The 41,860-nt window shown below is 65.7% G+C and carries 37 protein-coding genes; 24 read left to right on the forward strand and 13 right to left on the reverse strand.

Annotated elements, in window-relative coordinates; all coding sequences use genetic code 11:
* Nucleotides 1-291: 291 nt before the first annotated feature.
* From HPY64_14630 to HPY64_14640, 3 genes are all read left to right on the forward strand, one after another.
* A complete protein-coding gene (locus HPY64_14630; GenBank protein NPV68375.1) occupies nt 292-1,869 on the forward strand; it encodes a hypothetical protein in 1,578 nt (525 codons plus the stop codon).
* An 83-nt stretch (nt 1,870-1,952) separates the two neighbouring features.
* A complete protein-coding gene (locus tag HPY64_14635; GenBank protein ID NPV68376.1) occupies nt 1,953-2,432 on the forward strand; it encodes a hypothetical protein in 480 nt (159 codons plus the stop codon).
* 19 nt (nt 2,433-2,451) lie between these two features.
* The gene (locus HPY64_14640) at nt 2,452-3,348 is read left to right on the forward strand and encodes a hypothetical protein (GenBank protein ID NPV68377.1); all 897 of its coding nucleotides are present in this window, start codon (nt 2,452-2,454) and stop codon (nt 3,346-3,348) included.
* Between the two features lie 243 nt (nt 3,349-3,591).
* Here the strand turns inward: HPY64_14640 and HPY64_14645 are convergent, their stop codons facing one another.
* On the reverse strand, nt 3,592-4,659 hold the full coding sequence (locus tag HPY64_14645; protein NPV68378.1) for a LacI family DNA-binding transcriptional regulator: 1,068 nt from the start codon (nt 4,657-4,659) through the stop codon (nt 3,592-3,594).
* Between the two features lie 433 nt (nt 4,660-5,092).
* Here HPY64_14645 and HPY64_14650 point away from each other — a divergent pair, with 433 nt between their 5' ends.
* From HPY64_14650 to HPY64_14665, 4 genes are all read left to right on the forward strand, one after another.
* Nucleotides 5,093-6,361 carry a carbohydrate ABC transporter substrate-binding protein gene (locus HPY64_14650; GenBank protein ID NPV68379.1) on the forward strand — a complete coding sequence of 423 codons (1,269 nt, stop codon included), beginning with the start codon at nt 5,093-5,095 and terminating at the stop codon, nt 6,359-6,361.
* A 682-nt stretch (nt 6,362-7,043) separates the two neighbouring features.
* Nucleotides 7,044-7,883 carry a sugar ABC transporter permease gene (locus HPY64_14655; protein ID NPV68380.1) on the forward strand — a complete coding sequence of 280 codons (840 nt, stop codon included), beginning with the start codon at nt 7,044-7,046 and terminating at the stop codon, nt 7,881-7,883.
* 51 nt (nt 7,884-7,934) lie between these two features.
* Nucleotides 7,935-8,762 (forward strand): carbohydrate ABC transporter permease, encoded by an 828-nt coding sequence (locus HPY64_14660; GenBank protein ID NPV68381.1) that lies wholly within the window; start codon nt 7,935-7,937, stop codon nt 8,760-8,762.
* Between the two features lie 139 nt (nt 8,763-8,901).
* Nucleotides 8,902-9,408 carry a zinc ribbon domain-containing protein gene (locus HPY64_14665; protein ID NPV68382.1) on the forward strand — a complete coding sequence of 169 codons (507 nt, stop codon included), beginning with the start codon at nt 8,902-8,904 and terminating at the stop codon, nt 9,406-9,408.
* A gap of 19 nt (nt 9,409-9,427) precedes the next feature.
* On the opposite strand, the gene HPY64_14670 is transcribed toward HPY64_14665, so the two are convergent.
* The 5 genes from HPY64_14670 to HPY64_14690 form a co-directional block, all read right to left on the reverse strand.
* Nucleotides 9,428-9,781 (reverse strand): helix-turn-helix transcriptional regulator, encoded by a 354-nt coding sequence (locus HPY64_14670; GenBank protein ID NPV68383.1) that lies wholly within the window; start codon nt 9,779-9,781, stop codon nt 9,428-9,430.
* Between the two features lie 171 nt (nt 9,782-9,952).
* The gene (gene argJ, locus HPY64_14675; protein NPV68384.1) at nt 9,953-11,194 is read right to left on the reverse strand and encodes a bifunctional glutamate N-acetyltransferase/amino-acid acetyltransferase ArgJ; all 1,242 of its coding nucleotides are present in this window, start codon (nt 11,192-11,194) and stop codon (nt 9,953-9,955) included.
* Nucleotides 11,195-11,348: 154 nt separating this feature from the next.
* Nucleotides 11,349-12,527 (reverse strand): aspartate aminotransferase family protein, encoded by a 1,179-nt coding sequence (locus tag HPY64_14680; protein NPV68385.1) that lies wholly within the window; start codon nt 12,525-12,527, stop codon nt 11,349-11,351.
* A gap of 44 nt (nt 12,528-12,571) precedes the next feature.
* A complete protein-coding gene (gene argB / locus HPY64_14685; GenBank protein ID NPV68386.1) occupies nt 12,572-13,429 on the reverse strand; it encodes an acetylglutamate kinase in 858 nt (285 codons plus the stop codon).
* A 40-nt stretch (nt 13,430-13,469) separates the two neighbouring features.
* Nucleotides 13,470-14,489, reverse strand: coding sequence for an N-acetyl-gamma-glutamyl-phosphate reductase (locus HPY64_14690; protein ID NPV68387.1), 1,020 nt, complete (start codon nt 14,487-14,489; stop codon nt 13,470-13,472).
* A gap of 793 nt (nt 14,490-15,282) precedes the next feature.
* On the opposite strand from HPY64_14690, the gene HPY64_14695 reads away from it, so the two are divergent.
* The 5 genes from HPY64_14695 to HPY64_14715 all read left to right on the forward strand — a co-directional run bounded on the left by HPY64_14695 (nt 15,283) and on the right by HPY64_14715 (nt 18,537).
* A complete protein-coding gene (locus HPY64_14695; protein ID NPV68388.1) occupies nt 15,283-15,891 on the forward strand; it encodes a DUF2589 domain-containing protein in 609 nt (202 codons plus the stop codon).
* An 81-nt stretch (nt 15,892-15,972) separates the two neighbouring features.
* A complete protein-coding gene (locus HPY64_14700) occupies nt 15,973-16,326 on the forward strand; it encodes a hypothetical protein (protein NPV68389.1) in 354 nt (117 codons plus the stop codon).
* Between the two features lie 43 nt (nt 16,327-16,369).
* Nucleotides 16,370-17,140 (forward strand): hypothetical protein, encoded by a 771-nt coding sequence (locus HPY64_14705; protein NPV68390.1) that lies wholly within the window; start codon nt 16,370-16,372, stop codon nt 17,138-17,140.
* Nucleotides 17,141-17,182: 42 nt separating this feature from the next.
* On the forward strand, nt 17,183-17,797 hold the full coding sequence (locus HPY64_14710) for a DUF2589 domain-containing protein (protein NPV68391.1): 615 nt from the start codon (nt 17,183-17,185) through the stop codon (nt 17,795-17,797).
* A 119-nt stretch (nt 17,798-17,916) separates the two neighbouring features.
* Complete coding sequence (locus HPY64_14715; GenBank protein ID NPV68392.1) at nt 17,917-18,537, forward strand: hypothetical protein; 621 nt, start codon at nt 17,917-17,919, stop codon at nt 18,535-18,537.
* Here the strand turns inward: HPY64_14715 and HPY64_14720 are convergent.
* Nucleotides 18,534-19,061: a hypothetical protein gene (locus HPY64_14720; GenBank protein ID NPV68393.1), complete on the reverse strand. Its 528-nt coding sequence runs from the start codon at nt 19,059-19,061 to the stop codon at nt 18,534-18,536. The two genes, HPY64_14715 and HPY64_14720, sit on opposite strands and share 4 nt — an antisense overlap.
* A gap of 13 nt (nt 19,062-19,074) precedes the next feature.
* On the reverse strand, nt 19,075-20,328 hold the full coding sequence (locus HPY64_14725) for a glycosyltransferase family 1 protein (GenBank protein ID NPV68394.1): 1,254 nt from the start codon (nt 20,326-20,328) through the stop codon (nt 19,075-19,077).
* Between the two features lie 156 nt (nt 20,329-20,484).
* On the opposite strand from HPY64_14725, the gene HPY64_14730 reads away from it, so the two are divergent.
* Both HPY64_14730 and HPY64_14735 read left to right on the forward strand, forming a co-directional pair.
* Nucleotides 20,485-21,264 carry a hypothetical protein gene (locus HPY64_14730; GenBank protein ID NPV68395.1) on the forward strand — a complete coding sequence of 260 codons (780 nt, stop codon included), beginning with the start codon at nt 20,485-20,487 and terminating at the stop codon, nt 21,262-21,264.
* Nucleotides 21,265-21,350: 86 nt separating this feature from the next.
* Nucleotides 21,351-23,936 (forward strand): hypothetical protein, encoded by a 2,586-nt coding sequence (locus HPY64_14735; GenBank protein ID NPV68396.1) that lies wholly within the window; start codon nt 21,351-21,353, stop codon nt 23,934-23,936.
* A 59-nt stretch (nt 23,937-23,995) separates the two neighbouring features.
* Here the strand turns inward: HPY64_14735 and HPY64_14740 are convergent, their stop codons facing one another.
* A complete protein-coding gene (locus HPY64_14740; protein ID NPV68397.1) occupies nt 23,996-24,679 on the reverse strand; it encodes a cytidylate kinase-like family protein in 684 nt (227 codons plus the stop codon).
* Between the two features lie 848 nt (nt 24,680-25,527).
* Here HPY64_14740 and HPY64_14745 point away from each other — a divergent pair.
* From HPY64_14745 to HPY64_14760, 4 genes are all read left to right on the forward strand, one after another.
* On the forward strand, nt 25,528-26,796 hold the full coding sequence (locus tag HPY64_14745) for a GAF domain-containing protein (protein ID NPV68398.1): 1,269 nt from the start codon (nt 25,528-25,530) through the stop codon (nt 26,794-26,796).
* A gap of 226 nt (nt 26,797-27,022) precedes the next feature.
* Nucleotides 27,023-27,697, forward strand: a complete 675-nt coding sequence (locus HPY64_14750; protein NPV68399.1) for an HAD family hydrolase — start codon at nt 27,023-27,025, stop codon at nt 27,695-27,697.
* 39 nt (nt 27,698-27,736) lie between these two features.
* Complete coding sequence (locus tag HPY64_14755) at nt 27,737-28,381, forward strand: prolyl oligopeptidase family serine peptidase (GenBank protein ID NPV68400.1); 645 nt, start codon at nt 27,737-27,739, stop codon at nt 28,379-28,381.
* 3 nt (nt 28,382-28,384) lie between these two features.
* The gene (locus HPY64_14760) at nt 28,385-29,131 is read left to right on the forward strand and encodes an alpha/beta fold hydrolase (GenBank protein ID NPV68401.1); all 747 of its coding nucleotides are present in this window, start codon (nt 28,385-28,387) and stop codon (nt 29,129-29,131) included.
* Nucleotides 29,132-29,215: 84 nt separating this feature from the next.
* On the opposite strand, the gene HPY64_14765 is transcribed toward HPY64_14760, so the two are convergent.
* A complete protein-coding gene (locus tag HPY64_14765; GenBank protein ID NPV68402.1) occupies nt 29,216-30,205 on the reverse strand; it encodes a hypothetical protein in 990 nt (329 codons plus the stop codon).
* 229 nt (nt 30,206-30,434) lie between these two features.
* A complete protein-coding gene (locus HPY64_14770; GenBank protein ID NPV68403.1) occupies nt 30,435-31,223 on the reverse strand; it encodes a hypothetical protein in 789 nt (262 codons plus the stop codon).
* Between the two features lie 149 nt (nt 31,224-31,372).
* Here HPY64_14770 and purB point away from each other — a divergent pair, with 149 nt between their 5' ends.
* The gene (purB, locus tag HPY64_14775) at nt 31,373-32,764 is read left to right on the forward strand and encodes an adenylosuccinate lyase (protein NPV68404.1); all 1,392 of its coding nucleotides are present in this window, start codon (nt 31,373-31,375) and stop codon (nt 32,762-32,764) included.
* Between the two features lie 109 nt (nt 32,765-32,873).
* On the opposite strand, the gene HPY64_14780 is transcribed toward purB, so the two are convergent.
* Both HPY64_14780 and recN read right to left on the reverse strand, forming a co-directional pair.
* Entirely contained in the window at nt 32,874-34,343 is a 1,470-nt protein-coding gene (locus HPY64_14780) for an adenylosuccinate synthetase (GenBank protein ID NPV68405.1), read from the reverse strand.
* A 132-nt stretch (nt 34,344-34,475) separates the two neighbouring features.
* On the reverse strand, nt 34,476-36,224 hold the full coding sequence (gene recN, locus HPY64_14785) for a DNA repair protein RecN (protein ID NPV68406.1): 1,749 nt from the start codon (nt 36,222-36,224) through the stop codon (nt 34,476-34,478).
* Nucleotides 36,225-36,464: 240 nt separating this feature from the next.
* On the opposite strand from recN, the gene HPY64_14790 reads away from it, so the two are divergent.
* The 5 genes from HPY64_14790 to HPY64_14810 all read left to right on the forward strand — a co-directional run bounded on the left by HPY64_14790 (nt 36,465) and on the right by HPY64_14810 (nt 41,712).
* Complete coding sequence (locus HPY64_14790) at nt 36,465-37,250, forward strand: hypothetical protein (GenBank protein ID NPV68407.1); 786 nt, start codon at nt 36,465-36,467, stop codon at nt 37,248-37,250.
* A 4-nt stretch (nt 37,251-37,254) separates the two neighbouring features.
* Nucleotides 37,255-37,986, forward strand: a complete 732-nt coding sequence (locus HPY64_14795) for an ABC transporter ATP-binding protein (protein ID NPV68408.1) — start codon at nt 37,255-37,257, stop codon at nt 37,984-37,986.
* On the forward strand, nt 37,979-40,039 hold the full coding sequence (locus HPY64_14800) for a hypothetical protein (protein ID NPV68409.1): 2,061 nt from the start codon (nt 37,979-37,981) through the stop codon (nt 40,037-40,039). Before HPY64_14795 ends, HPY64_14800 begins: the two co-directional genes overlap by 8 nt.
* A 14-nt stretch (nt 40,040-40,053) precedes the next feature.
* On the forward strand, nt 40,054-41,346 hold the full coding sequence (locus tag HPY64_14805) for an ABC transporter permease (GenBank protein NPV68410.1): 1,293 nt from the start codon (nt 40,054-40,056) through the stop codon (nt 41,344-41,346).
* A gap of 144 nt (nt 41,347-41,490) precedes the next feature.
* Nucleotides 41,491-41,712, forward strand: coding sequence for a hypothetical protein (locus HPY64_14810; GenBank protein ID NPV68411.1), 222 nt, complete (start codon nt 41,491-41,493; stop codon nt 41,710-41,712).
* Nucleotides 41,713-41,860: the final 148 nt, after the last annotated feature.

Here is a 41,860-nt window from a genome sequence, read left to right on the forward strand (position 1 = left end):
TCCACTCGGGGATCGGGCAGGTCCCGAAAACTGATGAGTAAGCTGATCGGGTTTTCGTCTGACATAGTGCCTCCTGGTTAGAGGCATCCTATTATTCCCTATCAGCACTTTTGATGCGATTGCCCTGCATCAAAAGTACTGGCAGGGAATAATAGGATGCCTCTAACCAGAAGACACTATGTCAAATGTACAGATTAGCCACACCCTCCAGCTATGAGTCGCCCCACTGCCCCGAGCCGTATACAATCACTGGCGGGAACCCGTCTTCTCCGCCACCAGGAGCGATCGGCAATGCCTGCCCTCTCCGGCGAGCGGCCGCTCAGGGCCAGCGGCACGGTCACGCTGACCATGATCGTCAACCTCAAGCGCTTCGTCAGGCGCGGCGCCGCCCCCGACGACAGCGCCCTGGAACACTTTGAGCAGGTGCGCGGCACAGAACGCTTCGCCGCTTACCTGCGGGCGCTGCCCGATCATATGCGTTCGCCCTTCGTCCGCGACACGGACGAGGACGCCCTGATCGACGCTGCACATCAGATGCGCATCTTTCGCGGCTATGTCGTCTCGCAGTACTTCTTCCCCACCTACCGCCTGGACGAAGACTCTTTCCTACACCTCCCCGATCGGCTGGAAGGCGACGCGGTGCTGATTGAGACCTTTCCACAGTGGGATTACCAGGTGACGCTGACACGCAACGGCTTCGCTGTCGTGCGCATGATCCGGCACTTTGTGGATACGCCACTCTCGGTCATCGCCGCCGAGATCCAGCGCGTGGAGCGGGCGCGCGGCGGCGAGCTGGAATATGCCGAGTCGCGCTCAAGCTGGCGCATCGCCATGGATGTCACAGCGGCGCTGGTACAGGCGATGGGCGGTTGCATGACACTCAGCGGCGAGCACAACGAGCCGATCCACCTGCCCCTGGACCCGGAACAGCGGCGTGGCCGCCTGCCCCTGCATGACCGCTACACCACCATCCAGCTCGATCATGTCCACCGGGGCGGGGAGACCATCCCGCCGGAGGTCTTCGCCACTGACTACAGCTCGTTTGCGCTGGGTATGACCCGCCTGGCGACCGTCCTGCACGGCGGTGCTGCCCAGGATATGCGCCAGCGGCGGGCGGTCACCCCGGCTGATCTATTCAATCTCTCCCCCTGGGTGGGCGATCTATGCCTGGTGACCAACGACTCGTTGCTGATCTACAGCCCGCCCCCCGCCGACCCCACTACTGACCCGGACGGCTACACCCGCCCGCAGTTCTGGCGTGGCGTGGCCCGCGGCGTCGAGTGGCTGGTCAACCTCAAGACGGAATGGCAGTTGATCGAACGGCAGAGCACCGAGCTACTGAGTACAATCTCTAACCTGACTACCCGTGTGAATGACGGCCTGCTGGACGATGAAGACAAGCGTCGTCTGCGCGCCCTGGCCCAGGGCGTCTCCCGCGCCTTCAACATCCTGCCGGAAGTGCGCTACGCCCTGGTGCCCTCAACCCTCTCGCACGCCCCTGACGCGGTGCTGATCTACGGGCATGTGCTGGAGCAACTGGGCGTGCACCGCGTCGCCGAGCATGTGGACACCAACATGGCCGAGCTAAGCTCCTTCCTGACTTACTACAGCAGCACCCAGTTGCAGTTTGAGAGCCGCCAGCAGGAAGAGGCGGAAAACCGCACCGGCCTGACCATCTCGATCATGCTGATCCTGCTCTCGCTGGTATCGGTGCCTTCCCTGGTCAAAGATGCCAGCGAGATTCACTGGGAAGCGCTGGCCGCGTTGCCGCCCCTGCAGCAAATTGTGCTGGTCGGGCTGGCCGCGCTGCCGATCCTGCTACTGGTGATCACGGCCCTGTATGTCGTGCGGCGACTCCGCCGGCGCTAAGCGGCCTGCCGCTGTAGACGGCGGGCGAGCAACCGTTGTAGAATCGGTCACAGATGCCATCTAGCCTGAAGGGGAGCACACCTATGGCCGGCCTGACATCCCATCAGATGGCCGAGCTTGCTGCGCTGCGCACTGCGCTGGCGGCAGGCGATTACGAGATGGCTGCCGCCTCGTTTGAGTTGCTGGTCGGCATGGGCACCCCACCCCTCGACCTGCTCGATGCCCTGGGGGAGGGGCTATGGTCGGGCGACGACGACGAGGAGATCGGCGGCGAGGACTTGCTGGAACAGGTATTGCCGATGCTCGACGAGCGGGCCATTCCGGCCCTGGCAACCTACTTCATGGAGGAAGACGGGCCGGATCTGCTGGTGGATATGGTGGGTGAGCGGCTGGCCGAATTCACCGAGGCGGAACAACTGCAGGCTCTGCGGGCCGCCCTGCGCGAAGGGCGCGAGGACCTCGACGAACGCCTGCTGGAGGGCATCACTGAATACCTGGGCGAACTGGCGGTGGACAGCCCCGACGCCAGGGCCTTGCTGGAGGAACTGGGGCTGAATGACTGACCCTCCGAAGGGAAGCGTCATGCGGCTTCGAGATCGAATGCTGGCGGCGGTGCTGCTGGCGGTAGGGCTGGCGGCCTGCCGTCCTACTGCGCCGGGACCGCTTTCCGAAACGCTGATCGCCCCCCGCCAGCTGGCTACCGTGATCATCTCCCCCACACCGGTGCGGACGCTGGTCGTCCCGCCGACGCCTACGCCCGTGCCCAGCGCCACGCGCACGCCCGTCCCGCCGACGCTCACGCCCAGCCCGACGCCCTACGTCGGCGTCTTCCTGGGCGATGGTTCCGTGCCGCTGATCCTGCCGACAGCGTCGCTGGCCGCGCTGGTGGAGATCACGCTGCTGCCGCCGACTCCGCTGGGTGGCGCGCTGCCGCCTACATACGCTATTCCCACCATGCCGGGCATGGCGGTTGCCGCTGGCGGGCCATGCAGCGCGGAAGTGGCCGCTCCCTTTGCGGCAGCGATCGCCGCCCGGCCAGAGGTGGGGGCGGCGCTGGGTTGCCCGCTTGGCCCGCCCGAGACGATCTTCATGGCTCATCAGCCCTTTGAGCAGGGGGTGATGTTCTGGTGGTCGACAGGGGAAATCTACGCGCTGTCGCTGCAGCCGGTTAGCGGAGTCGCCAACCCCTTCTGGCGGGTGGCCGACCAGTGGCAGGAGGGTATGCCACAGGATGATCCGAGCATGACCGTCCCCGCCGGGTTGCTACAGCCAATCCGGGGCTTCGGGCTGGCCTGGCGCACCAATGCCCAGATCCGCACCGCCCTGGGCTGGGCCGTCAGCAATGAGAGCGGCTACACAGGGATGTTTCAGCGCTTCAGCGGCGGGGCGATCTTCACCGCGCCGGAAAACGCCGTCTACATCCTGATCGGGGATGGCGCGCCCGGCAGCGCCAGCCGCTACTTCGGCCCGCTGTACTGACACGCTACAGCTGAAAAACCGCTTACAGCAACACGAGGAGCCAGCCCGGCGCCAAGGACGCGGCCTCTCCCTGGGCCAGCCCCACTGCCAGAATGGTGGCCAGCAGCAGCAGAACCACGCCAAGCGCCACCAGCAGACGATAACGCAGATCAGCCATACGTTGAATTCCCGCTTCCTTCGCGGCGCAAAACCAGGGCAGGATTATCCACACACTCGGCGCAGATGCAAGGGCCAGAATCCGCCTCAGGCGCGCGGCGCGGCACTTGAGTCGCGCACGACCAGCTGGATGGGCAGCACAACCGAGGCCGGCTGGCTATCCGCGTAGTCATCGTGGGTGGCCAGCATGCGCAGGGCGTAGAGACCAAAGCTCTCTTTGGGGACGTGCACAGTCGTCAGGGCGGGGCGGCACATCGCCGCCAGGCCGATGTTATCCACGCTGACCACCGACACATCGCCCGGCACGGCCAGCCCCAGGTCGTACAGCCCGGCGATCACCCCCAGTGCCACCTCGTCGCTGGCGGCGAAAATCCCCGTCGGCGGCTCCGGCAGGGCCATCAGCCCCTGTGCGGCGCTGTAGCCATCTTCCGGCAGGTTGAACAGGCCATCGTGACGTACATACGCCGGGTCGGTGGGCAGGCTGTGCGCCAGCAGCACCTGGCGGTAGCCATCGACACGCTCGTCCACACCGCCGGCGTAGGCGATCCGCCGGTGGCCCAGCGCCACCAGATGGCCAACGGCCAGACGGGCTGCCTCCGCCCGGTCAAAGAGCACCGCCGGGAAGTCGCCGCTGACCACCTCCAGGCTGACGATGTTGTGCACCCGCTCACGGATGCGCCCCAGCAGCGCGCGGGCGCGGTCATCCTGCACGGCGTGGTAAGGCGCACACAGAATCAGGCCGGAGACGACCTCCGGATGGATGTTCTGGTTGAAGATGACCGGGTTGAGCAGTTCGTTGAAAAAGGTCAGGTAGGCGATCTGCTGGTTCTGGCGGTGGGCGGCAGCGTAAATGCCAGCCACCACCGAAGCGAAATAGGGGCGTTCCAGGAGCTGACTGGTACCACCCATGATGATCCCGATCCGGTCGACAGCGCGACGGGCCGGATGGCGCTTGAGACGCTGAGCGTCCAGGTTGGGGCGGTAACCCAGTTCCTCAATGGCCTGCAGCACCCGCGCCCGTGTCGCCGGGGAGACGATGCGCGGGCCGTTGTTGACCACGTAGGAGACCACCGCGCGGGAAACCCCCGCCCGCGCTGCTACATCCTTCTGGGTCACCTGGCGTTTCTCACCTGGTTGTGTAGGTTCCTGAGGCACGCTCATGTCCTCCCGCCCGGCCAATCCGCACACGACAGATCATTCGGGCACTTTGCCCAATAACTTCCCGCCAATGCGAAAGCGAAACTGTAGTGCTTGACAGCAGATCGAACCCGTTTTATATTGTACTATGATTATACATGTGCGTCTACACGTGTTGATCCATCCGCAAACGCCGAGCTGCCCCGTACCTCGAACCGCATTTGTGCGCAGCATACAAAAAGAGGGTTGGCGCTGGCAAATTAGTTTTTTCGTTTGATTAATGAACCGCCAGGCGCTGCCTGAAGGAGGTGAACCGCTCCCCTGACGCCGGTCATCCGTTCCGCTGGATTTACGGACGCCACCGCAGGGCGTCTCCCCGGCCCTGAGCGCCGCCGGGACGCCTCACGCGCTGATTAAATGTTCGGAGCGTTACCAGAAGGAGAAGAATACGATGTCCCGTCTATCCCGTTTTGGCGTACTGCTGACCGTTGTCCTCCTGGTCAGCCTGGTTGCCCCGGTCTTTGCCCAGGGCGGCCCCACCTACATTACCTACAACTCCTACAACGGCGACCCCATCCCGCGCGCCTTCGATGAAAAGATCGTCGGCATGTGGAATGAGGCGCACCCCGAAATGCCAGTCGAGCACTCGATCGTCGCCCATGAGGACTTCAAGCAGGCCATCCGCGCTTACCTGACCGCCGACCCGGCCCCCGATGTGCTGACCTGGTTCGCGGGCAACCGCGCCCAGTTCTTCATCGACAAGGGCCTGATCGCCGACATCAGCGCCCTGTGGACCGACTACGGCTTCGCCGAGAGCTACGCCCCCGGCTTCACCGCCCTGGCCACGGTAGGCGACAAGCAGTACTTCCTGCCGACCTCGTACTACTGGTGGGCGGTATACTATCGCCCCTCGCTCTTTGAGCAGGCCGGGATCACCAAGGTGCCGGAGACCTGGGACGAGTTCCTGGGCGCCTGCGATACGCTGAACGCCGCTGGCATCACCCCGATCACCATCGGCGCCCGCTTCCGCTGGCCGGCTGCCGCCTGGTTTGACTACCTGAACATGCGCGTCAATGGCCCGGAATTCCACATCAACCTGATGCTGCTCAAGGAATCCTACACCGACGAGCGCGTCAAGGCCGTCTTTGAGAAGTGGAACGAGCTGTTCGAGCACAACTGCTTCATCGAGGACCCCGCCGCTTACGACTGGCAGGAAGCCATCGACCCGATGGTTCAGGGCCAGGCCGCCATGTACCTGATGGGCCAGTTCATCAAGGACTCCTATCCGGATGACATGGAGGACGACCTGGACTTCTTCCGCTTCCCGATCATCAATCCTGACGTGCCGGTAGGTGAGGACGCCCCGACAGACGGCTTCTTCATGTCCGCCAACGCCCGCAACCTGCAGGGCGGCCTGGAGTTCATGGCCTTCCTCGGCTCGCAGGAAGTTCAGCAGATGGCCTTTGAAGAGCTGGGCCGCCTGCCCACCCGCATTGACGTGGATATCTCCGGCGCCCCGGCGGATGTCCAGAAGGGCATCCAGCTGATCCAGACGGCGGATTACGTCGCCCAGTTCTACGACCGCGATACCACCCCGCCGATGGCGGAAGCCGGCATGGACGCCTTCATGCGCTTCTGGGACGATCCAACCAGCGTCGACCAGTTGCTGGAAGAGCTGGAGGCCGAGCGCCTGCGTAACGTGGAAGAAGCGGGCGGCTAACACTGCCCCCTACTGCGCGTGCCCGGTGCGGTGAAGCTACCGCCGCGCCGGGCGACTCGCTGCCCATGCTGCCGGGGTGTGCTGGCCATGCCCCGGCAGCGCGCCATCCTGCCCGGTGAACTGGCCCGGCCACAAGGGAGGCCCTATGGCTGCGATAACCGATTACCGCATCCGCGAGGACACAGCGAGCGATGTTTCTGGCGCGAACTTCATCGGCCTGCTGTGTTCGGCCCTGTTGTTCATCGCCTTCATCTTCATGCCCTGGCACGGCACCAAGATCGTCGATAACGCAGCCAAGCTGATGGCCGACCTGCTCTCCGGCGTGCCTGGGACGCAGATCACCCTGGCGGTGGCGATCCTGCCCATCGCTTCGATCGCCGGTGTGGCGCTGGCCCTGTGGGGCGTCCTGCAGCCGGAACGGGGCCGCCTGGCCGCCCTGATGACGCTGATCCTGGGCGTGCTGGTGCTGGTCTACTGCCTGGCAACGCTCTTCTTCCCCACCGGGTCACTGGACATGGCGGCTGTCGGCGGGGCAGGGTTCTGGACGACGCTGATCGTGGCGCTGGGGATGATCGCCCAGTACGCGATCACCCTGCCCGCCCTGCGCCGGCAGGTGGGGCTGGAAGTAGTGCGTCCGGCCCGGCGGCGGCTACCGGCCATCCCGCCGAAATGGGTGCCGTACATGTTCCTGCTGCCGCCGCTGCTGTTATACCTGGTATGGATCATCGCTCCGACCTTCGCCACGTTCTGGCTGAGCCTGACCAACTGGGACGGCGTTTCCACGCCGGGCTATGTGGGACTGTCCAACTTTGAGCGGCTGTTCAGCATCGACCGGACCTTCCGCGAGGCGCTGGTCAACAACGTGCGCTGGTTGGCGATCTTCATCACCGTGCCAACGACGATGGGGCTGGGCCTGGCCCTGATCTTTAACACAGAGATGAAGGGCGGGCGCTTCTACAAGGTCAGCTTCTATTCCCCCCTGGTGCTTTCCTTCGCCGTGATCGGGCTGGTGTGGGCCTGGCTGTACAACCCGCGCCTGGGATTGATCAACGCCCTGCTGGGCAGCCTGGGGGTACCCGATCTGCCCGGCTGGCTGGGCGACCGCGAACTGGCGATCTGGTGCGTGATTGCGGCGGCGGTCTGGCGGCAGGTCGGCTATGTGATGATCCTCTACCTGGCCGGGTTGAAGAATATCGATCCCAGCCTGGTAGAAGCCGCCATTGTCGACGGCGCGGACCGCTGGAACCTGTTCCGGCGGGTGGTGCTGCCGCTGCTGGCCCCGGTGACGACCGTGGTGATCGTGATCTCGATCATCGATTCGCTGCGCGCCTTTGACCTGGTGGCGATCATGACCCGCGGCGGGCAGAGCACGCAGGTGCTGGCCAACTTCATGTACATGGAGGCCTTCAACAACTATCGGATGGGCTACGCCGGTGCGATCGCCGTCGTCCTGTTCGGGATCAGCATGGTCTTCATCGGATTCTACCTGTCACGCATCGTCAAAGACGAGCTGGAATACTAGGAGGCCGCCATGACCACCCTGGCCCAAACCCGCCGGGTCACCGGCGCGACCATGACCCGCCAGCAAATCGGCGCCGCGCTGAAGTACATCAGCCTGACCGCCCTGACCCTGCTATGGCTGCTGCCGATCTTCGCCGCGCTGGTCACGTCCTTCCGCACAATGGACGACATCTCGATCAACGGCTTCTGGAGTATCCCCGGCGTCCTGACCTTCCAGAATTTCCAGCGCGCCTGGACCGATGCCCAGGTCAATAAATACCTGCTCAACAGCTTCATCATCACCATCCCGTCGCTGTTCGGGATGATGTTCCTGTCGTCGATGAGCGCCTACGCCCTGGCCCGTTTCAAGTTCCGGGGCAACCTGTTCTTCTATTTCATGTATGTGGCCGGGACGTTGTTGCCCTTCCAGATTCTGCTGCTGCCGGTCTTCCGGCTGACCAACGCGCTGGGCCTCTATAACACTTACGGCGCGCTGATCCTGATCCACACCGCTTTCCAGCTTGGCTTTTGCACGTTCGTGCTGCGCAACTTCATGCGCACCGTGCCGGGCGAAATTCTGGACGCGGCACGGGTGGATGGCTGTGGCGAGTTCCGTATCTACTGGCAGATCATGCTGCCGCTGACACTCCCAGCGCTGGCAGCGCTGGGTACACTGGAATTCACCTGGGTGTTCAACGACTACCTGTGGGCGATCATCCTGGTGCAGTCCGATTCACTGCGCCCGGTGACAGCCGGCCTGGCCACGCTGCGCGGGCAGTACAACACCGACTGGCCGGTGATCACCGCCGGGGCGCTGCTGGCGACGTTGCCGACGCTGTTCGTATTTATCTTCCTGCAGCGTTACTTCATCCAGGGCCTGACACTGGGTTCGGGCAAGTAACGCCAACCACCGCACGTCCTCGCCCCGGCCTGCTTGGCCGGGGCTTTTTTTGCGCCAGGGTATGGAACGCCGTGCTATACTGGAATCAGCATACAACCGGAGTTGACCCGCGATGAAGCCATGCCCACAGTGCCACCAGATGAACCTCGATCAGGCCCGTTTCTGCGCGGGCTGCGGGGTGGAACTGGAACGGGAGTGCTATACCTGCCACCGGATTGTCCCGGCGGATGCCCGCTACTGCCCGTACTGCGGCACACCGGTGCTAACCGCGCCGCCGACCCCCTGGCTGGAACGGGTGATCAACCCGGAAGCCCGCCTGGGACTGTTCGCCGTGACGCGCGGCCTGGGTGTGACGCTGATCCTGCTGGCTACCGTGACCGTGTTCCTCACCCCGCCGCCGCGGATGATCGACGATGCCCTGTTGCTGGCCAGCGGCGCGGCGATGCTGGTCATCTCCGAGCTTTTGCGCCAGGGGCGCAAGCCCAAACCACCCGACGATGACGGCGGGGATACGCTGCGCCAGCCGGACCTCCCGCCGCCGGATGGCCTGCGGCTCTCTGAGCCGGAAACGCCGGAGGAGATAGCGGAACTGATCAGCCGCCACAAGCTACCGCCAGGGGGGATGCAGGGGCCGTTCCTCAACTGATTTGCAGCAGGCAGAAATTCTATGGATGCCGCACGTGGGCCAGGCTGCGGTCGAGCAGATCGCGGACGTGCTCGTCATCCAGGCGGTAGTAGACCTGCCGCCCGCGCCGTTCCCGCCGCACCAGCCGCCACTCGCGCAGTGTGCGCAACTGGTGGGAAACCGCCGATTGCTCCATACCCAGCAGAACGGTCAGATCGTTGACGCACAACTCGGCATCAGCCAGGGCGGTGATCAGCCGCACGCGGGTGGGATCGGCCAGCGCCTTGAACAGGTTGGCGATCCGGACGGCTGTCTCGCCGTCGACCAGGGTCGCTCTGGCGCGGGTCTGCGGGGTAAGGGAAGAAACCTCTTGAGGATGGGGCACGGCACACACACTCCTGCTTTCAACGGTAGCAGATGTGCCGAAGGGCTGTCAATGGTCGCCGGAGGCCCGGAGAGAGACCGGGAGGCCGGGAAACGGGACGCCGCTTCCCTCCGCCTTGACCCATCGCCTCGCGCCGCACAGAACCAGGCCTCCGGCGCCATAGCCCGCACCGTAACGCCCTCAGGTACGGTAGTGGCCGTTGATCGAGACGTAATCGTGACTCAGGTCGCACGTCCACACGGTGCAGGCCGCCGCGCCCAGGCCCAGGTCGAGCCGCGCGCTGACCTCCGGCGCCGCCATGATCGCAGCAGCGGCATCCTCGCTGTAGGCGGTTGGGCTGCCATCCGCCACCAGTTGCAGGCCGTCAGCGCAATCACTCTCACCTGGCGCGATCCACAGGGCCAGCCGGCCAGCATCCAGCGGCACACCGGCGCGCCCCGCCGCCGCCAGGATGCGCCCCCAGTTAGCGTCCCCCCCGTAGAAGGCCGTCTTGACCAGCGGCGATGTAGCAATGGCCATGGCCACCTGCCGCGCCGTGTCTTCATCCGGTGCGCCGCAGACGTGCAGGGTGATGAAGCGCGTCGCGCCCTCGCCATCCATGACGATATCCCTGGCCAGTTCGGTGCAGACCGCCACCAGCGCCGCCTGGAAAGCGGCCAGACCATCCCCGGCGGCGATGGTCACGCCGCTGGCCCCGTTGGCCAGGGCCAGCACAGTATCGTTCGTGCTCATGTCGCCATCGACGACGATCCGGTTGAAGCTGACCCGGCTGGCGGCGCTCAGGGCAGCCTGCAGCGTGGCAGGAGCCAGCGCGGCGTCGGTGGCGATCACGGCCAGCATGGTCGCCATGTTGGGGGCGATCATGCCCGCACCCTTGGCGATCGCGGCGATCGTGTAGTCCCCCTCCGGCGTCTGAACCTGGACGCTGACCGTCTTGGGCACGGTATCCGTGGTCAGGATCGCGTCGGCGGCAGCGGCCCAGCCATCCGGGGCCAGGTTCCCGGCCAGGGCGCTTATACCCGCTGCGATCTTGTCCATTGGCAGGGGCACGCCAATCACGCCAGTGGAGAGCACGAAGACATCCTCCGCCCGGCAGCCCAACGCCGCGGCAACCAGCGCCGCGCTCTCCGCAGCGTCGGTCAGGCCCTGCGCGCCGGTGCAGGCGTTAGCGACGCCCGAATTGACAACCACCGCTCGCATCCCGGCAGGGTTGGCCGCCAGGCGGGCCTGGTCAAGGAGCACGGGCGCGGCCTTGACCTGGTTGGTGGTGAAGACGCCCGCCGCCGCGCAGGGAGTCGCGCTGACGATCAGGGCCATGTCGCGCCGCCCGGACTTGCGGATGCCCGCCGGGACACCGGCGACGGTGAAACCGCGCACGGGCGCGATGATCGTTTCGACGGTGCTGATCGCGTAATCGGTCATCGTCAGGGTCATCGGTTGTCGGTTCTCCTCATCATCACGACCGGAGGGTCGCTTTCAATTTATTACTGATGTGTAGCTTCATCTTTGCTTCACCCCTGGCCCCTCTCCATTTGATGGAGAGGGGAAAAGAGGCCGGGGGTAAGGAGCGAGGCTGCTATCCTCGCAGGATCGCATCCAGCTTCTCCAGCGCTTCGTCCACGTGTGCCTGCTCCAGGATCAGCGGCGGCACCAGCCGCAGCACGTTCGGCCCGGCGCTGACCATGATCAGGCCGTGCGCATATCCCGCGCTGACCACCTCCGCTGCTGGAACGGTCAACTCGACGCCGATCATCAGCCCGCGCCCGCGCACCTCGACAATCTGCGGGGCGTGCAGGGCCGCCAGCCCATCCCGCAGGGCTGCGCCCATCGCTTCCACATGGCGCAGAAAAGCCGGATCGCTGATCCGTTCCAGCACGACCCTGGCGGCGCTGGCGACCAGCGGCCCGCCGCCGAACGTGCTACCGTGATCGCCAACCTCGATGACAGCGGCGATCCGGTCGCTGATCAGCGCCGCGCCGATCGGCAGGCCGCCCGCCAGTGGCTTGGCCAGAGTCATGATGTCGGGCGTCACACCGGAAGCCTGATGCGCCCACAGCATCCCGGTGCGGCCCATGCCACACTGCACCTCGTCGAAGATCAGGATGGCGTCGTGGGCATCACACAGAGCGCGCAGGCCCTGCAGGAATTCCGGCGTTGCCACGTGGACTCCGCCCTCACCCTGCACCGGCTCGACGATCACGGCGCAGGTATCCGGCCCGATAATCCCGGCGGCGGCTTCCAGATCGTTGAACGGCGCGATCGTCACGTCTGGCAGCAGTGGGCGGAACGGGTCCTGGTATCTGGCGCGCGGCGTGACGGACAGCGCCCCGATCGTGCGCCCGTGAAAGCCATTTTCAAAGGCCACCAGGCCGGTCTTGCCTGTGGCGGGATGCCTGGCGTAGATCCATTTGCGGGCCAGCTTGATCGCGGCTTCATTGGCTTCCGCGCCGGAGTTGCAGAAGAAGACCTTCCCGGCGAAGCTCAGCGCGCACAGCCGGGCCGCCAGTTCCGCCTGGGGAGCAGTCAGGTACAGGTTGGAGACATGAATCAGCTGCGCCGCCTGCTGGCTGATGGCGGCGACCAGTGCTGGGTCGCCATAGCCCAGCGCGTTGACCGCGATTCCGGCGGCCAGGTCCAGGTAGCAGTGGCCCTCAGAGTCATAAAGGTAGACGCCTTCTCCGTGAGTCAACACGAAGGGGGCGCGGGCATAGGTGTGCAGGACACATTGCGCATCCAGGTCAAGGACGGCAGGCATAGCGGTCAGGGTCATGCGTAATTCTCCATGAAAGCGGCCTGCCGCTAACGGGCGGCGGCGCTGGCGGACGCGGCATCATATGCGCTGGCAGCTGCTGCCGCCAGCGGCGAGGCATCGCTGTGGAAAACCGTCCCGCCGCCGCTTTGCAACCCGGCCAGATCGGTGATCACCGCCTGCGGGATGCCCAGGGCGACAGCGTGCAGGGCGGTCTGCACCTTGGGGATCATGCCACCGCTGATCACGCCGCTGGCGATCAGGGCCTGGGCCTGCGCCAAGCTGAGAGAGGGTTGCGGGCGGCCATCAACCAGCACGGCGCTGACATTGGTCAGGAAGACTATCCGCGCCGCGCCGATAGCTTCGGCGATGGCCGCGGCGGCGTGGTCGGCGTTGACGTTGTACGCCCCGCCATCCTCGCCCAGGGCCAGCGGCGCGATGACCGGCGTGACGTCCGCCGCCAGCAGCCCCAGCAGGACATCCGCCCGTACGGCAGTAATTGTCCCCACACGACCCAGGTCGCCGCCGGGATGCTGGAGTCTGACTCCGCGCAACAGGCCGCGATCCGTCCCGCTAAGGCCCTGTGCCTCAACGCCCGCTGCGATAAGCTGGCGCACCAGCCGTTTGTTGACGCCCCCGCAGAGCACCATTTCCACCACGGCCAGCGTAGCCTCGTCAGTCACACGCAGGCCGTCTACCCACTGCGGCACAATGCCAAGCGCTGCCTGAAGCTGCCCGATCTCCTTGCCGCCGCCATGCACGATCACCGCCGGGCGGTCAAGGGCAGCCACGTAAGCAGCCAGGTCGCGGAGGAAGTCCGGGTTATCGATGTCGTTGCCGCCGATCTTGAGCAGGACCGGCGGAGCAGCAAAAGGGGAAGGCGGGGTTGAAAGGGTGGTTGTAGACATGGCGGTAGTCTCCTTCTCCTGGATGGGCTGTGATCGCGGGTCAGAGCAGACCGGTCGTTTCCGGCAGGCCGAACATCAGGTTGAAGTTCTGCACGGCCTGGCTGGAAGCGCCTTTGAGCAGGTTGTCAATCACGGAGACGATCACGACATGCGTGGCGGTTACCGGCGTGACAGAAATTGCGCAGATGTTCAGCCGCTGGGCGTGGCGCAGCGTGGCCAGCTGCCCCGCCGGGAGGATGTTCACCAGCGGCTCGGCGGCATAGGTCTCCTCGTAGAGGCTCTGCAGGCTCGCCGGTGGCCAGGGCGCGGCCAGGGTGACGTAGATCGTCGCCAGCAGCCCCCGGTCTACCGGTAGCAGGTGCGGGGAGAAGATCAGCGGCCCGGCCTGGCCGTCCAGCCTGGCGATCTCCTGCTCGATCTCGCCCGTGTGACGGTGGACGCGCCCGATGTTGTACGGGGAGAAGTTGCCAAACACCTCCACAAAGTGGGTGCTGGCTTTGGGCGTCCGCCCGGCGCCAGAAACGCCCGACTTGGCATCGACGATGATCGGCGCGCCAGGGGCCAGGGCATGGGCCGCCAGCAGCGGGTAGAGGCCCAGCAGGGTGGCGGTCGGGTAGCAGCCGGGGTTGGCCACCACCTGCGCCCCAGCGATGGCCGCCCGGTAAATCTCCGGCAGACCGTAGGGGATGGGCAGCAGCTCCGGGTTGGGATGGGCCGCGCCGTACCACAGCTCAAACGCTTCCGCCGTGTCCAACCGCAGGTCAGCGGAAAGGTCGATCACCCTGATTCCAGCGGCCTTCGCCCGCGCGGCAACCGGCGCAGAAGCGGTATGCGGCAGGGCCAGGAATACCGCGTCCACGCTGGCCGGGTCCGCCGCCTCATGAGGGAGATAGGTCAGGGTTGTGCCGGGAACCGGCTGTCCGGCGTCCTGGCTCGAAGTGGCAAAGACCAGCCGGACGGCGGGGTGAGCGGCCAGCAGCCGGATCAGTTCCGCGCCAGTGTAGCCAGCCGCGCCATAAACGCCAACAGTGATAAAGGGACGGGTTGTCGATTCGGTCATCCTGCTTGCGAGCCACTCCTGTCAAACAAAAATCCCCCCGGTCTGGGGGGATTGAGGGTCGTTTGCCGGGTGTACCGTTCCCAGGCGACACTATCCCTGCCAGACCGGGTTGGTCTGGGGACGACGGCGCGGACGGCGCAGTTCGACCACCGGGATAGCGATCAGCAGGGTCATCCGGGCAGATACTCCGCAACGAAAAAGATGATGCCTACAGGGTAGCAGCCTGCCGGGAGCGCGTCAAGAAACCCGGAAAAGTTCGGTTATCCCGCCGAAAATCGGCCCGCCTGGTTGTGCAGGTCGTCCAAGAGGCGGGCTGGAGGGGGCAGCCAGCGGCAGCATTCCCATGAATCGGTTCGGGGAGCACCTTCGCAACTGCTACTACTTTAGTCCTATAGGGATAGTCAGTTTCTTGACAGACAATAATAAATGTGTTTTGCTGAGATCAAGAGGTTCCATTCGCCGGGATCGGTCCAGACCGCGCTCATAGGGCGACATCGCCGCTGCCATCGGAGCCTGCCGCTATGTGTGATGGAGTGCCTACCGGCACAATTGCCCCGTTTTTCCCCTACAAGGCGGGCACACCTGTGTGCCCTGCGCCGACTTCCGTTCGCAGGTTATCTGATACGCCAGTCTGTGCTGTGGATGAATCGCTTTAATAGGGCTTGCAGGGTTGTAGCTGATTGCCTGGCGGTGCCGCCGTGCACTGTTCACAGGTGATCGGCGCGGGGCAGCAGCCTCCCACCCTGCCAATCCCGGCCACTGGCAACCAACCACAACTTCAGGAGAACAGACCATGCCAAGAGCAGTGACCGAACTCAGGCAAATCCCCTTCGGGTATCTGATCGGCGCACCATTGAAGGCGGCGGTGGAAGCGCAGGCGCTGGCGGCCCGCACCACGGTAGAGTTCATCGAGAAGGTCGGCTTTAAGGAACAGGATAGCGACATCGGCTCGATCTTCAACGACCTCACCCAGGACGCCAACACCGGCGAGATTCGCAACATCACCTTCACCTACAAGAAACTGGATGAAGATGGCGTCGTCAAGACCGTTGAGTTGACCGTACCGATCCTGTCGATTGTCCCCATCCCCTTCATCCGCCTGGATGACATCACCATTGACTTCACCGCCAAGCTGACCGATACCATCGCCAGCACCACCAAGAGCGACTTCAAATTCTCCACTGATGCCAAGGGCAAGTTCAAGGCCTGGTGGTCGCCGGTCAGCATGGAGTTCCGCACCTCCGTTTCCTACCAGAATACGCGGGAGAGCGCGTCCAAGTACGTGCGCGAATACACCATGAATGTCAAGGTGCACGCCGTGCAGGACAGCCTGCCTGCCGGCCTGGAGCGCGTGCTGGACATTCTGGAGCAATCGATCAAGGAGAAGCCGCCGTCATCATAGGCCGGCTTGAGCGGGCCGGGATCGCCAGGGGTGTGCCGCGCCGGGGCTGCCTGGCTGCGGCCCGGCTGACAGGAGGAGCTGATGAGCGCTCAGGCGCTGCCGGAGGGACTCAGTGCGCTGGCGGCTTTTGTCCTCAAGACGGTGGAAGACCTGCGGGCCATGACCGGCGCGCAGGCCGCCGCAGCGGAACTGGCCGACGTGCGCATCCGCGAGATCACCTTCTCCATCCCCTACGATCCCGGCCCCGGCGCGGCAGCGTTGAGTGCCGCTGAACTCCCGTCGTTGACACTCCAGCCGGCCATCCCTGTCCTGCGTCTGCCGCAGGCGGTGGAGCTGCTCAAGCTGCTGCCTGCCCATGTGGTCTTTGAGCGGGCCAGGCTGATCCAGGTTCCAGAGCAACGCCTGGCCCGGCTGGAGATCACCATTCGCCTTTAAGAGCCGTTGAACCGGGCTGCCGTACCGGCGCCCTGGAGGGATTATGGCAGAACTCACACAGGTGCTGGGGACCATCCTCAAAGATGTGGCCCACTCACGGGTGATCAGTGACGCCTTCTCCCGCGACATCAGCGTTGACTACGCCAAAGACCCCATTCTGGTGAGCTTCCCGGTGCCCCGCGTGGAGATCCGCGAGGCATCCATCCAGCTCAAGTTTGCCGTCAACGCCGTGCAGCAGGGGGAAGTCGATCGCGAGGGCATCACCAGGGATCGCCTGTCATCGCTGGCCAGCGCCCTCAGCCAGCGCGTCTACCAGGGCCTGGTCCTGGACAGCCCACAACGCGATCAATTGCTGGCCATGCTGGAAGAAAAAGGGCTGGACCTGCCCGCCCTGCTCGCCACCCAGATCACGCAACTCACCACGAAACAATTCCCGCTGGTCCTGGCGGCGGTGCAGGGCAAACCGCAGGAACTGGTTCGCCAGTTAGAAGCCGCCCTGCAGGAAAGTGTGCGCAACAACGAGGCACTGTGGGCCATCCTTAAGAAGAGTGCCCGCGTGCAGGACCTGCGCGAGCGCATCAGCGCCGCCGTCACCCCCGCCGTGACAGGGTTTGTGACTGAGGTTAGCCAGGCCATTGACTCAGCCGGGCGGGAGGGGCTGCGCGTGGACGTAGCAGTGACCCGCAACGAACTGGCCGATACACCTGAAAGCGTGCTTTCCTTTGTCAGCATCGTGACCGAAATCCGCAACTACGCGTGGACACAGGTGGGCGGCACAGAAGAACAGCCCATCTGGCGCCTGCAGGCCGAATAGCGGGCGCGCACCGACCCTTTTCAGGAGAGAGGCGGCACATCTATGGCAGGTACAGTCCAGGGAATCCGGTCTTTACCCTTAGCCGATCTGATCGGCGCGACCCTGGTGGCGATCGTCCAGGCCGATACCGAAGCCGCCAGGGCCACGCTGGATTTCATCGAGACGGTCGGTTTTGTCCCACCCGCCCAGGAGCAAACCGCTGAAGGTGGCATCGCCGCCGGCAATCTGCGCATGGCGGAGTTCCGCTATAAGAAGCTGGACGAAAACAACGAGGTGGCGGAATTCGTGGCGACCGTGCCGGTGCTGGCTCTGGTCCCCATCCCGGCGCTGCAGGTCAAAGACGCCCGCTTCAAGCTCGCCGCCCAGATCACGGACATCAGCCAGGAGAAACCGGCGGCAACCCCGGCGCCAGCCCCAGCAACGCCGATGGCGCTGGCAGCAACGAACGTCGCTGCCATCAGCCGTCTGCAGCCGCTGCGGTACCAGCTGCTGGCCAAGCCTGCCGCTGCTTCCGGCGCCAAGGAACAGGAAGTCCGAGGCACCTTCCACATCGAACTGGAGGTGACCATGGGCCAGGCGGATTTGCCGCTGGGGATGGAAAAGCTGTTCAACCTGATGGATCAGGCCATTCAGGATCACAAGCCAGCTGAGAAATAAGCGGGCGCGCCCCGGTAATAGACCCGGCGTCCGCGAGTCGCCCCGGCAGGGTGGCCCGCCCAGGATGGCGGGTCTATTATTGGCGACAGCGCCCCTTTCCACCCGCCGAGGATGAGTTTATGTCCGACAAACGCATGAGCGCCCGTGAGGTCCGCCAGACGGCCCGCCTGCTGGAGAAATCCCTCAAATCCACCGCCGACGGGCTGGACATGCTGCTCAAGTCACTGGAACGCGGAGGGCTGGGGGCGGCGGTCGGGCCCTACCAGCAACTGGGGCGTGTCCTGATCCAGCAGCGGCTGTGGGCGCTCGATTACCGGCGCGATGAACTCAAGCCGCTGTGGAAGGCGATCGCTGCCAAAGCGGCAGCCATCCATGCCCTGTTGGCGCCGTTTGCCGCGGTGATGGGCGAATTGAAGGACATCGATCGCATTACGGCGGGCGGGAGTGTTGCCGAAGCCCCCGCGCCGGCCCCCCCGCCAGCCCCGGACGCCCTGACCGGCCAGGTGATCGACCTGCTGGTGGCGGAACTGGCCGTATCGGGCGTGCGGCTGGCCGGGGCGCTCGATTGCCTGCCAGAGGAACGCCGCCAGCGGCTACGGCGGCTGGCGCAGGCGGGTATGCTGGAGGAACACGGCTGGGGCCGGGGGCGCAGCTATCGCCTGACTCCTGCGGCGCGGCAGGCGCTGGCCGAACGGCTGGCGGCGCTCCTGCCACCGGACGAGGGCGGCGGAGGGCGTTAACCTGCCGCGGCTTCCCGCAGCCCGGCCAGCCAGCGCGCCGCCTCCTCCACGGAGAGGGCGGTATTATCCAGCCGCCAGTCGTATTCCTGGAGCTGCGTCTGCTGCTTGTAAAGCAGAGCAGCCTCGGACTCGGTGATGGTTGGTCCCCGTGAGCGCAGGCGGCGCAATGACTCTTCCCATGTCGGCAGCAGCAGCGCGATTTTGAAGTCCTGCCCGGCCAGCAACTCGCGGTAGTAACGGGCCAGGGCGTCGCCAACCACATCGCAGATCACGACCTCATATCCTTCTACCACAAACGACCCGGCCAGCAGGCAGCAGTGTTTGATTCCCAGCCGATGCTGGGCCTGGGCGGGCGAGTCCGGCGGGTCAGTCGGCCAGGGGGCCAGATGCGGGTTGCGCAGCATCCAGCGCACCAGATCGCCATCGATGACGGCGCAGCGCTGCCGGAACTGCGTGGCGTAAACGTGGGCGATGGCGTTCTTGCCGGCAGCAGCCGGCCCTGTCAGTAACGTGATCGGCGGCATGAGATAATCCCTTTCAGTCACGCCTGTTCAGGTAGGCAGTGATGATCTCCACTGCCCGCGCTACACCGTCCTCGGCGCGGATGCGCGCCCCCAGCGCCGCAGCGCGCTGCCGCATGGGCGCATGTTCCACCGCCACGCGGATGGCGTAGGCTAGCTTTCTGGCGGTCAGGGCGCGGCGCGGGATCGGCTCCGGGCTGACGCCGAGTGCCAGAACGCGCCCGGCCCAGTATGCCTGATCCGCCGCGAAGGGCACGATCACCGTCGGGACACCGGCCCGCAGCGCGGCGGCGGTCGTCCCCGCCCCGCCGTGATGCACCACTGCCGCCATGCGTGGGAACAGCCAGTCATGGGGTGCAGCGTCGATGCGCAGGATGGAGTCCGGCAGGTCGGTACGACCCAGCCCGCCCCACCCGCCCAGCAGCACCGCCCGCTGCCCGGCCCGCGCCAGCGCCTCCAGCACGATCGCGGTCACGGTGTCCATATCGCGGCTGATCATGCTGCCGAACCCCACATAGACCGGCGGCGGCCCATCCGCCAGGAAAGCGGTCAGATCGTCCGGCGGCGTCCAACCTGCGCCCTCATCGGTCAGCCAGAAGCCGGTCATGTGGGCGTGATTCGGCCAGTCCGCCGGGTGGGGGATCACCTGCGGGCTACAACCGATCAGGGTCAACGGCGGTGCAGGGGAGTCAAAGGGCCAGCCGTACAGCGGCGGTAGATCGGGGTAACGTCGTTGCAGGATGCGGTAAGACAGCCGGTTGCTGCCCCAGAACAGGGCCGTATACAGGCGGTGGGTGAGGCGGTTGGCCGCCGCCGTGAAGACCGGCAGCCGCGGGAAAAGCAGCGCCGGGAATTCCCCGGTGGGCACAAACAGCGGGTACAGCTGGGCGAAGATCTCCGGGATGCCGCGCTCCACGGCGATCTGGTGGCCAGCCACCGTCAGCAGGAAGCTGTAGAGGACCGCGTCGGCGTCAGCGCAGGCTTCCCGGCACTGCGCCAGTACCTGCCGTCCCAGCGGGAAGGCATATTCGATCACGGCCTGCATCGTCCGTAGCGGGTTCAGCCCGGCGACGTCCACCAGCCGCTGGCTCAGGACGGCGGGGTCCCCGGCCAGCGGGGCGAAATCCAGCCCGTAAGCAGCGACAAAACCGGCGAAGCCCTCCGGCGCGGCCAGCCGGACGCGGTAGCCGGCCCGCTGCAGGCCCAGCCCCAGCGCCACATAGGGCTGCACATCCCCCCGCGAGCCATAGGTCAGTATGGTGATACGCATTGGCGCGATCCCTCTCGCTCCGTCAGGGGCGGTGTGATAGGATGATAGCGCGGTCAGAAACGGCCACACGGCGCGGAGGAAACAGCCGTGCTTGCGGTATATAAAACAGCCGTCCTGCGATTATAGCAGGGCATGCGGGTTCAGGAGGGAAATGGCATGGCGCAACGCCTGGCAATCCTGGTGACGGTGGCAGTCCTGCTGGCGGGCGGCGGATGGCCCGCCCTGGCCCAGGGCGGGGATGGCGAGCGACTCCCCTGTACAGCGGCAGAGGTGGAACCGGTCAGCCATCTGGTGATCGCCATGATCGACTCGCTGGGCCAGGGCGGCCTGAGCGTCGAAGATCAACTCCGCTGGCGGGCGGAGATCGCCGCGCTCGACGTCACCGACTGCGCCGGGATGCGCGACGCACTGCTGCAGCTCCATCTGGCCGCCGATGAACTCCTGATCGGCGCGCTGTTGCTGGAGCGGGCCGCCAACCCCAGCAGCGACTCCGCCGTCACCGACACCGCCGCGCTGGCGATCAACAACGGCCTGACTGCCCTGGTCGGGATGCGCTTCGCCCTGCGCAACACGGACGCGCCCGCCATCAACCCGGCTGATGCCAGTCTGGACGATCTGGACGGTGAAGCGGTGCTGGCGGCATTCCGCGCGGCAGGGCTGCCGGTCGGCGAGGTCACCCACCCGGATGCACCCGCTTCCGCCATGCTGACCGAGCAGATCGACTTCCACCTGGCCGGGCTACCGGAGGGCGAGGGTGGGCAAATCCTGGTCTTTGCCAGCGCCGCCGAGCGGGATTCCTGGCTGGCTGACCTGCTCAGCGAGGAGTCCGAGCCGGGCTACCTGTACCTGCACCGTAACGTGATCGTCCGCCTCAGCCCGGCGCTGGATGGCGCGACCGCCCGGCAGTTCCGCACCGCCCTGCGGGGGATCGAGTAAGCTTCGCAGGCTCTTGGCCGCACCCTGCGGCGCGTCTATACTCATCGTCAGGCGCCTTCTGATTTACCGCGTGCTGGACGACGATGATGAAACTTCTTTCTCCCAATCGGCTGATCGTGATTCTGGCGGCGCTGATAGCGCTGGGGAGCGCCCTGGCCCTGCTGAGCGCGGGCGCCCTGGACGCGGAAGGGACGCGCACCCTGGCCCTCGACGACTCTTACATCCACCTGCAGTACGGCTGGCAGGCGGCGCAGGGCCGCTGGCTGCAGTACAACGATGGGGAAGCGCCCTCCAGCGGGGCCACCAGCTTGCTTTACCTGCTGCTGCTGGCGGGCGGCTTTGCCCTGGGCATCAGCCGGACGGCTATGCCGGAGGTGCTGATCGGGCTGGGGCTGGCGCTGTACCCGCTGGCGGCGGCCCTGCTGGCCGATCTGACCCGCCGGGCGGTTGAGGCGCTGTACGCCCGGCGCGGCCCGCTGGACGATAGCCCGCCGCCGTACTTCCCGCCGTGGAGCGCCGGGTTGCTGGCCGGACTGATCTTTGGCAGCAGCGGCTGGATGGCCTGGGCCTACCTGAGCGGCATGGAGACCGGCCTGCTGCTCACCCTGATCGCCGGGACGCTGTGGGCCTTTCAGGCCGGGCGCGTGCGGCTGACGGCGCTGCTGGGGGCGCTGGCCGTGTTGACCCGCCCGGAAGTCGTCCTGCTGGCCGGGCTATTGCTGCTGGCTCAGGCGATCCTGGACCCGGCGGAGACCAATGACCGGCGGAGGCGCTTCCTGTGGGGTTGCATCCCGGTCAGCGCGGTGATGATCGCCCCGCTGTTCTACCTGGCCGTAACCGGCTCGCCTTCCTCCAGCGGCCTGCTGGCCAAGTCGTGGCTCACCCTGCAGCCCTTTTACCCCGATCGGGTGCTGTTAACCATCCTCGGCACGGCGCTGGATCTGCTGCTGCGTGTGCTCAATCTGCCCGCCCCGGATGGGCTATGGCATGCCTTCCCGCTGGCGCTGGCCTTCGGGCTGGTAGGGGGGCTGGCCCTGGCGGCGCGGGGCCGGGTGCGGGAAAAGCGGCTGGCGCTGGCCGCGCTCGGCTGGGTGATCGTCGGCGCGGCGGCCACCGCCACGCTACAACCTGCCACCTGGCACCACTACCGCTACCAGATGCCGCTGTATCCGGCGCTGGTCGTCCTGCTGAGCGCCGGGCTGGCTGCCCTGGCCAATGAGATCGCCCTGCGCCTGGCGGGGCGCGGCCTGCCAGGCCGGGCGGTGACTGTCGTGGGGCTGCTGATCGTCGCCGTGTGGAGCCTGGTCACGCTGGCCGACTTCCGCGCCCAGTACGCCCTGGACACGGCCACGACCGCCCGCCAGCAAATGGTCCTGGCCGACTGGCTGCGGGCCAACACGCCGGAGGACGCCGTCATCGCTGTGCACGACGTAGGCGTGATGCGCTACCGGGGGGAACGCCAGACCTATGACGTGGTCGGCCTGACCACCGCCGGGATGGCCGCCGTCGCCCGTCACGGGCCGGGCGCGATCTACGAACGGCTGGAGGTGGCTCAGCCAGATTACTACGCCGTCTATCCGGGGGCCGCGCCGCCCTATTACGGGATCGACGTTGCGCCCACGCTGCTTGGCGAGGAAATGTTCCGGGTGGCGCTGGACGACTGGTCGCCCTATACCAGTGCCCAGGATACCCAGGTCGTCACCCGGCCCGACTGGTCGGGCGTTCCTCTGGCGGCAGCGCCTCAACAGCCGCATCTGCTGGAACAGCTGGACGGCTGGTCGCTGACCGACACGCTGGACGTGGCTGACCTGGATAGCGAAGCCGCCCACGACTACGCCTGGTGGCATACCGCCCGGCCGGAAGGCTTCCTGACCCTGCCGCTGGTGATGGCCTACCATGATGCGCCAGGTCTGACCGTGACCGACGCCGCGCGGATTCTGACCGGCGGGGAGTCCTTCACCGTCCGCACGCCGCAGACCGGCGAATGGGCGCTGCTCGTCGCCCGTCTGCACCAGACGCATGACATGACCGTGCGTGTGTACGTCAACGATGCCGACGCCGGGCTGTGGAAGCTGCCAGCACTGCCCGGCGAATGGCTGGAAAGCGCCTTCCTGATCCGGGCCGATCTGGTGCGCGGCCCGCAGACACCAATCCGGCTAGTGATCGAGGACGCCCCGCCGGAGGCCCGCCTGAGCGCCGCTCACTTCTGGCTGTACCAAGGCGAGCCGCAGCTCTTGCCGCCCCCGCCAGGGACAATCAGCGGCGCGGCCTTCGCCGATGTTGTGCGCCTGCGCGGCTATGACCTGCCGGGCAGGGTCTATGCGCCGGGTGAAACGCTGTCGCTGACGCTGTACTGGGAGGCCATCACACCCCACCGCGCCGATCACCGTGTGTTCGCTCACCTGATCGACCCGGAGAACGACACCGCTGCAGGCATCCTGGCCCAGGCGGACGGCGCGCCACGCGGCGGGACGTATCCCTTCTGGGTATGGGCGGAGCGCGAGGCCGTCAGCGACACCATCACGCTGACCATCCCGCCGGACGCCCGCGCCGGCGAGTACCTGTTGCTGGTGGGCATCTATGACGGCGCAACACTGGAACGGCTGCCGATCATCGGTGGGGACGACTTCGGCGCCAGCCGCCTGATCCTGGGGCCGATCACCATCCGCTAAGCAGCAACAAAACGCAGCGGCGGAGCCTTTGTGCCCCGCCGCTGCCGGACCCGCTGTCCTCAGGCCGCCTTTGAGCCAGGTTGTTCGACCTGCTGGCCCAGGTGCTGCGCCGCGTTCACAATCACCTGCGCCGCCAGATCCAGGTCACAACGTCCCGTGTTGATCACCAGATGGTAGAGTTGTGGGTCATCCCAGGCAACATGGAAGAAGCGATCCAGGTACTGCGCTGCGGCCAGGTCACGCTGGTCAATCAACGACCGCGCCTCCACCGGCGAAAGATGTTCCTTTTCCCGGATGCGCGCCAGCCGCCACTCCAGCGGCGCCTGAATGCGCACATGCAACACGCCGGGCTTGTCGGCCAGGATCGCCTGGCTGCCGCGGCCCACGATGACCATATTGTCCCGCGCGTAGGCCGCATTCACCGCCGCCCGTACCAGGGCGATGCACTGTTCCTCATCCAGCTGGACGATGCTGATCTCCGTGGCGCCGGCGGTGCCCCGCGTCCGTTCGGAGACTTCGGCCACGACCCGCTGGCGCGGCCCGAACAGGCTGGCGAAGAAGCTACGCGCCCGGTAATGTTCCTCGGAAAAGTCGACCGCTTCATCCCGCGATAGGCCGACTTCCACGGCCACCTGTTGCAACAGACGTTTATCCAGCAACCGGTATCCCAGCAAGTTACAGACTTGCTCAGCGATTTCATCCCCGCCGCTCCCGTACTGGCGGGAAATCGTGATGACTGCCATCGTGCTTGCCCCCTTGAACCACTGTTAACGGCCGGCGTGATGCCTTTCGGCGGCGGAATCGATATGGCTCTCAGCGGGCGGCATGGGGTCCAGGGAAACCGCGTTGTATAACCCATCTATGTTTATTGTACAGCCATATTCACACAGGATAGCAGAACGGTTTCTTTACCCTGCCTTGAGGGGGTTTCCCAAATATCGCAAGGGCATTTCACCATCATATCGCAATGTTAAAAAATCGTGAAACAGGTTATCCACAGGCCGGTTGAAGATGAGAAAATTTAACATTGCCCGCCGCCCTAACGACCACCCCCACATCTGGCGATCACCCCCCTGCTGACCGGCCAGGACTCCCGCATATAAAGCTTTTCGAAAATCTGTTCGAGAGCGATTCGATTCCCCACCGGTGGGCAATTGTGGATAACCGCCGGGAATCTGGGGATAAACCCGGAAAGCTGTGGAAAAGTTAAGGCGCCTGATTCACCCGCCAGCCAGCGCTGGCAGCGAATAAGCCGCCACCCCCAACCGCTGGCATCGCACAAACGTGCGGCTTCTGGCAACGTTGCGCCTGTGGAAAAGCGCCTGAATCATCCACATTGCCTGCTGTGGATATGTGGACAAGCCTGGCCCGCACCGACAGGATCGCCACTGCTGCTCACCCCCACTGCTGGGGGGACATGAGCTGTCTATCGCCTCCTGTCCACATATCCACAGGGCCTGCTATGATGACTGAATGACTCTGATCCGGCTGGGGATAGCTGAGGTGTGGGGGCAATTGCCCCGCGCCGGGAATTCAAGTACGATGATCACCACCATCTGGCGTTATCCGGAGAGAGGACAGCGCCCTCCTTATGGCAACACATGAATCGCCTGAGGTGCTACGCCAGCGAGTCGACACACTGACCCGACTGGTGCAGGTCAGCCTGGTGCTCAATTCCACACTGGCGCTCGACCCGCTGTTACGCTTTATCATGGATTCGGCCAGTGCGCTGGTCGACGCTGAAGCAGCGTCGATTCTGCTGCTGGATAGCGATACGCATCATCTGGTCTTTGCCGCCAGCAGCAGCGCCGGCTCGCAGGGGCTAATCGGCCAGCCGGTCCCGCAGGAAGGCAGCATCGCCGGTCAGGTCCTCCGGGAAAACCGCCCGCTGGCGATCAACGATGTCCGCCGCGATCCGCGCCATTACCGCCGGATGGACGAGATCACGCAGTTTGAGACGCGCTCCGTGCTGGGTGTGCCCATGCTGATCAAGGAGCGTCCGATCGGCGTACTGGAGGCGGTCAACAAACGGGTTGGCCCCTGGACAGTGCAGGATCGCACCACGCTGACCATCCTGGCCTCTCAGGCCGCCGTTGCCATTGAAAATGCCCGGCTGGTCAGCGCCCTGCAGAAGGCCAACCAGGAACTCTCCCGGCTGGATACACTCAAGAATCAATTCATTGCTATTGCCAGCCATGAACTGCGCACGCCGCTGGGCATCATCCTGGGTTATGCCTCATTCCTCAAAGAGGAAGCGCAGGGCGCCGTCAGCGCCCACGCCGAGGCCGTCTTCCGCGGTGCGCTACAACTGCGGGCGGTCATTGAGCAACTCACCAACCTGGGTTACCTCAAGCAACATGGCGGGGTAGAGTTGGTGCGGGCCTGGACGCCGCTGGCTGACCTGCTCCACGCCGCTGAGCAGGATATCGCTTCCCTGGCGGAAGCCAAGCGGCACCGCTTGAACGTGCTGATCCCGGCGGATGCGCCAGCGCTGTACGTGGATGCTGTGCGGGTTCAATCAGCGCTGGGCAACCTGCTGAATAACGCTGTCAAGTTCACCCCTGAGGGCGGGACGATCACCCTGCGAGCAGAGGTTAAACCGTCTGAGGTGTGGGTCATCATCAGCGACAATGGTATTGGCTTCCCTCCTGACCAGCGCGAAAAGATCTTCGAGGAGTTCTACCAGGTTGAAGATCACCTCACCCGGCACTATGGCGGGATCGGCCTGGGGCTGGCCATCGCCAGGGCGCTGATCGAGGCGCACGGTGGGCGCATCTGGGCGGAAAGCGCTGGGCCGGGCCAGGGCGCTACCTTCACCTTCTGCCTGCCGCTGGACGCCGACCTGCCACCATTGCGGTAGCGCCGCGCCAGGCATGGGGGGGGGCGGCAGGATGACCGGTAGCCCCGGCATGGATCAGCTTCCGGCTATTGCTCATGTAACGCTTGTCTCCTGCCATGTGCCGCTTTTCCCCCGGCCTCCTGGCTTCCTGCCTGAGGAGTCGCTTGCGCAAAGCCCGGCGATAGGGCAAAGTCTGGCAAAAACGCATTGGAGACAGTCAGACACCGCGGGGGAGAGTTAAGCCAGGATGCTGGAAGCGTTGATCTTCGATTTTGACGGTCTGATGGTTGATACGGAAAGCACCGTCCTGCAAAGCTGGGCGGAGGTTTACCGCGAGCACGGCTTTGAACTGCCGCTGGACGAGTGGATCCGCAGCATCGGCGCGGATTACGGCCCGGAAACGTTTGACCCGTGCCTCGATCTGGAGGCGCGGCTGGGGCGTCCGCTGGACTGGCAGGCGATCCAGGCGCGCCGCTACGCCCGCGAGCTGGCCCTGGCCAGCCAGCAACCGGCCCTGCCGGGCGTCGTCGCCCTGCTGGATGACGCGCAGGCGCACGGCCTGCGCCTGGCGGTGGCTTCCAGTTCTTCGCACCGCTGGGTTGATGGCCACCTGCGGCGGCTGGGGCTGTTTGATCGGTTCCAGGCGATTGTTTGCGCCGACGACGTCGCCCGGACCAAGCCCGCGCCCGATCTGTTCCTGAAGGCGGTTGACCTGCTGGGCGTCCCAGCGCACAGCGTGGTCGTGTTGGAGGATTCGGCCAATGGCGTGATCGCGGCGCGGGCAGCAGGGTTGTTCTGTGTGGTTGTGCCGACCGAACTGACCCGCCGCCTGGACCTTTCCGCAGCCAGTATGCGCGTCCAGTCACTGGCCGAATTGAGCGTGGATCTGCTGGATCGCGCCCTGCGCAACAATCATCAGTAGGGAGGATGACCTGTGACCGAAGTAGCGGAAGCTTTTGAGATGACGATCGCCCGCCAGATACGCCTGCCGTACCTGTTAACCCTGCCAGAGGGCTACCGGGAGGATGGCGAGCGCTGGCCGGTGATCCTGTTTTTGCACGGTGCGGGGGAGCGCGGCACTGACCTGGAGCGTGTCCGCATTCATGGCATCCCGAAAGTGGTTGCCGCACGACCCGATTTGCCGTTCATCACCGTTTCGCCGCAATGCCCGGAAAACCAGTGGTGGCCGGACTTTCTGGAAGCGCTGATCGGGCTGCTGGATGAGGTGCTGGGCCGCTACCACGCCGATCCCGATCGCGTCTATTTGACCGGTTTGAGCCTGGGCGGTTTTGGATCATGGCACCTGGCCAGCACCTACCCGGATCGCTTCGCCGCGGTCGCCCCGATCTGCGGCGGCGCGTTATGGGTGCACGGCTTCCCGCAGCGGGTGTGCGCCCTGCGCGACGTGCCGGTGTGGGCTTTTCATGGCGGCAGTGATGACGTTGTGCCGCTGGTGACTTCGCAGCAACTGGTCGATACGCTGCGGGAATGCGGGGGGAACGTGACTTTCACCGTCTACCCTGATGTTGGCCATGATTCCTGGACACAAACGTACGACAGCCCTGCCCTGTACGAGTGGTTCCTGGCCCAGCGGCGCGGCAGCTGAACGATGAGATTGTGGGAAGGCTGGGTCAGGCATGGCCCGCTGGCGCTGCACTTCCTGACCGGCGTACCTTCCCTGGCGGAAGGGCACGGCACACCGCTGCTGATTGTCCCAGCCCTGGCGGAAGCCGCGGAAGATTACGCCGATCTGCTCCAGGCGCTGGCCCCCCGGCCCTGCTTCGCCCTCAGCCTGCGCGGGCGAGGGCAGAGCAGCGCGCCCACGCACGGCTATACCCTGGCCGACCATGTCAGCGATCTGGAAGCTTTTGTGGCCGCCCTGGAGCCACCCCCGTTCTGCCTGCTTGGGTGCGGGCATGGCGTCGTCTACGCCCTGGCCTATGCCGCCCGCTGGCCGGATCGGTTGGCCGGGCTGATCGTGGGCGACCATCCGGCCAGCCAGCCGGCCCTGCCGCCGGGCTGGGTGGAGGATTTCCTGGGTTCAACCTGGCGGAACCTGCCGGTTTCCGAGCGGATGATGTGCCATGTGGTGGAAGGGTTGCAGCGGGAGGCGGAGGAAGTCTCCCTGTGGGAGGCGCTGCCGGGCATCACCTGCCCGGCCCTGATCCTGTATGGCGGGCAGCCGGGCGCGGGGCTGGCCCTGCCGGAGGTCGAACGGTACCTGCAGCTGCTGCCTGATGCGCGGGTGTGGCGTCTGCCGGAGAGCGGCGGTTGCCTGTGGGAGCCAGATTACGCGCAGGCGGTGCTGGCGATCGGCGCCTTTCTGCATCGGCTGGATGAAGCCGGGCGGTCATGACTGCCCCGACTGGTGGACAAAAGGAGGGCAGGCGAGGGAAGCCCGACGCCTGCACTCCTGGCGTTCATGGTCTGCGCTGATCGGCTAGGATGTTGGGCTCGGGGTGGTCAGGGCGGGGACCATCAGCTGTTGTAGCAGGTAAGAGATCTGAACGCGGCTCATGCCTTCCAGCTGGGTATCGCCAGCGGCGGAAGCATAATCAGCGGCCAGCTGGAAGCTGGTGACCGCCTCCTGCAGCTTGCCCATGTTCTGGTAGGCGACGCCTTGCAGATAGTAGGCGACCGCTTTCTGCGGCTCGCGGGCCAGGATGACCTGCAGATCTTCCAGGGCACGGGCGGGCTGGAAGGTGCGCAGGTAGACCTCAGCCCGCATGATCAGGAAGTTCGATTCGTCCTCAGCCAGCCGCTTGGCCGCGCCGTAGGCCTGTTCCGCTGACTCTGTCTGGCCGAGTTGCTCATAGTATGCGCCTTCCATGATCAACAGGTAAGGGTCATCGGGCACGGCAGTCTGGGCGATCTGGATCTCCTGGATCGCCCCGGCGTAGTCGCCCTGTTCGGCCAGCACGCCGGCAGCGTCGATGCGCAGGGCGCGCTCCCGTACGGCAGGATCGGGGGCCAGGAAAGCCTGGTAGAGGATAGCCGCCAGGATCACGACAGCCACCACGATTGCCGCGATGCGCAACACCTGCTTGAGCCGGGCGCGGCGCTGTTCCGCCACAATGCGCTCGATATGCCACCACCAGTGATCTTCCGGAACCTCTGCCGGGCGGATGGCCGCCAGCGCCGCCGCGCCGCCAACAGCATTCAAAAAAACAGCCGCCTTGCGCTCCAGCCGGGCGTACAGGGATTGCAGGCGCACCTCTTCCGCCAGGAAATCGCCGCCCTTGCCCTTAAGTTCGGCCAGTTGCACCGTCGCTTCGTCCAGCAGAAGCGGGATGCGCCGCGCCTCCTCAGGGCTGCTGCGCCCCAGAATCCCGACCTGTCTTTCCAGTTCGTCCAGTGTTTCCCGGAGCCGATCGACAGCTGTAAGGGGTCGATGCCGATTGGCTTCTCTTGATAATGTGGTCTTAGTCATCGCTGTTTTCCCTGTAAGGTGCCCCGTCACCAGCTATGGTCAAGCGAGTTGGAAGAAGAAGTCGCCCCCAGGCGCGGAACCTTTGGACCAGCCGTATCGCCTGATGCGGTGAATATCCTCAGATCGGCAGTGTTAGCGCGGTGATCGTCAGAATCAGGCAACCCGTCACCTGCGAATCGCCCATACGTCGCGTGTTTCTCCGGGCCTCTGAGTGGCAGGATTGGCCGGGCTAAGGGAGCCACTGCGCCACATCTGCGCCGTAACAAACGTCTTCCACCTGCCAGACCGCCCAGGCGTAGCCCTGATCGACCCAGATTGTCTCGGCTACCAGCGGCATCTGCACCCCGCTGAGAGTTCCCCAGCGGCGGATGGCATTGCGCCAGCCGGTGAATGGTGCGCCCGCCGCCCGCTGCCGCATCCCGAAGCATTCCGTGGGCAGGCCCGTCGCCGGGTCAAAAGTGAAGAGCAGGCTATCCTCCTCTTCACCAAAGGGGAAGTGCAGCCGCGCCGAGTTTGCGTCAACGGCTTCCCAGCGCACAGCAGGATCGGCGTAGGCGAAGGGCAGCCAGATCATCTCCGCCCACAGGCCCATGTTTGCTGCTCGATTGACTGCCGGATCGTCGTCGATAACCCGCCCCAACAGGTTGAAGTGTGACCGCCCCCGGTTGTAGTTCTCCTCCACCCGCCCGACCGGGAAGCCAAACCACGTGATCTCAATGGTATGATGGTAACCCTGCCCGACAGCGTAGTAGAAGCGGAAGCGCGCCGGGAGCCGCAGCGGGCTAAAGCGCAGGCGGATCCGGCCTGTGAGGATGGCCGTCCGGTAGCCTGGGAGCTGCCCCCCCAGGACGGTGCGCAGGTAACGTGCGACCGGGGCAGGCAGGTCAGCCGGCAGATCGCCACTGCTGACCGCTGCTGCGGGCAATGTCACCGACGGGAAGGGACGCGGTCGGACAAGGAAGCCCAGTCCGCCCAGCCCCAGCAGCGCCAGCAAGCCGACCACAAAACCAGCCGTCATTAATCTCTCCTTCTCTCCCTGCCATACACCTGCTATTGTAGATCAGCCCGGCGGCAAGCCAAAGGAAAAGCGGGGATGTTTCTGCCGCTGACTGCCGCCTTAGCATACAATCAGGATGGAATCGGTATCGTGTGTCTGGGAGGTGCGCCGTGTGCCCCGATCCGCTGTTCGCCCTGTCACCGCTGGATGGCCGCTACGCCGAGGCCGTCGAGCCGCTGCGCACCTGCTTTTCTGAATTCGCCCTGATCCGTGCCCGGCTGCAGGTGGAAATCGCGTATTTTATCGCCCTGACTACCCACCCCGATGTGACCTTTCTCCGCCCGCTGACCGAGGCTGAGACCGGCTTCCTGCATGATCTTGTGGCAGCCTTTGACGTGGTGGAAGCCGCCCGCGTTAAGCAGATCGAAGCTGTCACCCGCCATGACGTCAAGGCCGTTGAAATCTACCTGCGCGAGAAGCTGGGCGGAACATCGCTGGAGGCGCTGCGCGAGGGCATTCACTTTGGCCTGACTTCGGAGGATGTCTCCAACCTGGCCTATGGATTGCTGATCCGGCAGGGGCTGGAGACGGTGCTGCTCCCCGCGCTGGCGGAAATTGAGGCTGTGCTGGCGGCGCGGGCCGCCGCCTACGCTGCCCTACCGTTGCTGGCCCGCACGCACGGCCAGCCGGCCAGCCCGACCACGCTGGGCAAAGAGATCGGCGTCTTTGCCGCCCGGCTGCGCGGCCAGCGGCAGGCGCTGGCCGGGCTGGTCGCCGCGTTGCCGGGCAAGCTCAATGGGGCGACGGGCAACTTCAACGCTCATGTCGCCGCCTGCCCGGACGTGGACTGGATCGCCTTCAGCCGCGATTTTGTGGCTTCCCTGGGGTTGCGCCCCAACCTGATCACCACCCAGATCGAGCCAGGCGACGATCTGGTCGCCGTGCTGAACGCCCTGGCCCGCTGCAACCGCATCCTGCTCGACTTCTGCCAGGATGTCTGGCGCTACATCAGCGATGGTTTCTTTGTCCAGCGAGCAGTGGTGGGCGAGGTCGGCTCCTCGACCATGCCGCACAAAGTCAACCCGATTCAGTTCGAGAACGCGGAGGGCAACCTGGAAGTGGCCGACGCCCTGCTAAGCCTGTTCGCCCGGCGGTTGCCGGTCTCCCGCCTGCAGCGCGATCTTTCCAACAGCACGCTGATGCGCAACCTGGGCGTGGCCGCCGCCCATAGTCTGCTGGCCTACCGGGGAATCCTGGCCGGGTTGGAGCGACTCGCCCCGGATGAGGCGGCCCTGCGGGCGGCGCTGGCCGCGCACCCGGAGGTGATCACCGAGGCGCTGCAGACCATCCTGCGCCGGGAAGGATTGGCCGACGCCTACGACCGGTTGAAAGCCTTCAGCCGGGGGGCGACGCTGAGCCGCGAGGCGATTGCCGCGTTTGTGGCCGATCTGGATGTGGCGGAGCCAGTGAAAGCGGAATTGCTGCGCCTGTCGCCGGAGAATTATATCGGCCTGGCGGAGGCGCTGGCCCGCCTGGCAGCGGCCCACACCCCGCCGCCGTAGCCCCGCAAGTGAGGCCAGGAGACCGGATCGAGACGGCGTGTCCATCTGGCGCAACCCGGTTATCGCGCCGGAATCATCCCTCCTGGCGCCGCTTTTCGCGCCAACGCCCTCAGCCCTCCTCCGGCAGCCAGGAGACAATCGCGTCGCGCTGCGGCCCGGTCGTGCCAAAGAGCGGCGTCATCTCCAGCGCCCGGCTGAGGAAGGCGATGTATTGCAGGGCCGCCGGGGGCAGATCGGTGATGCGCGTGACGCCCTGGATGGCCGCGCCATCCCAGCTTGGCAGCTCGATGTAAACCGGTCGCACGCCGTTGAGATAGAGCTGATCCGGCCGGTAGCCAGCCCGGCGACCGGCCGCATCGGTGTAGTGGGTGCAGACCCGGATCGGCGTGTCGGGATAAGCGATATCCAGGTGGGTCAACACCAGGTAATTGGCTCCGCTGACGTGGCCGAAGAAGCGCAGGCAGGGCAGGTCGATGTAGGCGATGTCGCGCGGGCGGCGGGTCGTCGCCCCGTATTCATTGGCGTCCTCGCGGATGCGATCGGCCAGCGCGGCGTCCATCGCCGTCGGCAGACGGCGCCGCCCCACGCTGGAGGTGTAGGTTGCCTTGATCGTGGCCATCCGTACAGCGATCTGAGCCGGATGCACCAGTCCTTCGGTGGAGGGCAGGATGCCCCCGATCGTCGGGTCGGAGGAGGTTACATCCGGGTACACGCCGTAGCGCGGGTCCAGCCCGACGCCCTGCGCCCCCTCGAAGATGAAGGGCACCGCCGGATCGGCCCATTGCTCCCGGATGAAGTCGTAGGCATTGCCTGCATATGGCAGCAGGATCGATCGCTGGGCGCCCAGCCGATCCAGAAAGACAAAGCGCGAACCGACGGCGACCGGCTCGCTGTTCAGCCGGGGTACTTCCATCTTGGCTATGTTGGCGTCCAGCCCGCGCACCAGCGCCGCATAGAGGTCGTAGTGGCGGCCCAGCCGATCGCGCCAGTCATCCGCTGCCAGGTCGCGGATGCGCACCGGGTGGCGTAGCAGCACGTCGGCGTAGGCCGGGGAGATGCCGCGCCCGGTGGAGCCGCGCCCGCCTTCTGCCCACTGGCGTAGCGCGCCTTCCAGAGCGCGGTGCGTATCCAGTGAAAGGACGGCCATCTCGTCGATCACCAGCCGCGCCGGGACCTCCCCCAGCAGTCCGCGCACTTCCTGAATCTCGGCCAGCACATCGCCGGGATGGATGACCATGCCTTTGCCCAGCACGACCGTTGCGCCGGGGAACAGCACGCCGGATGGCAGCTGGTGCAGCGCCAACCGCCGCCCCTCGACGACAACCGTATGCCCGGCGTTGGCCCCGCCGTTCCAGCGGTAAACTACGCCGCGCCCCCCGCGCCCGATCAACAGGGCGCAGACCTCATCTACCACCCGGCCCTTGCCCTCATCCCCGAACGCGCCGCCCTCGATGGCGATGCTGTTGGGGCGGACTCCGGGGGCAACGGCGGTCAGCGGGTTGACGGCCAGCGGGCGGTCGACGCCGAAGCGTTCCCCACGGGTATAGACGGCTTCCAGGAGTGCGGAGAAATCGTTCATGGCGATAAGCCTCATTTTGCGCCTGTGACAGGGGCGGCAGGCATGCGCCCTGCGCTCAACAGATTGGCGTCTATTGTAGCGCGGCGCTGGAGCGATCAAGCTTCTTCCGGCGGCGCTGGCATCGCAGCGGCGCTATGTACCGCCGGCGCGTGCGCTTTCCTTGACCCGGCGGGCCAGCATCAGGATGTCGTGGGCGCTCTGGCGGGCGGAGTCAGTCCCCGCGCCGAGCATCTCGGCCAGTTCTTCCACGCGGGTCTTTTCATCGAGCACGTCGGTACGCGTGACCGTGCGGCCGTTGACCTCCCCTTTGCTGACGCGGAAGTGCGTATCGGCAAATCCGGCCAGCTGGGCCAGGTGGGTGACGACCAGCACCTGGTGCGTTTCGGCCAGGCCCCATAGCTTCTGCCCGACCACCGCGCCGATGCGCCCGCCGATGCCCTGGTCGATCTCGTCGAAGATCAGCGTTGGGGTGTGGTCGACTCGCCCCAGCACGCTCTTAAGGGCCAGCATGATCCGCGCTGTCTCGCCGCCGCTGGCTACCTTCTGTAGCGGGCGCAGCGGCTCGCCGGGGTTGGCCGAAAGCATGAATTCCACCCGGTCAACGCCGGTGGCGTCAAAGGCCAGCCGCTCCCGGCCCACATAGGCCCCGTTTTCCGGGTCGGGCGTCTGGGTGATGCTGACTCCGAAGCGCGCCCCTCCCATACGCAGGTCGGCCAGTTCGCGCTCGATGCTCCGCGCCAGGCGCTCGCCGGCCTGCCGCCGCCCCTCTGAGAGCCGGCCGGCCAGTTCGCCGATGCTGTGCAGGAGGTCGGTTTCCGCGGCGCGCAATTCCGCCAGCCGTTCCTCGCTGTGCTCGATGGCGTTCAGTTCGGCGGCGGCCCGTTCGGCGTAGTCCAGGGCGGCGGCGATGGTGCCGCCATACTTGCGCTTGATGCGGTTAATCGCTTCCAGCCGTTCCTCTAGTTCGTTGATGCGGGTCGGGCTGTATTCCACGCTCTCCCGGTAGTGGCGCATAGCCTCGCCCAGTTCTTCCGCTTCCACGCTCAGGCGTTCAGCCCATTCCGCCTGTTCGGCCTGGGCGGGGTCGATGGCGGCCAGCTTGGCCAGCGCGGCGGCGGCCTGCTGGAGCAGGTCGGTGGCGGCGGGAGAATCCGGCTCCCCGCCGAGCAGGAGGGCATAGGCCCGGTCGGAAAGTTCGGCCAGCCGTTCGCTGTTGGCCAGGCGGTTGCGTTCCGCGCGGATTTCATCTTCTTCTTCCGGTGTGGGGTTGACCGCCCGGATTTCCTCAAGCTGGTAGGTCAGCAGGTCAACGCGGCGGGCTAGCTCGGCCTCATCGCGCAGCAGGGAAGCGATCTCCGCCCGGATGCCGCGCAGACGGCTGACCAGTTCGCCCAGCGCCTCGCGCGGCTCTTCCAGGTCGGCATAACGGTCAAGCAGGTAGAGGTGCTCGCGCTGGCGTAGCAGGGAAAGGTGCTCGCTCTGGCCATGAATATCGACGAGCAGGTCGCCCACCTCCCGCAGGACTTCCAGCCTGACAGTCACACCGTTGACACGGGCGGCACTGCGGCCGTTGGTGCGGATTTCGCGGGCCAGGGTGAGCACGGCGGGGTCGTCGCCCTGCAGGTCGTTCTCCGCCAGCAGCGGGGCCAGGATCGCCTGCAGCGGCGGCGGGATGATGAACACGCCTTCCACCAGGGCGCGCTCCGTCCCGGCACGGATCATGCCGGGGTCGGCCCGTTCGCCCAGCAGCAAGCTCATGGCGTCGATGATGATCGATTTGCCTGCGCCGGTTTCGCCGGTGATCACGTTGAAATCCGGCGCGAAGGTGATCGTCAGGTCATCGATGATGGCGAAGTTTTGGATGCGTAGTTCTTCCAGCATGATTGTCCCTGCGTGCGGCGGCACGCCTGTCAACGCAAATCTGTTCTAAAGTCAACCCGCCCCGATTCTACACCTTCCCCGCCGATTCGTCGTTAGGGTGGCCGGTGGAAAAAGAGGCCGGAGGCCAGGCACACGGGAAGCCGGAGAAATCGCTGGCTTTCCCGCCTGCGCGCGGTTTGACAGAAGAGGCCGCTGCTGTGTACCATCGAAAGCGTACTCAAGCGTCTGCCAGGCGCCCACATGACCTTACCCGGAACCCCTGACCCGATCCACAACAACTTCACTGCTGGCGCACGCACGCCCCGCACTTACGCGGATTACCGCAGCGCCCGGCGGCGAAGCGTATGGCAGCAGATCGGCGCTGTCTTGCTCAGCCCTGGTGCGTTCTTCCGGGCGCTCCCACCCCTGGGCAAGACACGCCAGTGGCTCTGGGTGGCCCTGCTCATCCTGTTGCTGACGGGCGTCAGCGCCGTGCAGCAGCAGGGTGGCGCGGCCACAGCGGAAAGCGGGCCGGTTGCCGTGCCCGGCGCGGTCGAACTCAGCGGTGATACCGGCGGCGCGGATGTCTCCGCCCGCTGGACCGCCGCCCTGATCGCCGCCAGCGGCTTGATCGTGACCTGGCTGCTGCAGGCGCTTATCCTGGGGGAAGCGTCTTTGCTAGCCGGTAGTGCCCCGTCCTTCAGCCAGAATCTGCATATTGTCATCTGGGCCAGTGTGCCGCTGGGGCTGATGGCTGCGCTGCAGATCATCTACATGCTGGCCGGGGGCACGATCGGCCAGCCCGGTCTGGCCGGTCTGGTGGCGGTGCTGCCGGGCTACGCCGACCTGCCGGCGCTGCTGCGGGCCATCCTGACGGCGCTGGCGGCGCGCCTGACGCTATTCTGGCTGTGGGGGCTGGCCCTGACCTACCTGGGCCTGCGTCACGCCCTGGGTGTGCCGCGCTGGGCTGCCGCCGTGAGCGTCGGTTTGTGGGTGGGGCTGGCCATCCTGGCGCCGGTAGTTATGGGCGCGTTGACCGGCGGGTGAGCGCATGGCCGAGCAGGAAGCCGCTAGGCCGATCATCATCGCCTGCCGTAACGTGCAGAAGACTTTCTACCTGGGCGAACGAGCTGTCCCGGCCATCAAACGGGTCAGCCTGGCGATTCGGGCCGGGGAGTTTGTGGGCATCATGGGACCCAGTGGTTCCGGCAAGAGCACGCTGCTCCACCTGCTGGGCGGCCTGGATCGAGCCACCGCCGGGACGATCCGGGTGGCCGGGCGGCGGCTGGAGGACCTGAGCAGCGATGAACTGGCGCGCTTCCGGCGGGAGACGATCGGTTTTGTCTTCCAGACCTTTCACCTGGTGCCGTCCATGACCGCGCTGGATAATGTCGCCCTGCCGGGCGTCTTTGCCGGGATGCCGCGTGACGCCCGCGAGGAGCGAGCCTGGCGGCTGCTGCGGGCGATGGGCCTCACCCACCGCGCCGATCACCGGCCGGGGCAACTTTCCGGCGGGCAGCAGCAGCGCGTGGCCATCGCGCGGGCGCTGTTCAACGATCCGCCGATCGTGCTGGCTGACGAACCAACCGGCGCGCTGGACAGCCGCACCGGGCGGCGGGTTATGGGCCTGCTGCGCCATCTGTGCGATCGGTGGGGCAAAACCATCCTGGTGGTGACGCACGACCCGGTTGTGGCCGGGCACGCTGATCGTATACTGAGTTTGCAGGATGGCTACCTGATCGGCGACCACGCCCCTGAAACGGCGGAAGAGTCCGATGCGTAAGACCTCATTCTTCCTGTTCATGCTGGCCGCGCTTGTGGCCGTGGGGCCGGGGGGTGCGACCGGGCGCGCCGCGCTGCAGATCACCGATACCCCTACGCTGACCGAGACGCCGACGGCCACGCCGACCGCCACCCCCACCGCTACCCCAACGGCCACCGCCACGCCGACGTTGACACCCACCCCGGCACTGATCATCAGCGGGTCAGAGCCGGCGCTGCTCCCTGCCGGGGTGGACGCCACCCTGTCGATCTTCGGGGCCAATTTCACGCCGCAAAGCATGGTGCGGCTGGTGGGCTTTGGCCTGCTGGAAGTCACGTTCATCAACAGCGGGGCGCTGACCGCCGCGCTGCCCAAGGTCATCCCGCCGGGGACGTATGGCGTGGAAGTCAGCGATCCGGACAATGGGCGGGCGACCTCGCCGGATACGCTGACCATCGCGCCGCCGCCGACTACACCGCCGCCCACCGAGCGCCCCACGCCCACGCTGCCCCCGCCCACGCCGATCCCCGGCGAGCCATCGCTGATCATCCGTTCCTACAGCGCCCTGCCGCCGAGCGTCCTGCCCGGCGGGACGGTGACAGTGGTCATGGACATCTATAACCGGGGCAACCGCGCCGCCCAGGGGGTGTCGGTGGCGGTAGATGGGGGCGGCGACTTTGTGCCGCTCAGCAGCCAGACCAGCGTGATCCTGCCCGATATCGGCCCCGGTGGCAGTGTCAGCGCCACGCTGAGCGCCGTCGCCCGGACGAGCGCCGCCGCTGGCATCGCCAGCCTGCCCCTGGCCTTCGCTTATCGCGATGGCGAAGGGCGTTCCTACACCGGCACGGCGACGCTCAGCGTCACCGTCGAGGCGCTGGTCGAAGCGCCTCAGATCACCCTGGCCAGCTATGCCGTTGCGCCCGATCCGGCCAGCCCTGGCGAGCCGGTGACGATCACTGTGACGATCGCCAACAGCGGCAATGAAGCCGCCGAGCAGGTGTTGTTGCGCGTGCCGACCGGCGAAGGCGTGCTGCTGGCCGGGCCGCAGGGCGATACCTTCCCGCTGGGGACGCTCCTGCCGGGAGCCAGCCGCCGCCTGGAGCTGCCGCTGGTGGTCAGCGCCAGCGCCACACCAGGGCCACAGGCCCAGTCGGTGGTCATCACCTATCTGCAGGGCGGGGAACAGCAACAGGCGACCGGCAGCCTGACCGTGACTGTTGGCGAAAAACGCGCCCAGGCGCCTTTGCTGTTGCTGCGTTCCTATGAAACCGGCCAGGAAGTGCTCCAGCCCGGCGACCGCTTCACCCTGCGCCTGACGCTGGAAAATGTTGGTGCGGCCCCGGCCAACGATCTGATGGTGTTCTTCAGTGCGGCGGATGGCGGCAACGGTACGCCGCTAACCACCTTTGCCCCGCAGGGCGCTGGCGGCGTGATTTACGTGGGCACGCTCGGCGCGGATGGCAGCCAGATCACCCTGAGCCATGATTTCGTCGTCGATGGTACGCTCAACAGTGGCATCTACGGCCTGCCGATCCGCCTGCGCTACCTGAAGCCGGATGGGTCCGAGGGGGAGGATTTTCTGCAGGCCAGCCTGGTTGTAGTCAAGCTGCCGCGCCTGCAGATCACCCCTGTCGAGGAACCACCCGATCAGGTCATGGTTGGGGAGCCTTTCCCGGTCGCAGTGACGATCATTAACATCGGAGCGCAGGACGTCAACCTGACCTTCGCCCGTTTTTCCGCTGAAAACGGCCAGGTTACCGCCGGGGAGGAAACCTTCCTGGGGCCGCTACGTGTCCTGGACGATACCTCGGCGGAGGCGACGATCCTGCCAGTTGCTGAGGGGCCGCTGACCGTCACCCTGACCCTCTACTATCTGGACGATCTCAACCGCGAACGGACGCTCACCCGTACGTTTGAGACCCAGGTGATGGCCCGCCCAACGCCTGTCCCGCCGCCGCAGGCGGGCGGTAGCGGGCTGGAATTCCTCCCGCTGCCGGAGGAAGTTGCGCCGCCCGCGCCGAACGGCGATCTGCTGGGGCGGTTGCTGCTGGGTCTGCTGGGGCTGGGGAGCTAGAAAGCGGGCTGGCGATGCTCCTGGAGCTGTTCCGGCTGGCCTTCGGCAACCTGTTGCGGGCGCGCGGGCGCCTGATCATGACCGCCAGCGGCGTGCTGGTCGGGACGACCGCCGTCGTGTTGCTGTTGGCCCTGACCTTCGGGCTGCAGGAGGCGGCGGAAGCGGGCATCGGTAGCGCCGCTTCGCTGACCGAGATTCAGGTCTACCCCGGCTTCAGTGCTCGCCTGGAAGAGTCCAGGGAGCCAGCCATGCTTCAGCTTGACGATGAGGCGGTCGCCCGGATCGCCACCCTGGATGGCGTGGCCGCCGTTGTCCCCCTGCTTTCCGTGCAGACCCAAATTGCGCTGGCCAGCGGCAAGTACCGCTATTACGGCCAGTTTGTGGGCGTACCGCCGGAGGCAGCTCCTTACCTGGGCCTGCGCGTGGCGCAGGGGACTTTTTCCCTGGGGCCGGGCGAGGCGCTGGTGGGAGCCAGCGTCAGCAGTTTCTTTGTCGATCCCAACGCGCAGACCTGGGAGCCGGTGGAAGTGGATGTCCTGGCCGAAGGGCTGAAGATGCGCGTCTATTCCAGTGTGGAGGGGCGCGAGCAGGCGTTTGATGTCACCGTCAGCGGCGTGCTGCGCCCCGGCTCCGGCAGCTTTGACGGCACGGTATTCCTGCCGCTGGAGGACGTGATCGCTCTCAACGAATGGAGTTCCGGCAACCGGCTTGACCCGGAAGAACGGCGCTACGACTACCTGCTGGTACGGGCCACCAGCCGGGAAACCACCAGGGCCGTCAGCGAGGCCATCCGCGAGCTGGGTTACGGCACGGGCGGCGTGGGCGAGTTTCTGGATCAACTCAACAACTTCTTCACGACCATGCGCCTGATGCTGGGCGGGATCGGCGGTGTGGCCCTGGTGGTGGCGGCGTTCGGCGTGGCCAATACGATGATGATGGCCATCCTGGAACGCACCCGCGAGATCGGGGTGATGAAGGCGCTTGGCGCACGCGACCGCGACGTATTGCTGATCTTCCTGATCGAAGCCATGCTGGTCGGGCTGAGCGGCGGTCTGGCCGGGCTGGGCGCGGCCTACGCCCTGCAAAACGCGATCAACGGGGCGCTCGCCGCCATGCCGCAGGGCCAGGGTGGCCCCGGCTTTTTGCCCTTCGACCTCTCGCAGGTGGGCAACCGGTTGATCGTCATCCCGCCGGAACTGGCGCTGTTCGCCGTGCTGCTGGCCGTGCTGGTGGGGCTGGGGGCGGGGGCGTTGCCTGCGGTGCGGGCGGCGCGGTTGCCGCCGGTTGTCGCCCTGCAGCAGGAATGACCGGCGTCTATTTTTCATCCAACAGCAGAATCAACCTTTTTCTAACCTTATTATAACCGTGACCTGCATAGACAGAACATTTGTTCCATGTTAGGATGCCGTTTGAGCAACGGTCAACGGTACAGGGAAGAAAGGAAGGGATGGATGGAAACCACACTGGCCATCTTCAAGTTTATTCGCCAGTACCTGGCGACTCATCCCTGGTCGCCTACGCTGCGTGAGATTGCCGAGGGGTGCGGGTTGGCCTGGCCATCATCGGTCGTCCGCCACCTGGATCACCTCCAGGCCTGGGACCTGATTGTCCGTGAGCCAGGCAAAGCGCGCAGCATCGGCCTGACGGAGAAAGGCAAAACCTTTCAGATCTGATCGCTGGCAGGCCCGGCGTGGTAGGGCAATCGCATGTGCTTCTCTAATCTGGGCATAGCACGCGGAATAGATAGTCATTGTCCCAGCCGGCCATCTTGCGTTTGGCCGCGATACCCACTTTGACGGATTTATCCTGTTTGAGCAGGTT

Source organism: Anaerolineae bacterium (assembly GCA_013178165.1).
Classification (GTDB): domain Bacteria; phylum Chloroflexota; class Anaerolineae; order Aggregatilineales; family Ch27; genus Ch27.

Excerpts from the sequence above, each read along its gene's own strand:
- HPY64_14700 (NPV68389.1), top strand. The coding sequence starts at position 15,973 with ATGAGCGCTCAGGCGCTGCCGGAGGGACTCAGTGCGCTGGCGGCTTTT.
- HPY64_14805 (NPV68410.1), top strand. The coding sequence starts at position 40,054 with ATGCTCCTGGAGCTGTTCCGGCTGGCCTTCGGCAACCTGTTGCGGGCG.
- argB (NPV68386.1), bottom strand. The coding sequence starts at position 13,429 with ATGTCTACAACCACCCTTTCAACCCCGCCTTCCCCTTTTGCTGCTCCG.
- HPY64_14760 (NPV68401.1), top strand. The coding sequence starts at position 28,385 with ATGAGATTGTGGGAAGGCTGGGTCAGGCATGGCCCGCTGGCGCTGCAC.
- HPY64_14710 (NPV68391.1), top strand. The coding sequence starts at position 17,183 with ATGGCAGGTACAGTCCAGGGAATCCGGTCTTTACCCTTAGCCGATCTG.
- HPY64_14655 (NPV68380.1), top strand. The coding sequence starts at position 7,044 with ATGTTCCTGCTGCCGCCGCTGCTGTTATACCTGGTATGGATCATCGCT.
- HPY64_14630 (NPV68375.1), top strand. The coding sequence starts at position 292 with ATGCCTGCCCTCTCCGGCGAGCGGCCGCTCAGGGCCAGCGGCACGGTC.
- HPY64_14780 (NPV68405.1), bottom strand. The coding sequence starts at position 34,343 with ATGAACGATTTCTCCGCACTCCTGGAAGCCGTCTATACCCGTGGGGAA.
- HPY64_14680 (NPV68385.1), bottom strand. The coding sequence starts at position 12,527 with ATGCCTGCCGTCCTTGACCTGGATGCGCAATGTGTCCTGCACACCTAT.
- HPY64_14690 (NPV68387.1), bottom strand. The coding sequence starts at position 14,489 with ATGACCGAATCGACAACCCGTCCCTTTATCACTGTTGGCGTTTATGGC.
- HPY64_14665 (NPV68382.1), top strand. The coding sequence starts at position 8,902 with ATGAACCTCGATCAGGCCCGTTTCTGCGCGGGCTGCGGGGTGGAACTG.
- HPY64_14705 (NPV68390.1), top strand. The coding sequence starts at position 16,370 with ATGGCAGAACTCACACAGGTGCTGGGGACCATCCTCAAAGATGTGGCC.
- HPY64_14770 (NPV68403.1), bottom strand. The coding sequence starts at position 31,223 with ATGACGGCTGGTTTTGTGGTCGGCTTGCTGGCGCTGCTGGGGCTGGGC.
- HPY64_14695 (NPV68388.1), top strand. The coding sequence starts at position 15,283 with ATGCCAAGAGCAGTGACCGAACTCAGGCAAATCCCCTTCGGGTATCTG.
- HPY64_14750 (NPV68399.1), top strand. The coding sequence starts at position 27,023 with ATGCTGGAAGCGTTGATCTTCGATTTTGACGGTCTGATGGTTGATACG.
- HPY64_14745 (NPV68398.1), top strand. The coding sequence starts at position 25,528 with ATGGCAACACATGAATCGCCTGAGGTGCTACGCCAGCGAGTCGACACA.
- HPY64_14720 (NPV68393.1), bottom strand. The coding sequence starts at position 19,061 with ATGCCGCCGATCACGTTACTGACAGGGCCGGCTGCTGCCGGCAAGAAC.
- HPY64_14650 (NPV68379.1), top strand. The coding sequence starts at position 5,093 with ATGTCCCGTCTATCCCGTTTTGGCGTACTGCTGACCGTTGTCCTCCTG.
- HPY64_14730 (NPV68395.1), top strand. The coding sequence starts at position 20,485 with ATGGCGCAACGCCTGGCAATCCTGGTGACGGTGGCAGTCCTGCTGGCG.
- HPY64_14800 (NPV68409.1), top strand. The coding sequence starts at position 37,979 with ATGCGTAAGACCTCATTCTTCCTGTTCATGCTGGCCGCGCTTGTGGCC.
- argJ (NPV68384.1), bottom strand. The coding sequence starts at position 11,194 with ATGACCGATTACGCGATCAGCACCGTCGAAACGATCATCGCGCCCGTG.
- HPY64_14735 (NPV68396.1), top strand. The coding sequence starts at position 21,351 with ATGAAACTTCTTTCTCCCAATCGGCTGATCGTGATTCTGGCGGCGCTG.
- HPY64_14635 (NPV68376.1), top strand. The coding sequence starts at position 1,953 with ATGGCCGGCCTGACATCCCATCAGATGGCCGAGCTTGCTGCGCTGCGC.
- HPY64_14765 (NPV68402.1), bottom strand. The coding sequence starts at position 30,205 with ATGACTAAGACCACATTATCAAGAGAAGCCAATCGGCATCGACCCCTT.
- HPY64_14725 (NPV68394.1), bottom strand. The coding sequence starts at position 20,328 with ATGCGTATCACCATACTGACCTATGGCTCGCGGGGGGATGTGCAGCCC.
- HPY64_14640 (NPV68377.1), top strand. The coding sequence starts at position 2,452 with ATGCGGCTTCGAGATCGAATGCTGGCGGCGGTGCTGCTGGCGGTAGGG.
- HPY64_14790 (NPV68407.1), top strand. The coding sequence starts at position 36,465 with ATGACCTTACCCGGAACCCCTGACCCGATCCACAACAACTTCACTGCT.
- recN (NPV68406.1), bottom strand. The coding sequence starts at position 36,224 with ATGCTGGAAGAACTACGCATCCAAAACTTCGCCATCATCGATGACCTG.
- HPY64_14755 (NPV68400.1), top strand. The coding sequence starts at position 27,737 with ATGACGATCGCCCGCCAGATACGCCTGCCGTACCTGTTAACCCTGCCA.
- HPY64_14715 (NPV68392.1), top strand. The coding sequence starts at position 17,917 with ATGTCCGACAAACGCATGAGCGCCCGTGAGGTCCGCCAGACGGCCCGC.
- HPY64_14795 (NPV68408.1), top strand. The coding sequence starts at position 37,255 with ATGGCCGAGCAGGAAGCCGCTAGGCCGATCATCATCGCCTGCCGTAAC.
- HPY64_14740 (NPV68397.1), bottom strand. The coding sequence starts at position 24,679 with ATGGCAGTCATCACGATTTCCCGCCAGTACGGGAGCGGCGGGGATGAA.
- HPY64_14810 (NPV68411.1), top strand. The coding sequence starts at position 41,491 with ATGGAAACCACACTGGCCATCTTCAAGTTTATTCGCCAGTACCTGGCG.
- HPY64_14660 (NPV68381.1), top strand. The coding sequence starts at position 7,935 with ATGACCCGCCAGCAAATCGGCGCCGCGCTGAAGTACATCAGCCTGACC.